The sequence below is a fragment of the Phocaeicola sp. RTP21359st1_B8_RTP21360_211022 genome, assembly GCF_040911965.1.
In the GTDB taxonomy this organism is placed as follows: domain Bacteria; phylum Bacteroidota; class Bacteroidia; order Bacteroidales; family Bacteroidaceae; genus Phocaeicola; species Phocaeicola vulgatus.
Window position 1 is genome coordinate 57,672 of the sequence record NZ_JBDFXP010000008.1, and the last position, 57,671, is coordinate 115,342.

46 protein-coding genes (2 of these 46 cut by a window edge) are annotated in these 57,671 nt (G+C 44.3%); 30 read left to right on the forward strand and 16 right to left on the reverse strand.

From position 1 onward, the window contains the following. From AB5062_RS05920 to AB5062_RS05995, 16 genes are all read left to right on the forward strand, one after another. On the forward strand, window positions 1-323 hold the end of the coding sequence (locus AB5062_RS05920; RefSeq protein WP_005846193.1) for an L-ribulose-5-phosphate 4-epimerase. 364 nt of this gene lie to the left of the window's left edge; only the last 323 of its 687 coding nucleotides appear in the window; its start codon lies off the left edge, out of view; the stop codon is at window positions 321-323. Between the two features lie 39 nt (window positions 324-362). After that, window positions 363-1,892 carry an L-arabinose isomerase gene (araA, locus tag AB5062_RS05925; protein WP_005846190.1) on the forward strand — a complete coding sequence of 510 codons (1,530 nt, stop codon included), beginning with the start codon at window positions 363-365 and terminating at the stop codon, window positions 1,890-1,892. 102 nt (window positions 1,893-1,994) lie between these two features. Continuing rightward, on the forward strand, window positions 1,995-3,593 hold the full coding sequence (locus AB5062_RS05930; RefSeq protein WP_032952513.1) for a xylulokinase: 1,599 nt from the start codon (window positions 1,995-1,997) through the stop codon (window positions 3,591-3,593). Between the two features lie 134 nt (window positions 3,594-3,727). Beyond that, window positions 3,728-5,740 carry a transketolase gene (locus tag AB5062_RS05935; protein WP_005846186.1) on the forward strand — a complete coding sequence of 671 codons (2,013 nt, stop codon included), beginning with the start codon at window positions 3,728-3,730 and terminating at the stop codon, window positions 5,738-5,740. Continuing rightward, window positions 5,737-6,171, forward strand: coding sequence for a ribose 5-phosphate isomerase B (gene rpiB, locus AB5062_RS05940; protein ID WP_005846184.1), 435 nt, complete (start codon window positions 5,737-5,739; stop codon window positions 6,169-6,171). Before AB5062_RS05935 ends, rpiB begins: the two co-directional genes overlap by 4 nt. Before the next feature lie 106 nt (window positions 6,172-6,277). Continuing rightward, complete coding sequence (locus AB5062_RS05945) at window positions 6,278-7,375, forward strand: DUF4468 domain-containing protein (RefSeq protein ID WP_005846182.1); 1,098 nt, start codon at window positions 6,278-6,280, stop codon at window positions 7,373-7,375. Window positions 7,376-7,739: 364 nt separating this feature from the next. Beyond that, the gene (locus AB5062_RS05950) at window positions 7,740-8,036 is read left to right on the forward strand and encodes a tol-pal system YbgF family protein (protein ID WP_005848594.1); all 297 of its coding nucleotides are present in this window, start codon (window positions 7,740-7,742) and stop codon (window positions 8,034-8,036) included. Window positions 8,037-8,046: 10 nt separating this feature from the next. Beyond that, window positions 8,047-8,277, forward strand: coding sequence for a 4Fe-4S binding protein (locus AB5062_RS05955; RefSeq protein ID WP_005846178.1), 231 nt, complete (start codon window positions 8,047-8,049; stop codon window positions 8,275-8,277). A gap of 11 nt (window positions 8,278-8,288) precedes the next feature. Next, entirely contained in the window at window positions 8,289-9,371 is a 1,083-nt protein-coding gene (locus AB5062_RS05960; protein ID WP_005846176.1) for a 3-methyl-2-oxobutanoate dehydrogenase subunit VorB, read from the forward strand. A 6-nt stretch (window positions 9,372-9,377) separates the two neighbouring features. After that, window positions 9,378-9,545 (forward strand): hypothetical protein, encoded by a 168-nt coding sequence (locus tag AB5062_RS05965; protein ID WP_005846173.1) that lies wholly within the window; start codon window positions 9,378-9,380, stop codon window positions 9,543-9,545. 18 nt (window positions 9,546-9,563) lie between these two features. Beyond that, entirely contained in the window at window positions 9,564-10,328 is a 765-nt protein-coding gene (locus tag AB5062_RS05970) for a thiamine pyrophosphate-dependent enzyme (protein ID WP_005846171.1), read from the forward strand. A gap of 13 nt (window positions 10,329-10,341) precedes the next feature. Next, complete coding sequence (locus AB5062_RS05975; protein WP_005846169.1) at window positions 10,342-10,884, forward strand: 2-oxoacid:acceptor oxidoreductase family protein; 543 nt, start codon at window positions 10,342-10,344, stop codon at window positions 10,882-10,884. 93 nt (window positions 10,885-10,977) lie between these two features. Then, window positions 10,978-13,089: a putative porin gene (locus tag AB5062_RS05980; RefSeq protein ID WP_005848599.1), complete on the forward strand. Its 2,112-nt coding sequence runs from the start codon at window positions 10,978-10,980 to the stop codon at window positions 13,087-13,089. Window positions 13,090-13,097: 8 nt separating this feature from the next. Continuing rightward, the gene (locus AB5062_RS05985; protein ID WP_005848601.1) at window positions 13,098-13,916 is read left to right on the forward strand and encodes a transporter substrate-binding domain-containing protein; all 819 of its coding nucleotides are present in this window, start codon (window positions 13,098-13,100) and stop codon (window positions 13,914-13,916) included. An 88-nt stretch (window positions 13,917-14,004) separates the two neighbouring features. Beyond that, on the forward strand, window positions 14,005-14,994 hold the full coding sequence (locus tag AB5062_RS05990) for a Gfo/Idh/MocA family protein (RefSeq protein ID WP_005846163.1): 990 nt from the start codon (window positions 14,005-14,007) through the stop codon (window positions 14,992-14,994). Window positions 14,995-15,003: 9 nt separating this feature from the next. Continuing rightward, window positions 15,004-16,131 (forward strand): DUF4421 domain-containing protein, encoded by a 1,128-nt coding sequence (locus tag AB5062_RS05995; protein ID WP_041174450.1) that lies wholly within the window; start codon window positions 15,004-15,006, stop codon window positions 16,129-16,131. Window positions 16,132-16,204: 73 nt separating this feature from the next. Here AB5062_RS05995 and AB5062_RS06000 read toward each other — a convergent pair whose 3' ends face one another. From AB5062_RS06000 to AB5062_RS06010, 3 genes are all read right to left on the reverse strand, one after another. Next, on the reverse strand, window positions 16,205-17,779 hold the full coding sequence (locus AB5062_RS06000) for a hypothetical protein (RefSeq protein ID WP_368326843.1): 1,575 nt from the start codon (window positions 17,777-17,779) through the stop codon (window positions 16,205-16,207). A gap of 43 nt (window positions 17,780-17,822) precedes the next feature. Further along, complete coding sequence (locus AB5062_RS06005) at window positions 17,823-19,223, reverse strand: hypothetical protein (RefSeq protein ID WP_005846156.1); 1,401 nt, start codon at window positions 19,221-19,223, stop codon at window positions 17,823-17,825. A gap of 374 nt (window positions 19,224-19,597) precedes the next feature. Further along, window positions 19,598-20,221 carry a DsbA family protein gene (locus AB5062_RS06010; RefSeq protein ID WP_115648875.1) on the reverse strand — a complete coding sequence of 208 codons (624 nt, stop codon included), beginning with the start codon at window positions 20,219-20,221 and terminating at the stop codon, window positions 19,598-19,600. A 404-nt stretch (window positions 20,222-20,625) separates the two neighbouring features. On the opposite strand from AB5062_RS06010, the gene AB5062_RS06015 reads away from it, so the two are divergent. From AB5062_RS06015 to prmA, 3 genes are all read left to right on the forward strand, one after another. Further along, a complete protein-coding gene (locus AB5062_RS06015) occupies window positions 20,626-22,716 on the forward strand; it encodes a BT4734/BF3469 family protein (RefSeq protein ID WP_115648876.1) in 2,091 nt (696 codons plus the stop codon). 230 nt (window positions 22,717-22,946) lie between these two features. After that, the gene (locus AB5062_RS06020; protein ID WP_005846148.1) at window positions 22,947-23,207 is read left to right on the forward strand and encodes a thioredoxin family protein; all 261 of its coding nucleotides are present in this window, start codon (window positions 22,947-22,949) and stop codon (window positions 23,205-23,207) included. 10 nt (window positions 23,208-23,217) lie between these two features. Continuing rightward, window positions 23,218-24,063, forward strand: a complete 846-nt coding sequence (prmA, locus tag AB5062_RS06025; protein ID WP_005848610.1) for a 50S ribosomal protein L11 methyltransferase — start codon at window positions 23,218-23,220, stop codon at window positions 24,061-24,063. A gap of 220 nt (window positions 24,064-24,283) precedes the next feature. Here the strand turns inward: prmA and AB5062_RS06030 are convergent, their stop codons facing one another. From AB5062_RS06030 to AB5062_RS06040, 3 genes are all read right to left on the reverse strand, one after another. Further along, window positions 24,284-24,652, reverse strand: a complete 369-nt coding sequence (locus AB5062_RS06030) for a YccF domain-containing protein (protein ID WP_368326842.1) — start codon at window positions 24,650-24,652, stop codon at window positions 24,284-24,286. A 45-nt stretch (window positions 24,653-24,697) separates the two neighbouring features. After that, window positions 24,698-25,564 carry a glycoside hydrolase family 25 protein gene (locus AB5062_RS06035; RefSeq protein ID WP_005848612.1) on the reverse strand — a complete coding sequence of 289 codons (867 nt, stop codon included), beginning with the start codon at window positions 25,562-25,564 and terminating at the stop codon, window positions 24,698-24,700. A 125-nt stretch (window positions 25,565-25,689) separates the two neighbouring features. Then, window positions 25,690-27,333, reverse strand: coding sequence for a diphosphate--fructose-6-phosphate 1-phosphotransferase (locus tag AB5062_RS06040; protein ID WP_005846138.1), 1,644 nt, complete (start codon window positions 27,331-27,333; stop codon window positions 25,690-25,692). 150 nt (window positions 27,334-27,483) lie between these two features. Here AB5062_RS06040 and AB5062_RS06045 point away from each other — a divergent pair, with 150 nt between their 5' ends. Further along, window positions 27,484-27,732 (forward strand): hypothetical protein, encoded by a 249-nt coding sequence (locus AB5062_RS06045; protein ID WP_005846136.1) that lies wholly within the window; start codon window positions 27,484-27,486, stop codon window positions 27,730-27,732. Window positions 27,733-27,742: 10 nt separating this feature from the next. After that, entirely contained in the window at window positions 27,743-28,300 is a 558-nt protein-coding gene (locus AB5062_RS06050; RefSeq protein WP_032945216.1) for a lysophospholipid acyltransferase family protein, read from the forward strand. Window positions 28,301-28,382: 82 nt separating this feature from the next. Here the strand turns inward: AB5062_RS06050 and glaB are convergent, their stop codons facing one another. Continuing rightward, on the reverse strand, window positions 28,383-30,200 hold the full coding sequence (glaB, locus tag AB5062_RS06055) for an alpha-1,3-galactosidase (protein WP_005846132.1): 1,818 nt from the start codon (window positions 30,198-30,200) through the stop codon (window positions 28,383-28,385). A gap of 82 nt (window positions 30,201-30,282) precedes the next feature. Here glaB and AB5062_RS06060 point away from each other — a divergent pair, with 82 nt between their 5' ends. From AB5062_RS06060 to AB5062_RS06075, 4 genes are all read left to right on the forward strand, one after another. Continuing rightward, a complete protein-coding gene (locus tag AB5062_RS06060; protein WP_172770348.1) occupies window positions 30,283-33,153 on the forward strand; it encodes a xanthan lyase in 2,871 nt (956 codons plus the stop codon). Between the two features lie 90 nt (window positions 33,154-33,243). Continuing rightward, a complete protein-coding gene (locus AB5062_RS06065) occupies window positions 33,244-33,561 on the forward strand; it encodes a hypothetical protein (protein ID WP_005846128.1) in 318 nt (105 codons plus the stop codon). 51 nt (window positions 33,562-33,612) lie between these two features. Further along, window positions 33,613-35,502, forward strand: a complete 1,890-nt coding sequence (locus AB5062_RS06070; protein WP_032952589.1) for a YgiQ family radical SAM protein — start codon at window positions 33,613-33,615, stop codon at window positions 35,500-35,502. Between the two features lie 262 nt (window positions 35,503-35,764). Then, window positions 35,765-37,969: a sodium-translocating pyrophosphatase gene (locus AB5062_RS06075; protein ID WP_005846125.1), complete on the forward strand. Its 2,205-nt coding sequence runs from the start codon at window positions 35,765-35,767 to the stop codon at window positions 37,967-37,969. A 120-nt stretch (window positions 37,970-38,089) separates the two neighbouring features. Here the strand turns inward: AB5062_RS06075 and AB5062_RS06080 are convergent, their stop codons facing one another. From AB5062_RS06080 to mfd, 8 genes are all read right to left on the reverse strand, one after another. Further along, on the reverse strand, window positions 38,090-38,506 hold the full coding sequence (locus tag AB5062_RS06080; protein ID WP_005846121.1) for an ACT domain-containing protein: 417 nt from the start codon (window positions 38,504-38,506) through the stop codon (window positions 38,090-38,092). A gap of 13 nt (window positions 38,507-38,519) precedes the next feature. Beyond that, window positions 38,520-39,821 carry a phenylacetate--CoA ligase family protein gene (locus tag AB5062_RS06085; protein ID WP_005846118.1) on the reverse strand — a complete coding sequence of 434 codons (1,302 nt, stop codon included), beginning with the start codon at window positions 39,819-39,821 and terminating at the stop codon, window positions 38,520-38,522. 106 nt (window positions 39,822-39,927) lie between these two features. After that, the gene (locus AB5062_RS06090) at window positions 39,928-41,235 is read right to left on the reverse strand and encodes a pyridoxal phosphate-dependent aminotransferase (RefSeq protein WP_005848625.1); all 1,308 of its coding nucleotides are present in this window, start codon (window positions 41,233-41,235) and stop codon (window positions 39,928-39,930) included. 4 nt (window positions 41,236-41,239) lie between these two features. Continuing rightward, window positions 41,240-41,821 carry an indolepyruvate oxidoreductase subunit beta gene (locus AB5062_RS06095; protein WP_005846114.1) on the reverse strand — a complete coding sequence of 194 codons (582 nt, stop codon included), beginning with the start codon at window positions 41,819-41,821 and terminating at the stop codon, window positions 41,240-41,242. Next, complete coding sequence (locus tag AB5062_RS06100) at window positions 41,818-43,434, reverse strand: indolepyruvate ferredoxin oxidoreductase subunit alpha (RefSeq protein ID WP_032952524.1); 1,617 nt, start codon at window positions 43,432-43,434, stop codon at window positions 41,818-41,820. Before AB5062_RS06100 ends, AB5062_RS06095 begins: the two co-directional genes overlap by 4 nt. A 23-nt stretch (window positions 43,435-43,457) precedes the next feature. Continuing rightward, a complete protein-coding gene (locus AB5062_RS06105) occupies window positions 43,458-44,219 on the reverse strand; it encodes an amidohydrolase (RefSeq protein WP_032952525.1) in 762 nt (253 codons plus the stop codon). Between the two features lie 191 nt (window positions 44,220-44,410). Continuing rightward, complete coding sequence (locus AB5062_RS06110; protein ID WP_005848631.1) at window positions 44,411-45,097, reverse strand: TonB family protein; 687 nt, start codon at window positions 45,095-45,097, stop codon at window positions 44,411-44,413. A 264-nt stretch (window positions 45,098-45,361) separates the two neighbouring features. Then, window positions 45,362-48,727, reverse strand: a complete 3,366-nt coding sequence (mfd, locus tag AB5062_RS06115; protein ID WP_022508443.1) for a transcription-repair coupling factor — start codon at window positions 48,725-48,727, stop codon at window positions 45,362-45,364. A 107-nt stretch (window positions 48,728-48,834) separates the two neighbouring features. Between mfd and AB5062_RS06120 the strand changes: the two genes are divergently transcribed. Further along, window positions 48,835-50,019, forward strand: a complete 1,185-nt coding sequence (locus AB5062_RS06120) for a DUF418 domain-containing protein (RefSeq protein WP_368324667.1) — start codon at window positions 48,835-48,837, stop codon at window positions 50,017-50,019. Between the two features lie 61 nt (window positions 50,020-50,080). Continuing rightward, complete coding sequence (locus AB5062_RS06125; protein WP_005846102.1) at window positions 50,081-52,258, forward strand: tetratricopeptide repeat protein; 2,178 nt, start codon at window positions 50,081-50,083, stop codon at window positions 52,256-52,258. Here the strand turns inward: AB5062_RS06125 and AB5062_RS06130 are convergent. Continuing rightward, on the reverse strand, window positions 52,250-53,071 hold the full coding sequence (locus AB5062_RS06130; protein WP_368326841.1) for a hypothetical protein: 822 nt from the start codon (window positions 53,069-53,071) through the stop codon (window positions 52,250-52,252). The two genes, AB5062_RS06125 and AB5062_RS06130, sit on opposite strands and share 9 nt — an antisense overlap. 125 nt (window positions 53,072-53,196) lie before the next feature. Between AB5062_RS06130 and aspT the strand changes: the two genes are divergently transcribed. The 3 genes from aspT to AB5062_RS06145 all read left to right on the forward strand — a co-directional run. Beyond that, window positions 53,197-54,897, forward strand: a complete 1,701-nt coding sequence (gene aspT / locus AB5062_RS06135) for an aspartate-alanine antiporter (protein WP_216955444.1) — start codon at window positions 53,197-53,199, stop codon at window positions 54,895-54,897. A gap of 19 nt (window positions 54,898-54,916) precedes the next feature. Next, window positions 54,917-56,557: a bifunctional aspartate transaminase/aspartate 4-decarboxylase gene (locus AB5062_RS06140; RefSeq protein ID WP_005846096.1), complete on the forward strand. Its 1,641-nt coding sequence runs from the start codon at window positions 54,917-54,919 to the stop codon at window positions 56,555-56,557. Between the two features lie 148 nt (window positions 56,558-56,705). Then, a protein-coding gene (locus AB5062_RS06145) for a S41 family peptidase (RefSeq protein ID WP_138272076.1) crosses the window boundary here: on the forward strand, window positions 56,706-57,671 show its 5' portion. Its footprint extends 432 nt past the window's final position; only the first 966 of its 1,398 coding nucleotides appear in the window; its start codon is at window positions 56,706-56,708; the stop codon falls past the right edge of the window.

Below are 57,671 nucleotides of genomic sequence, written 5' to 3' on the forward strand. Positions count from 1 at the left end.
ATGACGCCATTCCTTGTACCGCAGATATGACTGAAGAGGAAGTAAAAGGTGCCTACGAACAGGAAACAGGCAATGTGATTGTGAAACGTTTCAAGAACCTGAACCCTGTACATACTCCGGGAGTACTAGTAAAAAATCATGGTCCTTTTGCATGGGGAAAAGATGCCAATGATGCTGTACATAATGCAGTAGTCATGGAACAGGTAGCCAAAATGGCAAGTATCGCTTTTGCCGCCAACCCTCATTTAACGATGAATTCTTTATTAATAGAAAAGCATTTCAGCCGCAAACACGGCCCCAATGCCTATTATGGACAGAAATAAGAAACAAAGATATTAATAACCCTTTTAAAATATAACATTATGGAAAAAGCATTTGATCAGTATGAAGTATGGTTTGTAACAGGAGCACAGCTTCTGTACGGAGGTGACGCAGTTATAGCAGTAGACGCTCACTCCAATGAAATGGTAAACGGACTGAACGAATCAGGGAAACTTCCTGTAAAAGTAGTATATAAAGGAACAGCCAACTCTTCTAAAGAAGTGGAAGCAGTGTTCAAAGCAGCCAACAACGATGAAAAATGTATCGGTGTCATCACTTGGATGCACACTTTCTCCCCAGCTAAAATGTGGATTCACGGTCTGCAACAGTTAAAGAAACCACTGTTACATCTACACACTCAATTCAATAAGGAAATTCCTTGGGATACCATGGATATGGACTTCATGAATCTGAATCAATCCGCCCATGGTGACCGCGAATTCGGACATATCTGTACCCGTATGCGCATCCGCCGCAAAGTAGTGGTAGGTTACTGGAAAGACGAAGACACCCAGCACAAGATTGCCGTTTGGATGCGCGTTTGTGCAGGTTGGGCAGACTCTCAGGATATGCTGATCATCCGTTTCGGCGATCAGATGAATAATGTAGCTGTAACTGACGGTGATAAAGTGGAAGCAGAACAACGTATGGGGTATCACGTAGATTACTGTCCGGCAAGCGAACTGATGGAATACCATAAAAACATCAAGGATACAGATGTAGAGGCACTTGTAGCAACTTACTTCAACGAATACGACCACGATGCTTCATTAGAAGATAAATCAACCGAAGCTTATCAGAAAGTATGGAACGCTGCAAAAGCCGAATTAGCTCTTCGTGCCATCCTTAAAGCCAAAGGCGCCAAAGGATTCACTACTAATTTTGATGATTTGGGCCAAACAGACGGCAGCTACTTCGATCAGATTCCGGGACTGGCTTCCCAGCGTCTGATGGCTGAAGGCTACGGATTCGGTGCGGAAGGTGACTGGAAATCAGCAGCTCTCTACCGTACCGTATGGGTGATGAACCAAGGACTTTCCAAAGGTTGTTCTTTCCTGGAAGATTACACATTGAACTTCGATGGTGCAAACAGTGCTATCCTGCAATCACATATGCTGGAAGTTTGCCCTCTTATCGCCGCTTCCAAACCACGTCTGGAAGTACACTTCCTAGGCATAGGTATTCGCAAGAGCCAGACAGCCCGTCTTGTATTCACTTCAAAAGTAGGCTCAGGTTGTACCGCCACTGTAGTAGACTTGGGTAACCGTTTCCGTCTGATCGTGAACGACGTAGAATGCATCGAGCCGAAACCGTTGCCCAAATTACCGGTTGCTTCCGCCCTGTGGATTCCGATGCCTAATTTCGAAGTAGGTGCAGGCGCATGGATCCTGGCAGGTGGAACACATCATTCTTGCTTCTCTTATGATCTGACAGCAGAATATTGGGAAGACTATGCTGAGATTGCAGGTATCGAAATGATCCGTATCGACAAAGATACTACCATCAGCAACTTCAAGAAAGAGCTTCGCATGAACGAAGTCTACTATATGCTGAACAAAGCACTTTGCTAATCCATCCATGAAGAGGGGATGTGTCAAGGCTAATAAGATTCTTGGCACATCCCACCTTATTTTATCATCATTATTGTTGTACCTTAAATTATAGGTTTTAATATGAAATCAGATGCAAAATCAACCATCGAAGCAGGAAAAGCTATTCTAGGCATAGAATTCGGATCAACACGAATCAAAGCTGTTTTGATTGACCAGGAAAACAAGCCCATTGCCCAGGGAAGCCATAGCTGGGAAAACCAACTGGTAGACGGACTGTGGACTTACAGTGTGGAAGCTATCTGGCATGGCCTGCAAGACTGCTATGCAGATCTCCGTTCCAACGTAAAAAAGCTATATGACACAGAAATAGAAACCTTGGCGGCAATCGGTGTCAGTGCCATGATGCATGGTTATATGGCATTCAATAAAGAAGAAGAAATCCTTGTACCTTTCCGTACATGGAGAAATACCAATACCGGTCCGGCAGCCGCCGCTTTATCTGAATTATTCGTATATAACATTCCTCTGAGATGGAGCATTTCTCATTTATACCAAGCTATTTTAGACAATGAAGAACACGTAAGTAACATTGACTATCTGACCACCCTTGCAGGTTTCATTCATTGGCAAATTACAGGTCAGAAAGTCCTGGGCATAGGTGATGCATCAGGAATGCTTCCCATAGACCCGGCTACCAAGAATTATTCTGCCGAAATGATAGCCAAGTTCGACAAGTTGGTAGCTCCTAAAGGATACCCTTGGAAACTGACAGATATCCTGCCCAAAGTCTTACCCGCCGGCGAGAATGCAGGGTTCCTTACCCCGGAAGGTGCCAAGAAACTGGACGTGTCGGGCCACTTGAAAGCAGGTGTACCTGTCTGCCCTCCGGAAGGAGATGCCGGAACCGGCATGGTAGCAACCAACGCTGTCAAGCAACGCACCGGGAATGTATCAGCAGGCACTTCCTCATTTTCCATGATTGTATTGGAAAAAGAGTTGTCCAAGCCATACGAAATGATTGACATGGTTACCACTCCCGACGGAAGCCTTGTAGCTATGGTACATTGCAACAACTGCACCTCCGACCTCAATGCCTGGATCAATCTATTCAAAGAATACCAAGAACTGCTGGGTATACCCGTAGATATGAATGAATTATATGGAAAACTTTACAATCATGCGCTCGCAGGCGATGCAGATTGCGGTGGTCTTATTTCGTATAATTATATTTCAGGTGAACCCGTGACAGGACTTGCCGACGGAAGGCCATTGTTTGTACGTTCTGCAAACGACAAATTCAACCTCGCCAACTTTATGCGTACCCATTTATACGCTTCAGTCGGAGTTCTTAAGATAGGTAATGACATTCTTTTCAATGAAGAGAAAATCAAAGTAGACAGAATCACAGGACACGGCGGATTATTCAAGACGAAAGGTGTAGGCCAGAGAATACTTGCAGCAGCTATAAACTCCCCTATTTCCGTAATGGAAACTGCCGGTGAAGGTGGCGCATGGGGAATCGCCCTGCTAGGTTCTTACCTTGTCAACAATGAAAAGAACCAATCCCTGGCAGATTTTCTGGAAGACAAAGTATTCGCCGGTGATGCCGGTATTGAAATATCGCCAACAGCCGAAGATGTAGCCGGATTCAACACATATATCGAAAACTATAAGGCAGGACTGCCTGTTGAAGAAGCAGCGACCCGATTTAAGAAGTGAGTCAAACGGGCTTAAAAAAGAGCCTCTTTACATGTTGCGGTTTACACATAAAGAGTTATCTTTGCAGATATTAAATAAAATAGCAAAGATAAACCGACTCACTAATAGCATTCAAATTATAATATTATTTTAATATGAACGAAAAGAAACTTATGAACCGTGCAGCGGACAACATCCGTATTCTGGCTGCTTCGATGGTAGAGAAAGCTAATTCAGGACACCCGGGTGGAGCTATGGGTGGCGCTGATTTTGTAAACGTGCTTTTCTCTGAGTTTTTAGTTTACGATCCTGAAAATCCGCGTTGGGAAGGGCGTGACCGTTTCTTCCTTGATCCAGGCCACATGTCACCGATGTTGTATTCCACTTTGGCACTGACCGGCAAGTTCACCATGGAAGAACTGGCACAGTTCCGCCAATGGGGCAGTCCGACTCCGGGACACCCTGAAGTGGACATCATGCGCGGTATTGAAAATACTTCCGGCCCGTTAGGACAAGGACACACTTTTGCAGTAGGTGCTGCTATCGCTGCCAAATTTCTGAAAGCCCGTCTGGGTCATGTCATGGACCAGACCATCTATGCCTATATATCCGATGGGGGTATTCAAGAAGAGATTTCTCAGGGTGCAGGCCGTCTGGCAGGTCATTTGGGGCTGGACAACTTGATTATGTTTTATGATTCAAACGACATCCAGCTGTCTACCGCTACCGATGCTGTTACCAGCGAAGATGTTGCCAAGAAATACGAAGCATGGCACTGGAAAGTAATTACCATCGACGGTAATGATCCCGATGCAATCCGCACGGCTCTGACAGAAGCGAAAGCCGTAACCGGTCAGCCCACATTAATTATCGGTAAGACCATTATGGGTAAAGGCGCACGCAAAGCGGATGATTCCAGTTATGAACGTAACTGTGCCACCCACGGTGCTCCTTTGGGAGGTGATGCTTACATCAATACAATCAAGAACTTAGGCGGCGATCCAACCAATCCTTTCCAAATCTTCCCTGAAGTAAAAGAGTTGTATGCCAAACGTGCAGAGGAACTGAAAAAAATTGTTGCAGAAAAATATGCGGCTAAAGCTGAATGGACTAAAGCTAACCCCGAACTGGCTGCTAAATTGGAACTATGGTTCTCTGGCAAAGCTCCGAAAGTAAATTGGAATGTTATCGAACAAAAAGCCGGAGATGCTACACGCAGCGCTTCTGCCAAAGTTCTCGGTGTACTGGCTACAGAAGTAGAAAACATGATCGTTTCTTCTGCCGACCTGTCAAATTCAGACAAGACCGACGGTTTCTTGAAGAAAACACATGCATTCACAAAAGACGACTTCACCGGTGCATTTCTGCAGGCAGGTGTTTCCGAATTAACCATGGCTTGCTGCTGCCTGGGTATGGCACTTCACGGAGGTGTGATTGCTGCATGCGCTACCTTCTTCGTATTCTCAGACTACATGAAACCCGCCATACGTATGGCTGCCTTGATGGAACTTCCCGTCAAATTCATCTGGACACACGACGCATTCCGTGTAGGTGAAGACGGTCCTACTCACGAACCGGTAGAACAAGAAGCACAAATCCGCCTGATGGAAAAACTGAAAAACCACAAAGGACACAATTCTATGTTGGTACTCCGTCCGGCAGATGCGGAAGAAACCACTGTGGCATGGAAATTGGCCATGGAAAATACCAGCACCCCCACCGCACTGATCTTCTCCCGCCAGAATATCGCGAATCTGCCTGCAGGAAACGACTACTCACAGGCTGCCAAAGGCGCTTATATTGTTGCAGGCTCCGATGAAAATCCGGATGTAATCCTAGTCGCTTCAGGTTCCGAAGTTTCCACTTTGGAGGCAGGTGCAGAACTTCTCCGCAAGGATGGCATAAAAATACGTATCGTATCCGCTCCTTCTGAGGGATTGTTCCGCAGCCAAAGCAAGGAATACCAAAACAGTATCATTCCCACAGGGGCTAAAGTATTCGGTCTGACTGCCGGTCTTCCTGTAAACCTTGAAGGTTTGGTAGGTGCCAACGGTAAGGTATTCGGTCTGGAATCATTCGGATTCTCCGCTCCTTACAAAGTATTGGATGAAAAGCTGGGCTTTACCGCACAGAACGTGTATAACCAAGTAAAAGAAATGCTGGCATGAAAAAAGTAGGACTGGCATCCGATCATGCAGGATTTGAACTGAAAGAGTTTGTAAAGACATGGTTAACTGAAAAAGGCTATCCATGCAAAGATTTCGGTACATACAGTACAGAAAGCTGTGACTATGCAGATTATGCCCATCCGCTTGCACTGGCTATAGAAGCCGGAGAATGCGGACCCGGAGTGGCAATTTGCGGAAGCGGTGAAGGCATCAGCATGACATTGAACAAACATCAGGGTATCCGTGCGGCACTATGCTGGATGCCCGAGATAGCCCATCTGTCACGTCAGCACAATGACGCCAATGTTCTGGTAATGCCGGGACGATTCATTGACCATGAAATGGCCGAAAAAATATTGGATGAATTCTTTAACAGCGGCTTCGAAGGCGGACGTCACCAAAAGCGCATTGAAAAGATACCTGTAAAGTAAAATTCACGCAATAATAATAAAAGTAAAAAAAGAGAGGCATTATAGCTTCTCTTTTTTTTTATTCCTATCTTTGCTTAGATTAAAATATAAAATAAAAAATATTACTATGAAGAAGATTCTTTTTTTAATGCTCCTATGTCTGCCATTCATCGCTATGGCACAGACAGATCCCAAATATCTGGCGGGAGCGATAACTATGAATGACGGTAAAGTTTCTTTCAAAACAGAGATACAGGCACCGTCTTTAACGAAAGACCAGCTATATGGCACCATGCTGAAATGGGCCACAGAACGTTTCAAGCCCGAAGGCAAGTTCAATGCACGTGTTCTTTACACCAATGAAGATGAAGGAACCATTGCAGCAGGTGGCGAAGAATATCTGGTATTCTCCTCCTCTGCATTGTCATTGGACAGAACCAGAATTTATTATCAGTTGTTTATCACCTGCGAAAACGGAAAATGTGATATCGAAATGACCCGTATCCGTTATTGGTATGATGAAGCTCGTGACGGAGGAGAAAAATACAGTGCAGAGGAATGGATTGTAGACGATATGGCTTTAAACAAATCGAAGACCAAGCTGGCTCCCATCTGCGGCAAATTCAGAAGAGAGACTATTGACTTGAAAGACACACTGTTCAAATCCATCCAAGATACATTGGGCAACAAGGTCTTGAACAACTCACAAATTGCAGTTGCTCCTGCTCCGGGCGTGACAGCTACTCCGATATCAAATGCAACAACAATCGTTACCGCCACTCCGGTAACTCCCCCTGCCCAACCGGCTGTCATCGGTGGTTCTGAGGGTAATACCGAAATAAAAGCAGCCAATAATGCAACTCCCAGCAAAGAACAAAGCATAGATGACCAAATCAAGGCATCCTCACGTATGACAATTACTGCCGGAAACGATGAACAATTCGAAATCGGTAAAGAATGCTGGGGAGGTTTCGGCCAGTTATTCGGCAAAGAAGTAGCATTCTGCGTAATCGACCAAGCCAAATCAATGGGCAATATGCTGATGGATCAGAGCGATAATTATAAAATTTCGTTCTACAAGCAAGGTAATAGCGAGCCGTGGTTGATAGTAAACTGCAAGAAACTGATGAAACAGACCGTTACCGGTGAGGAAGCAAAAAAGATGAATCCCAGTAATGACGGTCAGAAGGCATATAATATGTATGTAGGTGAAGTAATAAAATAGTCTTTTCTCCCATATATTTATACCGTGACAGTTTATTCTGATAATACATAAAACTTTTTTTAGGGGGAGATAACCTGACAACTCCCCCTAAAAAACATACAAACGATCTACCATATACTTCCCCAAAAGCACCATGACAAATACCATTCAAACATGTCTCCCCTTTAAGAATAAATAACACCGTTCCTCTATCAACCGTTTCACTTGAAACCATTTCTATAATAATCAAACCATTAGAAGAAATCATTCTTCCATTTTTTCCCTATCTTTCTCTCCTTTTTTTAAATGTTTTTAGCAAGAAAGCCGTTTTTTCTGCTCCAATCTTCCCTTTCATAACAAATAAAGAGTATCTTTGTAAACAACAATGAGACAATCATGCCTTATGACGGAACAATTACAGGACATAAAGACACTTATCGAACAGGGTGATACGGAAAGAGCCATTCATGCGCTAACTAATTTCATCCGAAACGATGCGCACGTCAACGATGAACCCTATTACTTACTGGGTAACGCCTACCGCAAAATGGGAGACTGGCAACAAGCTTTGAACAATTATCTGGAAGCCATCGAGCGTAATCCGGAAAGTCCGGCCGTTTCCGCCCGTGACATGATTATGAATATTCTGAATTTCTATAACAAAGACATGTATAATCAATAATAACTAACCCATGGCAAAGATTAAAGGTGCTATTGTAGTAGACACAGAGCGTTGCAAAGGTTGCAATCTATGTGTAGTGGCATGTCCGCTGCATGTAATCGCGCTCAATGCCAAACAAGTGAATAAAAAAGGATACACATTCGCCCACCAGGTATTAGAAGATACCTGCAATGGTTGCGCATCATGTGCCACAGTCTGTCCGGACGGATGCATCACTGTGTATAAAGTAAAACAACAATAAATGTAACAAATATGGCAGAAGAAGTCGTTTTAATGAAGGGAAATGAAGCCATAGCCCACGCCGCTATCCGTATCGGAGTAGACGGTTACTTTGGCTATCCCATCACTCCCCAATCGGAAATATTGGAAACGCTGGCCGAAGAGAAACCTTGGGAAACTACCGGTATGGTGGTGTTGCAGGCAGAAAGTGAAGTCGCAGCAATCAACATGGTATATGGCGGTGCAGCGAGCGGTAAAATGGTAATGACCTCATCCTCCAGTCCCGGCGTCAGTTTAAAGCAGGAAGGCATCTCGTACATTGCCGGTGCCGAACTCCCCTGCCTGATTGTCAATGTCATGCGCGGAGGTCCCGGATTAGGAACCATCCAACCTAGTCAGGCCGACTATTTCCAAACAGTGAAAGGCGGCGGTCACGGAGACTATCGCCTCATAGCCCTGGCTCCTGCATCAGTACAGGAAATGGCAGATTTCGTAGGTATAGCTTTTGATCTGGCTTTCAAATACCGCAATCCCGCCATTATTCTGGCAGACGGCGTTATCGGACAGATGATGGAAAAAGTAGTATTGCCCGAACAGCGCACACGCCTGACAGATGAAGAAGTCATAGCCCGTTGTCCGTGGGCCACTACCGGCAGAACCCACCACCGTACTCCCAACATCATCACCTCATTGGAACTCGATCCTGCCGAAATGGAAAAACGTAATATCCATCTTCAGAAAAAATATGCAGAAATAGAAGAAAACGAAGTACGTTTCGAAGAACTTCACTGCGAAGATGCCGAATATTTGATCGTAGCTTTCGGTTCTTGTGCCCGCATTGCCCAAAAAGCAATGGAAATGGCTCGGGAAGAAGGCATCAAAGTTGGTTTGCTCCGTCCTATTACCCTATGGCCGTTCCCGTCGAAAGCTATTGCAGCACGCGCCGCACAGGTAAAAGGTATCCTCACTGTAGAATTGAACGCCGGACAAATGGTAGAAGATGTCCGTCTGGCCGTAGAATGCAAAGTGCCTGTAGAACACTTCGGACGTCTGGGTGGTATTGTTCCCGATCCGGATGAAGTAATCACTGCACTGAAAGAGAAACTAATAAAATAAGACCGTATGAATATCGATCTGATCAGAAACATATTGAACATACTTTTCATGGCACTGGCACTAGCGGCTGTCATCACTTACTTCATGGCAAGTGACTTCAAAGTATTCATCTATGTCTGTGCAGCAGCTATTTTTCTCAAGCTGATGGAATTCTTTATGCGGTTCATGTTATAAGCAATAGGAGGAGAAACTATGACAAAAGAAGAAATCATAAAACCCGAAAACCTGGTTTATAAGAAACCGACACTGATGAATGACAATCCGATGCATTACTGCCCCGGATGCAGCCACGGTGTGGTTCACAAGTTAATAGCCGAAGTTATTGAAGAAATGGGCATGGAAGATAAGACAATCGGTGTGTCACCGGTAGGATGTGCCGTTTTTGCATACAACTATCTAGACATCGATTGGCAAGAAGCCGCCCACGGACGCGCACCAGCCGTAGCTACCGCCATCAAGCGTTTATGGCCCGGACGTCTGGTATTTACCTACCAGGGAGATGGTGACCTGGCATGTATCGGCACTGCCGAAACCATCCATGCTTTAAATCGTGGCGAAAACATTACTATCATCTTTATCAACAACGCCATTTATGGAATGACCGGTGGGCAAATGGCTCCTACCACGCTGGTTGGCATGAAGACAGCCACCTGCCCCTATGGTCGTGATGTAGCCATTCATGGCTATCCGCTGAAAATGACAGAAATTGCCGCCACTTTGGAAGGCACCGCCTACGTTACCCGCCAGGCCGTACATACGGTTCCTGCCATCCGCAAAGCAAAAAAGGCTATCCGCAAGGCATTCGAAAACTCAATGAATGGCAAAGGATCCAATTTGGTGGAAATTGTATCGACTTGTAATTCCGGTTGGAAAATGACTCCGCAAGCATCCAATGACTGGATGGTGGAACACATGTTCCCCTTCTATCCGCTGGGTGATTTGAAAGATAAAGAATAAAAAGACAGAAACCATGAAACAGGAAATCATTATAGCAGGATTCGGCGGTCAGGGTGTGCTATCCATGGGTAAGATACTTGCCTATTCCGGACTGATGGAAGACAAGGAAGTAACCTGGATGCCGGCATACGGTCCCGAACAACGGGGAGGAACCGCTAACGTAACGGTGATTGTCAGTGATGAACGCATCTCTTCACCCATTCTCAGCCAATATGACACAGCCATCATACTGAACCAACCCTCATTGGAAAAGTTTGAAGGCAAAATCAAACCGGGTGGTATCCTCATTTATGACGGATACGGAATCATCGAGCCTCCGACACGTAAGGACATACAAATCTATCGTATTGACGCAATGGATGCCGCCAACGAAAAAGGAATGGCAAAGACCTTCAATATGATTGTCTTAGGAGGCTTGCTGAAACTGCGTCCCGTAGTATCCATTGAAAGTGTAATAAAAGCTTTACGCAAAACATTGCCCGAACGTCACCATCATCTGATACCGATGAATGAAGAAGCCATCCGAATCGGAATGGAGATTATTAAACCTCAGTAAGTTAAAATAACTCTAAACGAATAATAAAAGGAAGAACTTTCCATAGCGGAAAAGCTCTTCCTTTTATTTTTATATTGTATCTTTGCCGCCGTTATGAAAAGAATATTCTCTATTATTTTTTTATTATTCCTGTGCTTCCATACTTCCTTGATGGCACAGCGGACAATGAATACCCTGAACAATCAGTTCGGTTCCTCGGCAAACGGACTGGACAGAAACCAATATGACCGTAACGGAAACCCCATAGACACGACAGCCGTAGTAGATGCCAACACTATCCCCATCGGACTGTACTCATGGAAAGTGGACAGTCGTTTTGGCAATGTCACTTATATCCCCGTAGATACCTTGCAGCACGCTTTCCAGAACTCAAATGACATGGGCGGCTACACCGGACAATACAATTACTTGGGAAATTTGGGTTCCCCCCGCCTCTCACGCATCTTTTTTGACCGTCGGGATCCCAGCCAATACTTTTTCACCGACCCATACGACTTTTGCGTACAACGTCCGGAAGATGTCATATTCACCAATACATTTTCTCCATTCACGAACCTGAGCTATTACAAAGGAGGAGGCAGCCGTGACGGAGAAGAACGCTTCAAATCCTATTTTGCCATCAATGCAAACAAAAGACTGGGGTTTGGATTCTACATAGATTACCTGTATGGCCGGGGGCTTTACCAAGATCAGTCCACAGCCTTCTTCAACGGTGGCCTGTTCTCCAGCTACCGGGGAGACAAATATGACATGCATTTCATATTCAACAACGATAACTTGAAGATGGCAGAAAACGGAGGTATCACGGACGACCGGTATATCACCAACCCGCTGGATATGGCAGAAGGCAAAAAAGAATATTCCGCCAACGAAATCCCAACGCGACTGAGTCAGATATGGAATCACAACACCAGCTACCATGCCTTCCTGACACATCGTTACAACTTAGGGTTCTATAAAGAAAAACAGGACAGTGTGGATACGGACTCCGTAAAAATAACGCAGGTATTTGTTCCTGTCACAAGCTTCATACATACATTACAAGTGGACTTGAACAATCGCAAATACATCTCATACGATGACGCACAGAATCAGAAGTATTTTGAACATAACTATCTGGGGACCGACTCAATAGACAAGACGAAGCGCACATCCATCAAAAATACCATTGGCATTGCTTTACAAGAAGGATTCAACAAATGGGCGAAAGCCGGACTTACCGCCTTTTTAAGTTATGAATACCGAAACTTCGCCTTGACCGACACGACAAACATACCGGGACAGCGCATTATCAACAACTATAAGGAAAGTTCACTCTCCATTGGCGGCGAACTATCCAAAAAACAAGGAAAACTATTACATTACAATATTCTAGGAGAATTGGCCATAGCCGGTGAAGATGCAGGACAATTCAGCGTAGAAGGCAGAGGGGATCTGAATCTCCGTTTATTCGGAGATACGGTGAGACTGGATGTAAATGCATTCATCAAGAACCAGAACCCCGTATTCTATTTCAGGCATTTCCAATCCAAACATTACTGGTGGGACAACAACGATTTATCCAAAATAATGAGAACCCGACTGGAAGGAAAACTAAGTCTGAACAGATGGGGAACCCAACTGCGTGCCGGAGTGGAAAATATAAAGAACTACACTTATCTGGCCAATGCCAGCATACCGGTAAAAGACAGTGAAGGAAATGTCACCGGTTTCAAGAACAATGCAGCCGTAAGACAGCACTCCGGCAATATACAAATATTCACAGCAATGTTGCAACAAAAATTGAAAGTAGGAATATTTCATCTCGACGGTGAAGTAGCCTATCAAAAATCAAGTGAGCAAGACATTCTGCCCTTACCGGAATTGTCGGCTTACGGCAACTTGTACATGAAATTCGGTCTCGCCAAAAAAGTACTCCAGATAGAAATGGGAGCAGATGTGCGTTATTTCAGTAAATATTACGCGCCAGACTACTCCCCCGTCATCGGACAATTCTATAACCAGAATCCTGATGACAAAATCGAGATAGGAGCTTTTCCGATAGTCAACGTCTATGCCAACCTGCATTTAAAACGTACCCGCTTCTTTATTATGATGTATCACGTCAATGCCGGTTCGGGAAAATCCAATTACTTCCTGGCGCCTCACTACCCAATCAATCCGCGAATGATAAAGTTCGGCCTTTCATGGAATTTCTTTGATTGACGGTCTATATGAGAAAATATCTGAAATACATTCTGATGGGTATCCTTGCAGTAACCCTATCCTCCATCTTCTTCAAAAAGAAAACGGAGGCTGAAACCAGTCTGCCCCGCGATTATGCAGAAATAGCGGCATCGGGAATCCTGCGTGCCGTTACCGAGTACAATTCTATCAGTTTTTATGCCGACGGCGACACCGTTTCCGGTTTCCACTACGAACTGCTCCATGCTTTTGCACACAGCAAAGGACTGAAACCGGAAATCACTCCTGAAATGAGCTTTTCCAAAAGACTGGAAGGCGTACAAAAAGGAACATACGATATATTGGCCAACAGCACGGTAGTTACCACAGAATACAAAGACTCCCTGTTGTTTACCCGCCCCATTATACTGAACAAACAAGTACTGGTACAGCGTAAACCCGAAAAAGAAAACGATAGTCTGTACATTCACAGCCAGTTGGAACTAGCCCGCAAGACCCTTCATCTAGTCAAAAACTCACCTGCCATCCTGCGCATACATAATTTAAGTAACGAAATAGGCGATACCATCTATATCAAAGAAGTGGAGAAATACGGACAAGAACAATTACTGGCCATGGTAGCACATGGTGACATAGACTATGCCGTATGCGACGAGAGCATTGCCAAAGCCTCCATCAATGATTTTCCACAATTGGATATAGAAACAGCCATCAGCTTCTCACAATTCTATTCATGGGGAGTAAGCAAACATTCTCCAATATTGCTTGACAGCCTGAATTCCTGGTTAAATGACTACGTCAAGACTCCTGCATTCAAACTGTTGCGCAAGAAATATTACAATAACTGATTTTTATCCGGCTGAAATTGCAAAATAGTCCTATCTTTGCAATATAAATTGTTATTATTTTAAGCGGAATGACAAAAAAGTTATTACCATGGTTAAATTAGACAAAGTAAAATGGGGCTTCATCGGTTGCGGAGAAGTGACCGAGAAGAAAAGCGGACCAGCCTTTGCCCTGATCGAAGGTTCAGAGGTAGTGGCCGTAATGAGCCGTGACAAAGAAAAAGCTCAATCATACGCCAAAAGACACAACATTCCCCGCTGGTACTCCGATCCGCAGCAGTTAATAGGAGATGAAGATGTCAATGCTATTTATATAGCCACTCCCCCCTCTTCTCATGCCACTTTTGCCATTATGTCCATGAAGGCAGGAAAGCCCGTATACATCGAGAAACCTATGGCGGCCAGCTATGAAGACTGTGCACGCATCAACCGCATATCACAGGAAACAGGAATTCCTTGTTTCGTAGCTTATTACAGACGCTATCTTCCTTATTTCCAAAAAGTACGCCAGATGGTAGAGGACGGAGAAATAGGCAATGTCATCAACATACAGATACGTTTCGCCCAGCCTCCACGCGCTTTGGATTACAACAGTACCAACCTTCCCTGGCGTGTACAACCTGATATTGCCGGCGGCGGTTATTTCTATGATCTGGCTCCTCACCAGCTGGATTTGCTACAAGATATGTTCGGCTGCATTCTCGAAGCCCAAGGATACAAGAGCAACCGTGGCGGGTTATATCCGGCAGAAGATACGATAAGTGCCTGCTTCAAATTTGATTCCGGTCTGCCGGGATCAGGATCATGGTGTTTCGTTGCCCATGAATCGGCCAAGGAAGACCGTATAGAAATCATCGGAGACAAGGGAATGATCTGTTTCTCTGTTTTCACTTACGATCCCATCGCCCTGCATACTGAAAGAGGCCGCGAGGAGTTTCTTCCCGAAAATCCCCCTCATGTACAACTTCCGCTCATAAAAGCCGTAGTAGAACACTTGCAGGGAAAAGCTGTCTGTACCTGCGACGGCATCAGTGCGACACCCACCAACTGGGTAATGGACCGTATACTTGACAAACTCTGATTTCTGCCTATGGACATCCGTCAATTATGCCTGTTTTGTCTGTCTTTCCTTTCCGCCCTCGGTGTATATGCACAAGCGGAACAGAAGGACTCGACAGTACAGGACAACAAGGGTGTTCTCATTACATTGACCGATGGAATAGCGACAACTGTCCGTCATACCGGAAGAAAAATCAGGAAAGTGGGAAAAGAATTCAACGCGGTCGATACCACCTATATCTCGCCTAACCTCTACAATCTGGCTTTCATGCTGGAATCCAGCAGTTGGTACGAATACTATCGGTTAGGCAGTAAAGGAAACAACGGCGAACAAAGTTTGGGATTCTCCCCCAATGCCAGTTTCAAGCTGGGGGTCTATTTCGGATGGCGCTGGATATTTCTAGGATATTCTTTCGATGTAAAAGATATTTTCGGCGGACACAAGAACAAGGCAAAGAAAACCGAAATGGCACTGAATCTTTATAGTTCCAAATTTGGTGTGGATTTATATTACAGAAAGACAGGAAGCGATTTCAAGATACGTTCTTCCAGCGGATTTGACCTGAAAACTCCCATTAAAAATCTGAATTTCAACGGATTGCAAAGTAAAATCAAAGGACTGAACGCCTATTGGATTTTCAATTATAAAAAATTCTCTTATCCGGCAGCCTATAGCCAGTCCACCAACCAGCGTAAAAGCGCGGGTTCCCTGATGGCGGGCTTTTCTTATTCCCAGCACAACATATCTTTTGATTACGAAAAGCTTCCCGGTGAAGTGAGAGCCCAACTGCATGATGCCCTGCTTTTCAAGAAAGTGAAATATTCTGATTACAGCATCAACGTGGGTTATGGCTATAACTGGGTATTTGCAAAAAACTGGGTTTCCAATCTTTCACTCTTACCGGCCATTGCCTATAAAAAATCAAAAATAGACGATACGCCTAACACCGACAATCATTGGATAAAGGATATCAATTTTGACCTGATAACACGTGCCGCCGTGGTCTATAATACCAACAAGTACTTTGTAGGTGCTTCACTGGTGATGCATACATACGATTATCGGAAAAGGAATTTCTCTCTCACTAATACATTCGGAACCGTTCGTGTATATGCAGGATTCAACTTCTGGAAAAGGAAAGAATTCCGCGATAAATAAAAAAATATACCGGAAGCCTATAAAGTTCTTCCGGTATATCACAGGTTAATTATATTAGACTCACAATAAATTCTTAGAAGCGGGCGCCGACTGTCAGCAAGAGCTGATGCCGTTCATTGTCCACTTTAGTTGCCGGAAGATCTATATCGTCAAAAGCATAAAAGTTTGATTTATACATATCATATTTATATGCCAAATCCGCATAAATTACACTGCCACGGTATCCAAGACCAAACGTAAAGGTATTCTTAGACTCCGTATTATTAAAATCAGTACGCGTGCTATATAAAGACAAGGCACTATAAGCATCTTTTGAAAATGCAGCCGAAGAATAATTATACCCTGCACGGATGCTAAACTCAGGTATGATCCGCGTTTCCATTCCTATACGGAAAGTATGGACACCTTTCAGATAATTCTCAACGCTAGGCTGATCTCCCAATTCATAACCATCCACATCCTTCAGCTTACTGGAAGAATAATCCTGATATTCATATTCCGCACCTACTGCCACCGCACCCGCAAAAGTAGTACCCGCGCTGACATTAAATTTCCACGGAGTAGTAAGATTATAATCATAGGTCAAATAATCATATTCCGGAGTTACCAGAAAATCACTCAATGTCTGGATATAATAGGGTTTTTCATAAGCTAAAATATCAGAAGATAAAGTGGCATTATAGCTTTCTCTTAAATCATACCATGTAGGCGTGTGAACGGCAAATCCCAAACGGAAAGGAGAACTTTCTATAGGACGTACAATAACCCCCAACTTCAAATCCATACCAGTTCCTTCCAGTCTATAATAATTATCCAATGTATACCCCCCATTATCCGCACCCTTATCATCATTCAAATTTTCCGTATAAGAAGTATAACGGTCATAATTCACATCATAGACCCCCAAGGTAGCTCCTAAATAGACCCTGTCTTCAATATTGAATGAAACATTAAAATCATATTGACTGATACCTCCAGTTTCCTTACTAAAGAAGTTATTGTTAAAACCATTCCACCCCCATGGAGCATGAATGTTTTTTTCAGGATCATTAAACCAGTCAACCACACCGGTTCTCACCCCCATTACTCCTAAAACAGGTAACTGGTTCCAATATTTGGTATAAGGATTCTTCGCATCCAGTATGTCATTAAACTCGCTTTCCGTCAATCCATATCGTTCCATTTCCTGAGCCAGCTGGAAGCTTTGTGACATATTATCCAACGCCCCTCCCATAGAGAAAAGGCGGTTGAAGTTTTTACTTTTATGGTAATTGAATCCGAAATTCACAAAACGCAAAGAAGTATTGTTGCCTATCTTATTGCTATAAACAAATCCAATCTGGTCAAATGAAGCGCGCGTTTTGTCTTCATTCATTGACACGCCACTAAAGTTACTCTTTGTCGAAGTATTATTAAAACCAAAAGAAACGGACACATCATTACTACGAAAAATGCCGATACCCGCAGGGTTGGAACTCATGACAGATATATCACCTCCCAAAGCTCCCATGGCACCACCCATACCAACAAATCGTGCTGTTCCATTCAAGTCATTCCCCAGCAACTTTTCCGCATCATAAGCATTTTGTGCGCTTGCCGTTGCCATTGCCAGCAACGTACAAGCGGTTACTATTACTTTATTTTTCATACATCAATTCTATTAAATACAACAGTCTGGTTTAATCTGCTACTTATCTGGTACGCGATCTGCCACCGCCACTTGAACGGGAAACACCGCCTCCGGAACTACGGGAAGCCCCACCGCCACTAGAAAAACTACTACGGGAAGAAGAAGTTCCACTACTACGGTAAGAGTTAGACGAACTATTACGGGAAGGACTGCTGCTACGGGAATATGAACTGCTGCGAGAGTTCGAAACGCCACTATTGTTACGATAGGCGCCACGGCTTGCAGCCCCTGTTCTCTGATAAGCAGATCCTGCTGCATTTCCCACACTTCTCCGGGTACTGCTTGGTCTGGTATAGGAAGAACCCCTTCCTTCTGTCGGACGTGAATACGAATTACCCGGGCGGACTCCTGCAGCCTGACTTGGTGAAAGAGTTGCTCCTGTACGGGTTCTGATAGCGCTTCTATTAGGACGAACCGAATTTACACCGTCAGATCCCGAAACCACTCTTCCTGATGAAGATCCGTTACGTGTTGCGGTACGATAGCTATTAGCACTATTACGGACATTTTGTCTGGAATTTCCTACATACGAATTACGACTATTCCTATCATAACTATTCACATAATTATTCCGGCTTGGGCGTGAAGAGCCATAGCTGTTGGTGTATCTTCCGGCATGTATTCCCGGATTACGTCTGCTTGAGCCATACCATCCATGACCGCCTCCCCAGTAGCCGCCGCCCCAACCGTGACCGGAATAATGCGGATAATAATGATGGTGGTGGTGATGATGGTAGCCCCAATAGCCACCCCAGTAGCCGCCACCCCAATAACCGGGATAGTACCAGCTATTGTAGTACCACGGCGAACTCCACCCCCAACTGAATCCCCAGCTGGCGCCATATGGATAATTCCAACGCCAATCCCACCACAAGCGGTTCGTGTAAGTGGGAAAAACGTATGCATACAATCCGTCATCATATACATTCCAATCCCATGAAGGCAAACCGTAAACCACATCCCAATAGAGCGGACTGCTTACCGGAATGGCGTAACGGGGATTGCGGAAACGGACGATACGCATCGCGTATTCATAATCGTCTTGAGAGCCCTCAAAACCATTAACCCATTCCCCTCTCTCATTCAAAGGTTTCTCCTCAATATACAAGGTATCATTCTCCATCGAGAAGTTATTATCTCGTGAAGTATAACGACGATTATACTCATCCACATCGCGCACTTTTCCTTTCACATCCTTCACCACCACTGTAGAACCGGGGGCTGCGTAAACGGTAGTCGTGTTCTGCTTCTGCGGAACCACCACTTTCACCTCTTGCTTAACCTCCTCTTTCTTTTCAGCTTTTTTCTTAGGGATGAAATAAAGGTCGTCATCAACGCTTTGTGACATTGCCCAATAAGGCAAGCACACCATCATAAGCGAAGCTAATACAATCTTTTTCATACTCGTACCTGTTTTATTTGTTATTCTATCTACTTTTTCTAGTGCAAAGATAGCCAGAGGTTTCAGTTCATAACAAAGAAAATCCCTATTAGTTGGTAGGGATTTCCCTATTTTAGTAACGGACTTCAACTATTTTATCTATTTCTGCACACACACGGAAAACAGAAGAACGTCCGTTCACATACGTTGATGGTAAACAAATCTGGTGGTAAAACAACTTTTTATAATAAGTTGCACCCACTTATACCCTCATGCCCTCACTAAAAGCCATAACCTACTCATTATTAAACCACCACCCACAGTGAGGGCATGCTAAAAAGTGAGAGCATTACCCTCATGCCCTCACTCCTAATTTCTTGTACATTTCACTTAAATCATTCATTCACAACATAATGCCCATTTATCGGCTTATAAACCGGTTGTTTGGGAAGTCCCACATTTTTCAGCTTTCCTTCCTCGCACAAGCGGTGTAAATGGCGGCTGGCCGTACTTTGTGTCATACTGCAAAGAAGCTGGAAACTTTTCCGCTGCACAAAATCATGAGTTGTGAAGAACTCCGTCAGCAATGCGTCAATTTCCTCATCGGTCAGTTTACTTGAATGAAACGAGAACCGGGTACGCTGCACCTTTACCTTTCCCACCTCATCCATCAATAATCGGTCGGGGCGGTAAACAATCCCCTTAAGCCTTACCTTTGTATTTTTACGTTTCGTCTTTTCGGTTACCGGCTCGGTGCTCACCAGATTGGGACGGAAAAAGCCGATGCCGTCCAGATGCACCTGCCTGCCCTCCGCCAATTCCTCGCCCATGGCGTGTGACAGCGCATCGAGCACGGCTATTACATCCGTTTCCGTCAATGTACAATATTTCTGTATACGGGCACGGAGCTGGGCCGTGCTTACTTTCCCATTCAGCCGGAGACGCGGATGCAACATATTCTCTTCCCCTTGTTGCTCAGAGGTTTTGGGATTCTCGTACCAATCAAATAGTATTGCCATACTGTTCTTTTTTTATTGATGAAAGTTCAATATCTGTTAATCACGGACGTGATTAAACTTAACTACCCTTGTGATTAATTTTAATCACCTTTGTGATCAGACTTAATCACAATGGTGAATAACTAATTACAAACATACAAAAATAAGAAAAGAAAAGGTAGAAAACAAATAAGAGACAGGGGAATATGCACTGAGACTAAGAATAAAAACACAGAAAAGAAAGGAAAAAGAAAAAGACGGCATTTAATCCGGAAAGCATTTGCAGAATCCGGAAAGAAACCTTATCTTTACTAAAAATATGCACACATAGACACTCGCAATACGCAGTCTTCTCCACACGACAGAACATCATCTTTTCCATGGGAGGTACATAAAACCAAAAAACATTCAAACGAAAGACAAATATGAAAATTACACTCATCAGGAAAGATGAAGAACAGGGGACAGAAGCCTTGTCACTATGCGATACGGACGCATTCTTCGAGAAAGTAAAGACAGAGAACAAAGCAGGGCATATATCGGAACTGCGTGAAATACTACCCCGGCTGGCAGGATCGTCCGCCCGCTACGTCCACATCGACAAACTGCCGCGTGTCTATCCTGCCGTAGAATATACCCGCAAACAAAAGGGTGAGAAACGTATGAAACATTACAACGGACTGGTGCAGCTGGAAGTGAACCGGCTCGCCGACCTGTATGAGGTGGAATATGTGAAACGCCAAGTAGAGCAACTGCCACAAACCTTTGCCGCTTTCTGCGGTTCAAGCGGACGGAGCGTAAAGATATGGGTACGCTTCGCACGCACTGACGGCAGCTTGCCCACTGCCACACAAGAAGTCCTTCTGTTTCATGCCCACGCCTATCGGCTGGCGGTGACATGCTACCAGCCCATGCTTCCTTTCGGCATCACACTGAAAGAACCGGACCTGATGCAAAGCTGTCGCATGACCGTGGATGAACAACCTTACTATAACCCTTCGTCCGCCCCTTTCTGCATAGAGCAACCGCTTACCCTGCCCGATGAGGAAACTTTCCGGCAACGGAAACAAAACAGCGAAAGCGCACCGGAACGAATGACACCCGGCTGCGAAAGTATGCAGATTTTTGCCCTGATGTACCAGTCGGCACGGAAAAGAGCATTGGCCGAGATGGAAAACTGGAAACGTGATGACGGGCTGGAACCTTTACTGCCCCATCTGGTAGAACAATGCTTCAAAACAGGCATCCCCGAAGAGGAAGCCGTACAGCGCACGCTGATGCACTGTTTTCACGCAACGGACACAGAAACCATCCGTACAGCTTTTGGCAACGGATACCGGGAAATGAAAGGTTTCGGTAAGAAAAGCGGTTTCAGTAAAGAGCAGGAAGCCACCTTCCGGCTGGAGGAATTCTTGAAAAGACGGTATGAATTCCGCTTCAACACCGTGCTGGACGAGGTGGAATACCGTCAACGGGACTCCGTTCATTTCTATTTCAAGCCTTTAGATAAACGTACCCGCAACAGCATCTCCCTCTGCGCCTTAAAAGAAGGGCTGCAAGTGTGGGACCGGGATATAGACCGCTTTCTCACCTCCGATTTCGTTCCGCTTTACAATCCTGTAGAAGAATACTTGTGTGACCTTCCCCGATGGGACGGTACTGACCGCATCCGCGCACTTGCCCGGCTCGTTCCTTGCGGCAATCCGCATTGGGAAGAACTCTTTTACCGTTGGTTTCTAGGCATGGTGGCGCATTGGAGGGGGATGGACCGCCAGCATGGAAACAGCACTTCACCTTTACTTGTAGGTTCGCAAGGATTCCGGAAATCCACTTATTGCCGTATCTTGCTGCCACCCGAACTCCGTTTCGGCTATGCCGACAGCCTGGACTTCAGCAGCAAACAGGAAGCGGAGCGTGCCTTGGGACGATTTTTCCTTATCAACCTGGACGAATTCGACCAGATTACCGTAAATCAACAAGGCTTTCTGAAACATCTGTTACAAAAACCGACAGCCAATCTGCGCAAGCCTTACGGAACCAGCGTGCGCGAATTACGCCGCTATGCCTCATTCATCGGCACCAGCAATCAGAAGGATTTGCTCACCGACCCCACGGGAAGCCGTCGCTTTATCTGTATCGAAGTGACCGATCCCATTGATACCAATGTCACCATAGACTACCGCCAACTCTATGCGCAAGCCATGCATTTACTTTATAAGAACGAACGTTATTGGCTGAATGACGAAGATGAGGCCGTTTTACGACAAAGCAACAGCGAATTTGAGCAAATATCACCTTTGGAGCATTTATTCCATTGTAACTTTTCTTCTGCAACCAACGAAAAGGAGGGAGAATGGATGACTGCCATGGATATTTTTAATTATCTTCAAGAGAACACACGCGACAAACTGTCTATCAATAAAATAAATTGGTTTGGACGTATTCTCCGCAAACTGAACATTCCTAAAAAGACTAGTACCAGAGGTACCCTATATCATGTAACAAAGTTGAAATAATTTATTTTATCATAGGAAAGTATGAGGGCAATGCCCTCATACTCTTCTATGCTACCATCACAAATAACCTGTTCATTATAAACAAATTACCTCACGAATGAGGGCATGAGGGCATAATTGCATCTAACATTGCAATGAGAGCACAAGTCTGAAACAAAAAGACGGAAGGTTTGTTTGTGAAAGTAATGAAAAGAAATTATCTTTGTCATCATCCTTAAACCAACAATCGTATGAAACCAGTGAAATTATTTTATCAGGAAAGATGCCCGTTCTGCAAAAAAGCACTGCGCTATATTGAAGAACTGAAAGCAGAATATCCTGAATTCCAACCTATAGAAATAGAAATGATAGAAGAAACCCAACATCCTGATATAGCCGACCAATACGACTATTATTACGTTCCCACGTTCTATGTGGACGGGGTGAAAGTGCATGAAGCGGGCATCTTCAAAAATGAGATGGAGGCATTGCTCCGTAAAGTGATAGAATAAACGAAAAGATATGAAATATTTAGAAGTAACCTTTACAACACATCCCTGTAATGAGACAGTGAATGATGTAGTGTCCGCATTGGCCGGAGAAATAGGATTTGAAAGTTTTGTAGAATGTGAAGGGGGAATACAGGCCTATATCCAGCAAACTCTCTTTGACGAGGAAGCACTGAAAGAAATGGTTGTGAACTTCCCTTTACCTGACACCCGGATAGAATACACCATAAAGGAAGCCGAAGACAAAAACTGGAATGAAGAATGGGAGAAAAACTTCTTTCAACCCATCGTCATAGGTGACCGTTGCTGCATTCACAGCACGTTCCACAAAGACACTCCGAAAACTGAGTATGAAATTCTGATTAACCCGCAAATGGCTTTCGGCACAGGGCATCATGAAACGACCAGCTCTATAATCAGCGAGCTGTTAGAAGCCGACCTGAAAGGAAAATCAGTCCTGGATATGGGATGCGGCACTTCTATTCTTGCCATCCTTGCCTCCATGCGAGGAGCCAATCCTGTGACAGCCATCGACATTGACGACTGGTGCGTCAACAATTCAAAAGACAACATTGCACTGAACCATATCCATAACATTACAGTGGAACTGGGTGACGCCAATCTGCTGAAAGGGCGCAAAGCGTTTGATGTGATTATTGCCAACATTAACCGGAATATTCTTCTGGCAGACCTTCCCCATTATGCCGCCTGTATGCATCCGGGTTCGGAAATATTTATGAGTGGGTTCTATATACAGGATATTCCTTTTATCCGCGAAAAAGCGGAGAGTCTGGGAATGGAGTTCGTACATCATCGGGAAAAGAACAACTGGGCAGCTGTGAAATTCATCATGAAATAATACCATTTTCAAGTATGGCAAAGACGCGATAAAGACGGAGTTGCCACCAACCACGCAGGATGTGCATTGATTTATTCGAGGACAAAAGAACGGATTTTCTCTCTTTTGTCCTTTTGTTCTTCTTCCCTGAAAATTAGAACCGGAATCAAGCGGTGACAAACGCACGTAGGACGCTGCATTTTATCCAAAGTGACCAAACGACCATACGGTATTATATTTATTATACAATCTCCTTTCCGAAAGGAGTAAGTGCCAAGCCCGCCAGCTTGAAATGTTGCAGTCCGAATGGAATGCCGATGACAGTGATGCAAAGCAACACCCCGAATGCCAGATGAGAGAGGCTGATCCAGATTCCACCTACAAGTATCCAGATGATATTCATCAACACACTGAGACATCCACCATCACCGGGACAACTGCGTATTTCCCGCCCAAAAGGACAAAGAGTCAGCATAGACAACTTCAAAGTCTGGAAACCGAAAGGAATGCCGACGATAGTAATCATCAGCAACAGGCTGGAAACAATATATTCCACGCAGATCAGAAATCCGCCGCAAATCAGCCAAATAATATTGAGCAGTAAGTTCATAAAGCAAATATAAGCAAAGTTTTCGGAACCTCAGGCACAGTTCCCTTATTTCTTTATGGTCATTAATTGCAATTCTTCCAACGAACCGTTGAAAATATTCAAATCCACCTTCTCACGAATACCCGGCAACGTACCCACATCCGTATGCTGCCAGAATTTCCACTCCCCCCTGTATTCCACCGAGTCTACATAATAATGAGCTATCCAGTAAGGATAAGAATTGAAGACCGAATCATTCAGATAACGCGTTTTAAACTTATAAGAAGTATAAAGAATAGGCTTCACTTTGTAGTGCTGTTCTATTTTGTCAAGCCACAGTTTAAGGTCACGACGGAGTTGATTCTCATCCTTTCCCCTCTTCTCAATATCGAGCACAGGAGGAAGGTCACCTGAATCCAGCTTGACGGAATTGATAAAAAAATCGGCCTGACGGACAGGATCTGTCTTCGGATTGTAAAAATGATAAGCCCCACGGATAAACCCATGCGTTTTCGCCGAATCAAAATTGGAGCTAAAAGCCTTGTCCCCATAATCGCCTCCTTCCGAAGCTTTCATAAAGACAAAATGAATAGGAAATTTTCCCTGTCGGGTCTGGGTCAGCATTTTCCAGTCTATGTTTCCTTGATAATGGGAAACATCAATGCCATGCACATGAAAACCTGAGGGCATACATACACCGTATGCTTTAAAGCCATAGCAAGGCTTCCAACGGTAAGAGTAAGGACGGATAAAGAAATAAAAGAAAGCGGCAAGGAATAAAAAAGCAATAATCCCCGCAATGACATACCGAAGCCATGACGGCATCTCTCTTTGCGGTTTCTTTTTCGCCTTCCGCTGTGTGGTCCGGCGGACAGGTTTCGCGACTGCCTTTTTTTTAACAGGGGCAGGACGTGTGCTTTTCGCTCTTACCATTTTATCCTATTTAGCTGTTTTTACCTTACCTATTCCCACATACTATGCAATAAAACCCATCGGGAGAATGGTTTTACAATCAGCCCCGATGGGTTTCCTTTATGCTTTATAGAAATAAGAAAAAATTATTTTCCTTGTTCCAACTGCAATGTCTTGGTTGCCTGGTCACAAACTTCTGTAGGACCGAAGTACTGGATAGGACCCGGATATACATAGTCTGTTTCAATAGCCCAACGTTCACGCTGTGCGGCGAACGCCTTGAAAGGAGCACCGTCCAATTTTACCAACGCTTTCTGGATAACCGGTTTCATTTCACCGTGACGACGTTCCATGTTCATCATCATTGTGATAGGCACACCACCTGCAATCCATTCTTCGGCAGGAGCAGTAGTGTTACGTACAGAAGACATATAACCGGTCTTGCCGTTGGCAATCAACATAGAAGCGGTGTAACCCAACGAGTAGCAATAGTCAGCATCGAAGTTTGACGGAGCAGCGCAACGTCCTTCGTAACCGAAGAAGTGATGCTGAGCGGCAAATTTACCTACATACTTGCCTTCTTCTTTCCACTGAGCCAATTTAACGGCTACCATATCAGACAACAGCTTTTCTGTTTCAATCAGTGATACCTGTACGTTTCCGTGCGGGTCACGATCCAAAGTAAGCTGACGTGCAACGCCTTCGGGCAGAGAAGCATAGATTTCCGAGTTTTCCTTAGAAAGCTTGGAGATGATATATTCACGTTGGTGAGATTTCTTGATCAATGCGAACTCTGATGCGTTAGCAGCCAGGAAGTCGTTCAATTCAGCGATCAATCTCTTCATTGCGGGGATGAATTCGATCAAACCTTCAGGTATCAACACTGTACCGAAGTTATTGCCTTGTGCGGCACGGTTAGCCACCACCTGAGCAATGTAAGTAACCACATCATCCAATGACATGTTCTTCTCTTCCACTTCTTCTGAAACGATACATACGTTAGGTTGAACCTGCAAAGCACATTCCAAAGCGATATGAGAAGCCGAACGTCCCATCAGCTTGATAAAGTGCCAGTATTTGCGGGCAGAGTTACAGTCACGCTGAATGTTACCGATTACTTCAGAGTAAGTCTTACAAGCCGTATCAAAACCGAAAGAAGTTTCAATCATCTCGTTCTTCAAGTCACCGTCGATAGTCTTCGGACAACCGATAACCTGAACACCGCAGTTCTTCGCAGCATAGTATTCTGCCAATACACAAGCGTTTGTGTTTGAGTCATCACCACCGATAATTACCAATGCCTTGATGCCCAATTCCTTGATGATTTCCAGACCTTTATCAAACTGTTCTACCTTTTCCAGTTTGGTACGTCCCGAACCGATGATATCGAAACCACCGGTATTGCGGTATTCGTCGATAATATCGGAAGTCAGTTCCATATAATTATGGTCTACCAAACCACCGGGGCCCAGAATGAAACCATACAGTTTGCTGTCCTTGTTCAATGCTTTGATACCGTCGAACAAACCGGAAATAACATTGTGTCCGCCGGGAGCCTGTCCACCAGACAAGATGACACCTACGTTGATGGCAGGCATATTGACAGCTTCGCCTTCAACGAACTGAATCAACGGCATGCCGTAAGTGTTAGGGAACAAGGCTTTGATAGCTTCCTGGTCAGCAACTGACTGTGTAGGTTCACCTTCCTTTACTTTTACAGCGCCTTTCAACGCTTTAGGAAGTTTGGGCTGATAAGCAGCTCTGGCAATTTGTAATGCACTTTTAGTCATATTCTATTATTCTATTTAAAGGTGTATAATTTCATTTATAATTCACGTGCAAATTTCGTTCTTTTTTCGCAAATATGAAAACGTATACAAATAAAAATATTACCTTTACCGCGAATTTAGAATTATGTATTAACTTAAAACATTACATTTATGGCAAGTAGAAGAAATTTAAAGAAAAAAATAACCAATATAGCAAGTGATTTGTTTTTAGTCAGTTTGATGGAAGGTGTTAACCGTGAAGTAGTTTGCAACTCTGTACACAATGTGATCAAACTGATTATACGCATCAGTCACACTGAACCGGGTAACGTAAAAGGTTTCTACAAGAAACTGAATGAGGATTTGAACAAAGAAATAAAAGTGGTTGCAGACGAACTGGCTAAAGCTACAAAAGCATAAGATTTAAGGAATGAAAAAAGCTATTTGTGGTTTTATCTACTACAAACTATTGGGATGGAAGACTAAAGTATCCGTTCCCGATTATGACAAATATATTATCTGTGCCGCACCGCATACCACCAATTGGGATTTGTTCATAGGCAAACTGTTTATGGGAGCTATAGGTCGCGAAACCGGTTTTATGATGAAAAAAGACTGGTTCTTCTGGCCTCTAGGCCCTATTTTCCGCTGGATGGGAGGGATTCCCGTAGACCGTAGCCGCAAGACTTCATTGGTGGACCAGATGATTAAAATTGCCAAATCGAGTCAAAAATTCCATCTGGCTATCACTCCGGAAGGAACACGCAAAGCCAATCCCAATTGGAAGAAAGGGTTTTACTATATTGCGCAAGGGGCCGGTCTGCCTATTATTCTGGTAGCTATCGACTACGAGAAGAAATGCATCACAGCCGAAAAGGTAATACATCCCAGCGGTGATTTGGACAAGGATATGCGTGAAGTCAAATTGTATTATAAGAATTTCAAAGGCAAATATCCTGAAAACTTCAGCATCGGAAAAGTAGAATAACCCTTCCGTTGTAGTTCTTCAGATATGAAAACACTGATTATGCGGATTGTATTTTCACCCGCATAATCAGTGTTATTTGTATCTATTCTCTTGCTATACTCTCATCCCCATCCTCAAAATTATTCTTCTCTATCTTCACATTCCGGGTGTGAAGCAAGCGGAAACGGGACTTGTTATGATGAAAAGCCGGATAATCCGTATTCTGGCGGATCACATTGTTTTTAAAGATCAATCCGTCAATGGATTTTGCAAAAAGGACAGGGCGGTCAAAGGTTTCAAAATAGTTATCTTCAATCACTACTCCTTTTTCTCCTTTTCCACCATGGAAATATTTTTTCTGATGCTCCAAATCGGGAATCTCCGGATAAATAGAGATAACAGCTTCCGTAAACTGGAACATATTAGTCAATGCGTTGATAAAACGATTGTTACGAATCAGCACATTCCGGCAAGCTCCCGTTTCAAACCAGCCGTTACAATCACCGCACAGCAATATGGCTGTTCCTGATGTATGATCAAACAGGTTACGCTCTACCACCGTTTTCAGGGGAGTGCTGAACAGCGTACCGCGTGCTCGATTATTACGAATGACATTATCCGCAAAATAAACTTCCGGACACCAGGACAGGTTTTCAATGCCGAAACCTTCTTTATCCGTAATCTCCGCATCCAAAGGCTCGGCAAAAGTGATACGATATTCTTTTGCACCTTTCACCGTATCTTTGTCATTGGGCAGGATTTCCTTCACCCGGTTCTTTCCACCGGTCAGTTCCATGGTGGCGGAACGTACAAATTGTACTTCATCGCCATTCACGCCCCATTCGAATCCGTATGCTTGCGGATGCATGTATCGGGCAATCACCGTATGGTCATCAAGGCGTTGCTTGATTTTCAAATAAGTACCATGTACATTAATCGCATCATCCATCATTCCTTCATACAACCCGTTGCGAGAATCAATCTTCCCCCGGCAACTGGAGAAATGGGTAGCATCCGCCTGCGTGGTAAAGTAACGCGGATCCTTATCGCCACGAAGACAAACGCTGAATTCATCCAACGTGATATTTTCACATAACTGGGCCAGCAGTCCCATACCTTCGGCATAATGCACTTTCACATTCTGCAAACGGGTGTCTTTATCATTGGACAAGAATATACCCGGAGCAGGACGATAATAAGTACGAAGAGCCACCACTGTCCCCGGTTTCAACCGGGCGTCTTTCCATTGAGGAGCATGGTAGACACGTGGAGAGATTTCCTTCAATCCTTCCATAGGACACCATAAGTCACTGGTGCGGTATACCAGACGCTTTGTCTTTTCTTCAAAAGCAATCCCTCCCTGGGGAGCACTGGACCAGCCTTCACCGTATGCTTCGAAAAAACCTTTCTCATTGATACGGCATTTCACCCATGCGGCAGGTTCAAAAGTAATTCCCTCCTCTCCGCTTTCCAATATCTTGACATGAGCAATATGAGGAGTCTCAAAATCTATGCTGAAATTACGCAAAGTACAATTCTCTGAACGAAGCAGAGAAAGTGGAAGCATACGTCCATGAAAGATAAAATCGGCGCCCTGTCCGTCCACCGTCAGCCCCTTCCAATCCTCCAAAGGGAAACCTACCGTTTTCGGATTGTCCTGATCATGATTGGAAATATAATACTCACGGACAGCCGCCCCTTCAGGATGGAAATCGTAACGTCCGGATTCAAAAAGCAGAGTGACCTTATCACCCAAAGCAACTTGAGACTTGATGTCTTGTAACGCCTTCTGCAATTTGGGTGAAAGATTCTCGTGTGTGTCCGGTACCAGACCATAATTTCGCATTTCGACTACCTTACTTCCGGCAAAAGCGGAAACAGCCAGCCATACGAAGCAGAAATTAAAGATAATTCGTTTCATTTAGGTTCATTATAGATTAGTTAGAATGACAAAACTAACAAAAATTCCTAACTTCGCAACCATAAATAAAGAAGAAAACAACATGAAAAAGATATTTTTGTCCTTCCTGCTGGTAATGGCAGGAATATCACACACTTTGGCACAAGGGTTAGATGGTAATGTGGAACAACGTCTAAAAGATTTTTTCACCCGGTACGAAACATCTTATGCCAACATAGGTAAGTGTAAATTAGACCGTTATGAAGTAAATCATGACAAAAAAAGACTGAATGTATATGCCAGCCCCAGCTTCGGCTACCAACCGTTTACCCCCGAAAAGACAGAAGCTATCTACCGGTTACTTAGACAAAGCCTACCCGGTCCTGTAAATTATTACGATATAACCATCTATGCCGATGGCAAATCAATCGAAGACCTGATTCCCAACTATCTGAGAAAGAAACAGGACAAAAGCCGCTTATGGCAACGGACAGATTATAAAGGTGATCCATGGGTAAAAAATATTTCCCGCCCCTTTACTGCCGGCAAAGGACTGGAAGGCAGACACATCGCCCTTTGGCAAAGCCACGGAAAATATTATAAAAAGGACAAGGGATGTTGGGAATGGCAACGTCCCCGCCTGTTCTGTACCACAGAAGACTTGTTCACCCAATCATTCGTCATACCTTATATTATACCCATGCTGGAAAATGCGGGAGCCATAGTTTATACCCCTCGTGAACGTGACTGGCAACGCAATGAGGTGATTGTGGATAATGATACCCATCCCCAAGGTTGCATCTATCAGGAGATAAAAAGCCGGAAAGGTAAATGGAAAACCGCCCCCACCCCGGCATTCGCTCAAAAACGATTGGTTTACCGGGACGGACAAAATCCTTTTGAAGAAGGTACAGCCCGCTTTGCCTCCACCGAGAAAAAACCGGAAAAAGCCTTTGCACAATGGATTCCCCATATTCCCGAAACAGGAAAATATGCCGTCTATGTGACTTATCAGACTTTACCCGGAAGTGTGAGTGACGCTAAATATCTGGTTTTCCATAAAGGGGGTGTCACCGAATTTCTGGTCAACCAACAAATAGGGGGAGGAACCTGGGTTTATCTGGGCACTTTTGAATTCGACAAAGGAACCAACGATTACGGTATGGTGGTACTAAGTAATGAGAGCAGACAAAAAGGAGTGGTATGCGCCGATGCCGTCCGTTTTGGCGGAGGAATGGGAAACATATCGCGCGGTGGAAAAACCAGCGGCCTGCCCCGTTATCTGGAAGGGGCACGCTATGCCGCACAATGGTCGGGTTTTCCTTATTCGGTTTACAGTCCCAGCGAAGGTAAGAATGACTATACCGATGATATAAACGCCCGCAGCCGGATAATAAACTATCTCAGCGGAAATTCTGTGTACAATCCAAAGGAGAAGGGATTGGGCGTTCCTTTTGAAATGACCTTGGGAGTGCACAGCGATGCAGGTTTTTCCAAAGAAGATGATTTAATAGGCACGCTGGGTATCTATACCACCGATTATAATAATGGTGAACTGAACGCCGGTATCTCCCGTTATGCTTCCCGCGACTTGGCGGACATGGTACTGACCGGTCTGCAACAGGATATCTCCGCCCAATTCGGTATCCGGTGGCAACGCCGCAGCCTGTGGAACCGCAATTACAGCGAGACCCGTCTGCCTGCCGTTCCCTCGATGATTCTGGAACTCCTCTCCCACCAGAACTTCGCCGATTTGAAATTGGGGCACGATCCGCGTTTCAAGTTTACCGTAGGACGTTCTGTTTACAAATCCATACTAAAATACCTGAGTACCATGCATGGGACGGATTACGTAGTCCAACCTTTACCGGTAAATAACTTTGCCATTCACTCCGGAAGTAGGAAAAACACCTTCCAACTAACTTGGCAAGCGGTAGACGACCCGTTGGAACCGACTGCCAAAGCTCAACAATACATAGTCTATACCCGTCTGGGACATGGTGGATTTGACAATGGAACGTTAGTACGCGGTACTGAATATACCTTCGAAGCCGAACCGGGACTGGTATATAGTTTCAAAGTAACCGCAGTCAACAAGGGCGGAGAAAGTTTTCCTTCCGAAATCCTGTCAGCCTATCAGGCAAAGAAAAGTAAAGGAACAATCTTGATAGTCAACGGATTCGACCGTTTAAGCGGACCTGCTACCGTAGAATCTCCTTTCTTGCAAGGCTTTGACTTGAATACGGATCCGGGAATACCTTATATAAATACACCCGCCTTCTGCGGAACGCAACAAAGCTTCGACCGCAGCCGCATAGGACGGGAGACTAAAGACGGGCTGGGATATAGCGGCAGCGAACTGGAAGGAATGTTGATAGCCGGAAATACTTTCGATTATCCGTTCATTCATGGAAAAGCCATCCAGGCAGCCGGAGGATACTCTTTTGTATCGTGTAGTGATGAAGCCGTTGAAAATGGTTTTGTCCGGCTGGCAGATTACCCCATTACAGACCTGATATTCGGAGCCGACAGGCGTCCTTTCTCCCACACATTGCAACAGTTGCTCACAACCTATTGTCAAGGAGGCGGCAACCTGATGCTCAGCGGCTCGTATATAGGAAGCAACATGAACAGTCCCACAGCACTGAACTTCACCGAAAACATATTAAAATATAGTTTCGGAGGCAGCATGATAAATTCCACTTCGGGAGAAATATATGGAGCCAACACCCGTTTCAGTATTCCCCGCACTATCAACGAGCAAACATACGCCGTACCCGCTCCCGACTGTCTGACCCCGATAGCCCCTGCTTACTCCGCTTTTGTATATAATCCGGGCAGTTACAGTGCCGGTATCGCCTATAAAGGCAAATATCGGACTTTTGTCCTGGGTTTCCCCTTTGAAAGCATTCAGGGAGTGAAGGAAAGAGCACGGGTAATGAGTGCCATCCTGGGCTTCTTTGGCAGCAAGTGATATTTTTAAACGAAAATAAAAGGGCAAATAAGAGGTTATTTCATAAAAACGCCTAACTTTGTCCGTATAAACCATTAAAATAAAACGACTATGTACACTATACAGACTAATGCCTCCGGCACACGCAGCATGGAAATCTCAGAAGAGAACCTGCAAACTATTGAGAAATATGCTTTATTCCAGCATCTGATAGACAGCAACGGTATCGTGGACGAGTCGGTGCTGGAGAAACTGAAGTTGAATATCCGTTCACTGATAACCAGCGAGGAAGGAAACAATAAAGAGCTGCTCGACCTTTGTATCGATGTAATTTATCATAATAACATGAAAGCTTTCGGACTTCATCAACTCATTCTGCTTTATATCCAATGGGAGAAAGAGAAAAATAAAGATGAAGAAGAGATATAATAAACAATCTCTGTGTTCTCTGTAGCAAAACAAAAAAAACAGTATTTATCATTGAAAGAATACAAACTTACAGACTGGTTGCCGACAACCAAGAAAGAAGTAGAGATGCGCGGATGGAATGAACTGGACGTAATCTTGTTCAGCGGTGACGCCTACGTAGATCATCCTTCATTTGGTCCGGCAGTAATTGGAAGATTATTAGAGGCGCAAGGTTTGAAAGTGGCCATTGTGCCTCAACCCAACTGGCGTGATGACCTGCGCGATTTTAAGAAGCTGGGACGTCCACGCCTCTTTTTCGGTGTGTCCGCCGGATGTATGGACAGCATGGTAAACAAATACACTGCCAACAAGCGTTTGCGCAGCGAGGATGCTTATACTCCCGACGGCCGCCACGACATGCGTCCCGAATATCCCAGCATCGTTTATACACAGATTTTAAAGAAAATCTATCCCGACGTACCTGTCATTCTGGGAGGTATAGAGGCATCTTTGCGCCGTGTCACCCATTATGACTACTGGCAGGACTGCCTGCGTAAATCAATTCTGATAGATTCCGGAGCCGATTTATTGATCTATGGAATGGGAGAGAAGCCGATTACGGAACTTTGCAAGAGAATGAAAGAAAGCAAAGACAGTCAGGACGGAGCCCATCTACCCTTACAAAAGGATATTCCCCACGATATACCACAAACGGCTTACCTTATCCGTAAGAAAGGATCAGTTCCGTCCGAGCACTCTGTAATTGAGTGTGTGAACGAAAAGCCAGATATCATCCTACACTCTCATGAAGCATGCCTGAAAGATAAAAAGAAACAAGCCGAGAACTTCCGCTTCATTGAAGAGGAAAGCAACAAGTACGAAGCCTCCCGCATCTTGCAAGATACAGGCAATGAAACAGTAGTAGTCAATCCGCCTTATCCTCCAATGAGCCAAGGCGAACTGGATCATTCTTTTGATTTGCCCTATACGCGTATGCCTCATCCTAAATATAAAGGAAAACGCATTCCCGCATTCGACATGATTAAATTCTCGGTCAATCTGCACCGTGGTTGTTTTGGCGGATGCGCCTTTTGTACCATTTCCGCCCATCAAGGGAAATTTATTGTAAGCCGAAGTAAAGAGAGTATCTTAAGAGAAGTGAGAGCCATAACTGAAATGCCTGATTTCAAAGGCTATCTGAGTGACTTGGGAGGACCTAGCGCCAACATGTATGCCATGCGTGGTAAAGATGAGAAAATTTGCCGGCGATGCAAACGGCCGTCATGTATCCATCCCAAAGTATGTCCCAATTTGAACACGGACCATCGCCCCTTATTGGATATTTATCATTCGGTAGACGCACTTCCCGGTATCAAGAAAAGCTTTATCGGAAGCGGTGTACGCTATGACCTGTTACAATATCAAAGCAAAGATCCGGCAGTAAACCGAAGTACGGCTGAATATACCCGCGAACTGATAGCCCATCATGTCAGCGGGCGCTTGAAAGTGGCTCCGGAACATACCAGCGACCAAGTGCTGCAAATCATGAGGAAACCTTCGTTTTCACAATTTTATGACTTCAAAAAGACTTTCGACAAAATAAATAAGGAGTTGAATATGCGGCAGCAGATTATACCTTATTTTATAAGCAGCCATCCCGGATGTACGGAAGAAGATATGGCAGAACTGGCAGTGATCACCAAGAAATTGGATTTCCATCTGGAACAAGTACAGGACTTTACTCCTACTCCGATGACTGTAGCCACTGAAACCTGGTACACAGGTTATCATCCATATACGTTGCAACCGGTATTTTCCGCTAAAACACCAAAAGAAAAACTGGCTCAACGGATGTTCTTTTTCTGGTATAAACCCGAAGAACGACGTGCCATCATCAATGAATTGCGCAAAATAGGACGCGCTGATCTGATAGATAAGCTGTATGGTAAATACAAAGCCTGAGTTTTAAATTCACCACAGATTATACAGATTTGATCTGTGGTGAAACTGTTTTTTAACGTCTTGTTTACCTTTCATCGTGTTTTGACGAAACACAGGAACAGGTACATGTGTTCCAAGTTACAGATATTGATATTTATTCCCCCCTAAACTTAATTAGAAAAGCACCGCAAATATTAATTGATAAAAATACGACCTATCCTATTGAATATCATTTATTTTTTGCTATCTTTGGGCAAAACCAACTTTTAAATCAATACTGCGTATGGAAACGTATCTATTCTGGATTGTGCCCATTGCCTCCCTCTTGGCATTGGTACTTGCATGGTATTTCTACAAACAAATGATGCTTGAAAGCGAAGGAACTCCGACGATGGAGAAAATCGCTTCTTATGTGCGCCAGGGCGCCATGTCCTATCTGAAACAACAATACAAGGTGGTAGGGCTGGTATTTCTGGGATTAGTTATTCTGTTTTCTATCATGGCATACGGCTTCAACTTACAAAATCCGTGGGTGCCCATTGCTTTTCTTACCGGCGGTTTCTTCTCCGGACTGTCCGGCTTTTTAGGAATGAAAACGGCTACATACGCTTCTGCACGTACCGCCAATGCCGCCCAGCACTCCCTGAACAAAGGACTGCGTGTAGCTTTCCGTAGCGGAGCTGTTATGGGGTTGGTCGTTGTCGGCTTGGGACTACTCGATATTTCTTTCTGGTACATATTATTGGACTATTGCATTCCCACAGACGCCTTGAACCCTTCTGCTAAATTATGTGTCATCACAACCACCATGCTTACCTTTGGTATGGGAGCCAGCACACAAGCACTTTTCGCCCGTGTAGGAGGTGGAATCTATACCAAGGCAGCCGATGTAGGTGCCGACCTGGTAGGTAAAGTGGAAGCCGGTATTCCGGAAGATGACCCCCGCAATCCCGCAACCATTGCCGATAATGTGGGAGACAATGTAGGTGACGTAGCCGGAATGGGCGCCGACCTGTACGAATCCTATTGCGGCTCTATTCTGGCTACCGCCGCTTTAGGTGCTGCCGCTTTTATTGGCTCGGATGATACCGTGATGCAGTTTAAAGCGGTTATCGCACCTATGCTGATTGCGGCAGTGGGTATCGTTCTCTCTATCATCGGTATTTTTGCCGTCCGTACTAAAGAAAATGCAGGAATGAAGGAATTACTCGGATCATTAGCCACAGGAACCAATTTAAGTTCGGTACTGATTGTCGTTGCCACTTTCCTTATCCTTTGGGCATTAGGTTTGGAAAATTGGGTAAACATTTCCTTTGCTGTGGTAGTGGGATTAATAGTAGGTATCGTTATCGGCCGTTCCACCGAATATTATACTTCTCAATCGTATAAACCCACACAACGGTTGGCCGAAAGTGGAAAAACCGGTCCGGCCACCGTTATCATTTCCGGTATCGGACTAGGTATGGTTTCCACCACCATCCCTGTACTGGCAGTAGTAACCGGTATCATCTTGTCCTACTGGCTCGCTTCAGGATTTGATTTTGCCAATATTTCCATGGGATTGTATGGCATCGGTATCGCTGCCGTAGGTATGCTTTCGACATTAGGAATCACCTTGGCTACCGATGCTTACGGACCGATTGCAGACAATGCCGGCGGTAACGCTGAAATGAGCGGACTGGGCAAAGAAGTACGCAAACGTACTGACGCCCTCGACTCGTTAGGTAACACGACTGCCGCTACCGGCAAAGGTTTTGCCATCGGCTCCGCAGCTCTGACCGGACTGGCCCTGCTGGCATCCTATGTAGAAGAAATCCGTATCGGATTAACCCGGTTGGGGCAAACCATTCTGGAATTACCAAACGGCATTACCGTAGATGTTCATAACGCCAGTTTCACTGACTATATGCTTTATTACGATGTAACCCTGATGAACCCCAAAGTGCTAAGCGGCATGTTTTTGGGCAGTATGATGGCATTCCTGTTCTGCGGTCTGACCATGAACGCCGTAGGCCGAGCAGCCGCTCACATGGTAGAGGAGGTGCGTCGCCAGTTCCGTGAAATAAAAGGGATTCTGACAGGAGAGGCAGAACCCGACTATGCCCGTTGCGTACAAATATCCACCAAAGGAGCACAACGTGAAATGGTATTCCCCTCTCTACTGGCTATCATTGCCCCTATCGCTACCGGACTGATTTTTGGTGTTCCCGGTGTTATCGGTCTGCTGATAGGTGGTTTGTCCTCGGGCTTCGTTCTTGCCATTTTTATGGCCAATGCGGGAGGCGCATGGGATAATGCGAAAAAATTTATAGAAGAAGGTAATTTCGGAGGTAAAGGAAGCGAAGTACACAAAGCAACGGTTACTGGTGACACAGTAGGTGACCCGTTTAAAGATACATCCGGACCCAGTTTGAACATTCTGATTAAACTGATGAGTATGGTCGCCATTGTAATGGCCGGACTGACAGTTGCTTGGAGTTTGTTCTGATAGAAAAACGGAAAGCCGCTTCGGAGGAGACGGCTTTCTAATTTTAAAAAAGATTCTGATAAACTATTTTTTAATACTTATCCGGATTTCCATTACTACCGAATGAATATGTAAAAGAAATCACAAACTATTTTTAGTCAAAACATTACAATTGAATTTGTTCAATATCTCCACACATCTCTCCACATTAGACGGACGGATAACCACATGTGCCGTATCTCCCTGAGCAAAAGCATACATATATTCAATAAAGATATTCTCTGCTGCCAGATAGTCCAAAACTTTAGCCAAAGAACCTGCCACATTCGGGCAACTGATACATACCACATCGGTCAGCATCACGGCAAAATTCTCGGCACGAAGTACTTCCACCGCTTTTTCCACATCCGAAACAATCAGGCGAAGTATACCGAAATCAGTAGATTCCGCCATGCTGAACGCATGCATATTGATATCATACTTTGCCAATGTCTTGGTTACGTCATTTATTCTTCCGGTTTTGTTTTCCAGAAAAACAGATAATTGCTTGATTGTCATATCGCATACTTTTTTATTTTAAAATCCGATTGTCTATCACACGTTTACTCTTACCTTCACTACGGGCAATGCTATTAGGTTCCATCAGCTTCACTTCGGCACTGATGGAAAGGACACTTTTCAGTTTGTCGCTCAATGCTTTCTTCATGGCAAGCATACTTCCCATATCATCCGAGAAGAAGTCTTTGCGGACTTCCACTTGTACCTGCAAAGAGTCGAGGTTATTCTTCCTATCCACCACCAGCATATACTGAGGTTCAAACTGAGGCATATCCAAAATAACACTTTCCACCTGAGACGGGAAAACATTGATGCCACGGATAATAAGCATATCGTCACTACGGCCTACAATACCCGACATACGGATATTGGTTCTTCCACACGGACATTCACCCTCCATCAGGGAAGTCAAGTCCTTCGTACGATAACGCAATAACGGCATCCCCTCCTTTGTCAAGGTAGTAAACACCAATTCTCCCACTTCTCCATCCGGAAGACGTTCCAGCGTTTCAGGATTAATGATTTCAGGATAAAAATGATCCTCATTGATATGTGATCCATGTTGCTCCTGACATTCGTAGGAAACACCGGGTCCCATAATCTCACTCAATCCATAAATATTATACCCTTTCAATCCCAGCCGCTCTTCTATCTCCTTACGCATACTTTCCGTCCATGGCTCGGCTCCGAAAGCTCCGATACGGAGATTGATATCATTCTTGGTCAATCCCATACGTTCCACCACTTCTGCCAGATAAAGAGCGTATGAAGGAGTACAGGCAATCCCCGTTATACCCAAGTCGCGAATCAGACGGACATGCTTTTCCGTATTTCCAGTAGAAGCCGGGATAACAGTCGCCCCCAGATTCTCCACCCCATAATGTGCGCCCAACCCGCCTGTAAACAAGCCATAACCATAACTGACAGAAAAGGTATCATTACGGGTAACCCCGTATGCTGAAAGACAACGTGACATCACTTCGGACCATACAGACAAGTCACGACGCGTATATCCCACAATGGTAGGATTCCCGGTTGTCCCCGAAGAAGCGTGTACACGTACAATTTCCGAAGCAGGAGCAGCCTGAAGACCGTATGGATAATTATCACGTAAATCCTGCTTGGTAGTAAAAGGAAGTTTTACGATATCTTCGATAGTCTGGATATCATCCGGAGACAAATCCATCTCCTGCATCTTGTTACGATAAAAAGGAACATTATGATAAACCAGGTTCACCAACTTGTTCAGACGTTTTCCCTGCAGAGCACTCATCTCGTCCCGACTCATGCACTCTTTATTTTTATTCCAAATCATAGCATTAGTGATTAATGATTAATGGTTAGTGGTTAATAGTGAGTGATTAATGGTTAGTGGCGAACCCTCCGCCAGGCATTAACCACTAATCACTAACCATTTACCACTACTTATGGTCTTCGTGAAAGGCTCTCATACGTTCCTCCATCACCGGATAAAGTTCATCGCGCATCCGTGACGTACAGGCGCGGACACCTTCCTGCTCGCTACCGGTAGTAGAAAGCGAGATGCTACTTACCCCATAATACAATAACTCCCGGAGCAATTCACCCCCTGTCATATTTCCGTAACCTATGGTAAAGAAGAAACCATCTCCCACCACCTGGGTAGCATCATAATCATATACGATATGGAAACCATTGTCGGTAAATATTTTCTTCATGCGTTCCGCACGACGGGCATATTCGCGGGTATCTTCCACAAAATTGATTTTACCTTCGGTGGACAGACGAAGCATTTCAGCGTATGCATACTGAGTGGAAGCCGTACATCCCGAAGTAATCATATAAAGAATGGAAGCAATCAGCGTAGGACCGAACACCCCTGCATCTTTATACCGTTCTGCCAAGGCAGGGAACTGGCGGTCGAACAGTTTGTCGCTGATACATGCCAATGCCATACGCTGTCCGGCATAACTGAATATCTTGGAAGAAGAAAGCATCAGGATATAATTATCCGTATATCTTGCCACAGTGGGCGGATAAGGCGGTTCGAAAGGATGCCCCATATCCCGACGGAAGTCCATGCAGAAATAAGCCAGATCTTCCATGACAATCACATCATACCGGGTTGCCAGTTCACCGATTATCTGCAATTCCTCCTCTTCCAGACAAATCCATGCCGGATTATTCGGATTAGAATAGATAATCGCTGCTATATCGCCTTTACTCAGGAAACTTTCCAATTTCTCACGCAAGAACTGTCCCCGATAATGATAGATATCAAACTCTTCCCACTCCACGCCGATAATGCGAAGCTGGGATTTCTGAATAGGAAATCCGGGATCAATGAACAATACCTTGTCTTTCCCCGGAATACGCTGCGTACAGGCTATGAACGAGCCGAATGAACCCGCCACCGACCCGGTGGTAGGCACACAAGCGCGCGGAGAGATATCCAGATTCAAGAAAGCTTTTACAAAACGGGAAGCCTCCTTTTTCAACTCGGGCACTCCTGCGGCAGCCGGATATTGCGATCCGACTCCCCTGTCCAAAGCAGCTTTCTCCGCTTCAATCCCTATCTGATTGGCGGCAAGACCGGGAGATCCCTGATCCATGCGGATAAAAGGAATCCCCGTTTCCTTTTCCAGATACTGGGCTACCAACAGCACATCACCGATAGTAGCCTGTGCAAGATTGGCGATGTGCAGTTCCTTCACCGCCTTCTCCACTAATTCTTCACTAAATATCTTCATGGCATTACCAGTTCTTTACCGCATTCAATCCTATATCAAAAGCCTTCTGATTCATTTCAACAATCTTCTCACCTTTTGCAGCAAACACACGCCCTATGCTTTCGCGCAACTGTTCCGGTGATACGATTTCAATATACTTCGCAGCCATGCCCAGCAGAATCACATTCGCGCATTTAGGCATACTGTTTTCTTTTGCCATATCCTCTATTTCCAACTTCACCACATGCGGAAGGCTCTCCAAAGCCCTCATCAGATCCACTTCTTCAGGATAATCAGGAATGTTCTTGAAAGGATTAGCGGAAGTAATCACCCAACCTTCTTCCTGCAAGTAAGGCAGATAACGCAACGCCTCCATCGGTTCCATGGAAATAATCAGATCCGCCTCACCCTGAGCGATCAGATCCGAATAAATCGTTTCGTCGGATAGACGCAGATTGGACTGCACATCTCCTCCGCGCTGGCTCATACCGTGTACCTCGGCCTGCTTCAAATTGATGCCTTCTGCCGTAGCAGCTTCTCCTATAATAGTAGCGATAGTCAGGATACCCTGTCCTCCTACGCCCGAAAGTATGATATCTTTTCTCATGCCTTATCTGCTTTTTTCTGTCTTAGTTTACGATTCAATGTCTGGATACACTCTCTGCGCGGAATAATGACAGACACCCCTTTATATTCTATTTCCTCACGAATGGTACGGGTGATTTCTTCCATATTCTTCGGTAATGGAACCACCACACGCACATGTTCGGGTTCTACCCCTAATCCCAGGCAGATCGCCTCGAATTTGTTCGTACCGGCAGAATCCTGTCCACCGGTCATGGCAGTAGTCAGGTTATCCGAAATCACCACCGTGATATTGGCATGGTCATTCACCGCATCCAGCAGACCGGTCATACCGGAATGAGTGAAGGTAGAGTCACCGATAACAGCAATGGCCGGAAATACCCCCGCATCGGAAGCACCTTTGGCCATGGTTATGGAAGCACCCATATCCACACAACTGTCGATAGCACGGAACGGGGGCAACGCACCTAATGTATAGCAACCGATATCACCGAAAATGCGTGCATCCGGATATTCCGCAGCCACCTTGTTCAATGCATCATACACATCCCGATGACCACATCCCTGACACAATGCAGGCGGACGCGGCATCACCACCTGAGACTTACCAAACGGACGTTTGATTCCCCATCCGATCGCCTCGCCCACATTATCCGGAGTCAATTCACCAGTACGCGGCAAAGTTTCCGTCAAGCGTCCCTTTACCTCATAGTCCGAGGAAAGTATCGCTTTTACCTGCTCTTCCACAAACGGCTGACCATCTTCCACTACCAGAACATATCCGCAGCGGTCTGCCATCGTCCTGATTTCTTCAGCCGGCAACGGATACTGCGAAACTTTCAATACCGGAATATGGCAACTGTCCGTATCCGCCTCCTTCACATAATTATAACCGATACCACAGGCTATCACTCCGAATTCATAATCATATTCGGGATTCAACCCTTCCAGATAATTATAAGGAGATTTGGAGGAAACTTCTTCCAGCTTCTCCTGCTTTTTCACTAAATCCAGATATTGTTTACGCGCATTACCCGGCAGCAATACCCAGTGGGCACGTTCATGATCAGGATTCAACTGATTTTCCTCACGGATATCGGCTACTTCCACACCGGCACGCGAATGTGCCAGACGGGTAACCACACGCATCAGCACCGGCAACTTCAGTTTTTCCGAGAGTGTATATGCGTAATCCATCATATCGTATGCTTCTTGTTGGGAAGACGGTTCCAGCATGGGAATCATAGCAAATTTCCCATAAAAACGTGAATCCTGCTCATTCTGTGACGAGTGCATGGAAGGGTCATCGGCAGCCAGCACCACCAGACCACCGTTCACGCCGGTTATGGCAGAATTGACAAACGCATCGGCAGCCACGTTCATGCCTACATGTTTCATACATACCAAAGCACGTTTTCCTGCGTATGACATACCCAATGCAGCCTCCATGGCCGTTTTTTCATTGGTACACCAAGTGCTGTGCAATTTTCTTTCCTTTGCCAAAGGATTATTCTGGATAAACTCTGTGATTTCAGTGGACGGTGTACCCGGATAGGCATATACACCCGATATGCCGGCATGTATCGCTCCGAGGGCAATTGCCTCATCGCCCAACAATAATTTCTTTTCAGCCATTATCTATTATTTTGTTAATTGTTTCATATCAATGTAAAGGGGTCTGCATCATCCAATACCGGGAATTTCTTCCTGAAAGCCTGCAATGCCTCCATATCTATATCAGCCGATACCGCACTTTCCCTGCTCCACGGACATTCGGCTATCGTTTTTCCGTAGGGATCGATAATGGCGCTGCCACCCGAATATTCACAGGCAGGATCAACTCCCATGCGGTTCACTCCGGCTACATAACACTGATTTTCAATAGCCCGCGCACGAAGCAGAGCGCTCCAGGCATCCACACGGGGAGTGGGCCAGCTTGCCACATAAAGTATCATGTCGTAATCCCCCAGGTTGCGTGACCAAACAGGGAAACGGAGGTCATAACATACCTCCAAAAGAATACGTACCCCACGGAAGTTCACCACCACACGCTCTGTGCCGGCAGTGAAACGCTTGTGTTCGCCCCCAAAGGTGAACAAATGTTTCTTATCATAATGCTGCACGGCTCCGTCCGGATGGACAAAGTAAAAACGATTATAATAGTTTCCATTCTCACATACAGCTACACTGCCTGCAATAGCACAATTCCGCTCGGCTGCCTTACGCTTCATCCAGTGCAGGGTTTCACTGTCGGCGCTCTCCGCAATTCCTTCGGGTTGCGTACAAAAACCGGTGGAAAACATTTCGGGTAAAACAAACAGATCAGCATCCGGCAGACAGCTTATCGCTTCGTCCGCCCTTGCTATATTGGCCTGTGGATTGGCCCATTCTATATTTCTCTGTAGAATTGTTATTTTCATTGTTTTTCATATTATAAGACCCACAAAGGTAACAAATATAATAAGATAGCAAGCATTTTATTACTAACTATTTCCTTTCACTCCCTTTTTTCTTACATGTTTTCATAAATATCCCCTATTTATTCCTCGATAAAAAAAGAGGAAGCGTCCTCTTCTGAGATTACGCTTCCTCCATCCATACTAATTAAATCTTAACTTTGCAGCCTGAAGACTACAGGAACAGTGTATTTCACCCTCACTGCTTTTCCTCTTTGCTTGCCGGGCTTCCATTTTGGCATGGAACTGATCACGCGGATTGCTTCCTTGTCCAGATACGGATCCACACTCTTCACCACTACCGGATTCAGGATCTCTCCATGAACACCCACAACGAACTGCACCACTACCCTTCCTTGAACTCCCTGCTCGGCACTGACGGTAGGATATTTGATGTTTTCACTCAGATACCTCATCAAATCAGCATTACCGTTACGAAATACCGGCATCTCTTCCACCACCACAAATTCCACATTTTCATCCACTACTTCTTCGGGTACTTCAATAGGGGTCGGTATAATTACCGGAGCATCCGTAGGGTCTGAAGCTGCAATATCGGTTTCTGTTTCCGTCGAGTTATTATCCACTATATTGAGTTCTTCCGGGTTGACGGCAGCCGGCGGAGGCGGTGGCGGCAGAGGTTTATCCTGATTATAGGTTACAGGAACTAATTCTTCAAAGAAATCCGGGTCACTGACTAAATCACTGATCGCGTAAGTTACATTACGTTCAGTCCATTCGAACGAAACAAACATAAACGACAGCGTCACAATGAGACCCATGAACAGCCAACGGGACTTACCCTTTTCAAGGTCGGCTCTTCGTGCTTTTTTCACTTCCATAACAAGTGTTTTTTAAATTAGACAATATGTGAGTAAAAATCTCAGTGTCCGCTTTTAAACTGGAAGTAAGATAGTAAAAATATAGATAAGTTAAAAGAAAAAGGAGTGTCTTATATTATTTTTTAATATAAAACACCCCAAATTCAATTCCGTTAAACAATTAATTAAAAATCAGCTGCTTATTTAGTTAATATTCAATTTTACGTTAACATATCCTGCTTACTCTACGGCAATGCCGGTTTCCGCCAATACAGACATCTTTTATCACAAACTCACCATCTCCTGCAGAATACCTACCGCAGTCTCTACCGTTTCCACATTCTTGACTACCATACTACGCTTGCCGTTCTGCTCACGCAAATTGCAGTAACGCGGATTCTTGCTCATGTAATCAATCACCTTGCCAAAAGCCGCACTTTGATAATAAGGACTTTCCTGATTACTGATAAAGAACAAAGTCATTCGTCCGGCTTTCAAGAATACTTTTTCCACCCCCAACCGTTTAGCCAATCTGCGCAAAGGTACGATACGCAGAAGTTCCAGCCCTTCGGGAGGAACCTTTCCGAAACGGTCCTCCAACCGTGCCTTGAAAGCGAGCAGGTCCTTATCCAATTCCAATCCGTCCAGTTCACGATAAAGCAACATACGTTCGCTGCTGCTGGGGATATACTCATTTGGGAAAAGCAATTCCAAATCACTTTCCACCTGACATTCATCCACAAAGTTCTCGCCACTGATTTTCTCTTCTCCCGCTGCCTGCAACTCCTCTGCATAAAGATCGGCAAACTCATCCTCTTTCAACTCTTTCACCGCTTCGGCCAGTATCTTCTGATAAGTTTCATAACCCAAATCGGCAATGAAGCCACTCTGCTCCGCCCCCAGCATATTTCCTGCTCCACGGATATCCAAATCCTGCATGGCTATATGGATACCGCTGCCCAAATCACTGAAATTCTCAATGGCTTGAAGACGGCGCTTTGCCTCGGGAGTCAGTGAAGTCAATGGAGGCGCCAACAAATAACAGAATGCTTTTTTATTGCTTCTTCCCACACGTCCACGCATCTGGTGCAAATCACTCAACCCAAAATTCTGCGCCTGGTTGATGATAATCGTATTGGCATTCGGTATATCAATGCCACTCTCGATAATGGTGGTTGCCAGCAGCACATCATAATCATAGTTCACAAAGTCGAAAATAATCTTCTCCAGCTTTTCGGGCTCCATCTGTCCATGACCTATGCAGACACGGCAATCGGGTATATTCCGCTTGATCATGGCTTCCAATTCTACCAGATTCTGTATGCGGTTATTGACAAAGAACACCTGTCCGTTACGGCTCATTTCAAAATTGATCGCTTCCGTTATGATATCTTCATTAAAGGTATGCACCTCTGTCTGAATGGGATAACGGTTGGGAGGCGGAGTCTGAATGACAGAAAGATCACGGGCGCCCATTAACGAGAACTGCAAAGTACGGGGGATGGGGGTAGCGGTCATAGTAAGTGTATCCACATTCACTTTCATCTGACGCAACTTCTCTTTCACACTAACTCCGAACTTCTGTTCCTCATCAATGATCAGCAATCCTAAATCTTTGAACTTAACGCTTTTACCGATGATTTTATGTGTACCGACCAAAATATTTATTTTTCCATCCGCCAGTTCCTTCACTATTCTGGAAACATCTTTCGCACTGCGGGCACGGCTCAAATAATCCACCTTACATGGAAAATCTTTCAACCGTTCGCTGAAAGTCTGAAAGTGCTGATAGGCCAGCACCGTAGTGGGAACCAGCACAGCCACCTGTTTGTTATCAGCCACAGCCTTGAAAGCAGCACGAATAGCCACTTCAGTCTTTCCGAAACCCACATCACCACACACCAGACGGTCCATAGGACGGTCGCTCTCCATATCGGCTTTGGCATCCTGAGTCGCCTTCAACTGGTCGGGGGTATCCTCATAAATAAAGCTCGCCTCTAATTCATGTTGCATAAAACTGTCGGGACTATACGAGAATCCTTTTTCCTGTTTACGTTGCGAATACAGTCTGATCAGGTCACGGGCTATATCTTTGATTTTGCTCTTGGTACGCTCTTTCATTTTTTCCCACGCACCGGTCCCCAATTTGTTCAGGCGGGGAGTTTCTCCCTCCTTCCCTTTATACTTGGATATTTTATGCAGGGAATGAATGGAAACAAATACCACATCCTCATTCTGATAAATAAGTTTAATCACTTCCTGGGTAGTATTTCCATTCGGAATGCGTACCAATCCGCCAAAACGGCCTACACCATGATCTATATGTACCACAAAGTCACCCGGCTCAAACTGGCTCAACTCTTTTAAGGTCAATGCCACCTTACCGCTACGCGCCTTGTCGCTACGAAGATTGTATTTATGGAAACGGTCAAAAATCTGATGGTCTGTAAAAAAGCAGCTTTTCAATACATTATCTGTAAAGCCCTCATGTAAAGTCTTGTTGACCGGAATGAACGTGATATGATCACCACGCTCCTCAAAGATATCTTTCAGACGCTTTGCCTGCTTCTCACTATCGGTACATATATATAAGGTGTAACCTCGTTTCTGATAATCAGTGAATGAAGTGCTTACCAAATCAAAATTCTTATGAAAAATAGGCTGGACCGTCGTATCGAAAGCCAACGTTGCCTGTGGAGTTCCTGTAGGTTTGTTACCAAATTCAATCCGTTTGAAATCCAAAGCCCGTACTGTAAATTCCGCCCCGTCTATCAGCTTCAGTTCCAAATTCATCAGTTCCGTCTTCTCTCCTTCGTATGCGGCAAGCGCCTGAGGAGAGAGTGCCTCCTCCCGTACTACCTGTATTCTTTCACGTACCCAAAGAAAGTCTTTCATTGCCAGAACTGTTTCCCGAGGAATGAATTCAAAGAAAGACACCCCGCTCTTGTCGGCGGCATTCGTCAGCTCGGGCACGATGGCAATGCTCTGTTTCTTCTCTTTCGAAAGCTGGTTTTCCACTTCAAAAGTACGGATGCTGTCTACCTCGTCACCAAAAAAGTCAATACGGTAAGGATACTCGGAAGCAAAAGAGAAGACGTCAATAATACTACCGCGTACAGCATATTGCCCCGGTTCATAAACATAATCCACATGCTCGAATCCGTAACCGGCCAGCACTTCCGTGATAAACTCTGTGTCCACATGCTCACCCACACCAAGTTTTAACGTCTTGTCCATCAGTACCTCTTGTGATACCACTTTCTCCGCCAACGCTTCGGGATAAGTCACCACACATAGCGGATCGCCTTTCTGTAAACGGCTCAACACTTCCGTACGCAGGATCTCATTGGCTGCATCTTTCTGCCCATATTTAACAGCCCGACGATACGAGGATGGAAAGAACAAAATATGCTCATCACCGTTCACCTGTGTCAGGTCATGATAAAAGTAACCCGCTTCCTCCAAGTCACCCAGTACAAATACAAATGTCTGTTTATTCTCTCTAAGAAAGGAGGAAACAAATAAAGCTGCCGCAGAAGCATGTAATCCTCCCAGGAAAATAGTCCTCACTGAGGAATCTTCCAATAACGCAGCCAGTCCCTTAGTGTTAGGATGACCGGCATAAACACGTTGCAATTCCGAAATATCCATATCTTTTTTTAAGATGGGGACAAAATTAAAGAAATATCTGATTACTTCCTCCTTTTTTTGCCAACTATTCAAGATTTTCCTATTTTTGTACGCTAATATATAACCCCATGGAAACAAAAGCAATAAACACAAAATTGAAAGGACACGCACGTGTAGATGTAGCTGATGTGCTACGCGGACTGGCAGTGATGGGAATCATCATCCTGCACTCTATCGAACATTTTAATTTCTACTCATTTCCCGATACAGCCGGACAAAGTGCGTGGCTGAACTTCTCGGACAAAGCCGTTTGGAACGGGTTATTCTTCATGTTCGGCGGAAAAGCATACGCCATATTCGCTTTACTTTTCGGTTTTAGCTTTTTTATTCAAGATGACAACCAACGCCTACGGGGCAATGATTTCCGTCTACGTTTTTGTTGGCGGTTAATTCTTCTTTTCCTGATAGGTAATATCAATGCCAGTTTTTTCACAGCGGAAGTACTGGTCCTTTATTCTTTAGTAGGTTTCATCCTGCCACTGACTTGCCGGCTGAAAGACAAATGGATATTTGCATTGGCATGTCTGCTATTGATCCAGCCATTGCCGCTTTATTATGTAATACGTGCCTGTCTCGATCCGGAATTTGTTACTCCGGCCATCCCCACCCGCAGCTTCTGGAATGCAACTTTTGCAGTGCAAAGCAATGGTAATTTTCTGGAAACCATCCGTGTCAATTTATGGGAAGGACAGTTGGCAAGCCTTGCCTGGGCCTGGGATCACGGACGGGTATTCCAAACAGCCGCCCTTTTCCTGCTCGGTATGCTGATAGGGCGCAAGGAACTTTTTTTGAAAGAGCACTTGAAGGTATGGAACAAGGTACTTGCAGGCTCACTCGTCGCATTTTTCCCTTTATATGGATTGGGCAATATGCTACCGGACTTTATCACAAATAAATCCATTCTGACCCCTCTTTCACTAATCATCACCTCGCTTTCCAATTTTGCATTTATGCTGATTCTGGTATCCGGTGTCGTCTTCGCTTTTTACAAGACAAACTTACACGACGGATTAATGAAAATAACGCCATACGGAAAGATGAGCCTTACCAATTATATTACTCAAAGTATAGTAGGTTCCATGTTATACTACAACTGGGGATTTGCATTGCACAATCAGTTTGGTATCACAGCCAGCTGCCTGGCAGGAATAGTTTTCTTCATCTTGCAATTCTCTTTCTGCCGCTGGTGGATGAATCACCACTCTCACGGCCCGATGGAATATATATGGAAACGGGCAACCTGGCTGAAATAAGCCAAGAACCGAAGTCTGCCCGCATTTGTTTATAAAAGACATACAAATAGAACTTTAAAATATGCGCGAAGAAATCATAAAACTATTAGACCAATATCGGTTAAAAGAAGCATTATCCCAAATGACAGGATATGCCACCCATACTTCCGACTGGCAATTAAAGAATGAGCTAGAAGCCCTGCAAACGTCATACGACCTGATGCTGCAATATACTTCAAAAGGGATGAAAGATCCCAATAAGGTGGAAATATACCATAAAATGTTACGCACGGCATACGAACTGGCCGACCGTATCCATATAGCCGTACAGGCAACACAAAATTACGGAGCCTATTATGACACAATGCGCACTTTTGTCCAAAGCCCTCCTCACAGCTATGCCGAATTACAAATGCAACTGGAGGCGTATACAGAAGATATGGCTACAGCACCATTGATATATACCACCGAGGCCAAAAGAAATGAAGAAATGGATGCCATGAGAAAACGTCACGAAACAGCTGTAGACGAATTATTTGAAAAAATATGGGTATCCACCCGGTGGAGTGAATCGGAATATGCTGAAGCGCAAACTTTGTTCAACTCACTATTGATCCAAGTCAACGACCTTTCCATAATGGTCAGCGCCGTTACCATGAGCCTGCTGCAAATATTCGACATCCGCAAGTTCATGTTTCTATTGAACGCCTATACCCATCAGGATACCATGCTGAATCAGCGGGCTATTGCAGGGATCGCACTAACATGCTACTATTATGAAAAGCGTATCCTTCAATACCCTGAAGCCGTGTCGCGCATAAATGAACTGAATGAAAATTCCGAGTTCATCAAAAACCTGCATCATATCCAGATTCAATTATTGCAATCTTCCCGTGAAACCCGAAAGATAGACAAGAAGATGCGTGAAGAAATCATTCCCGAAATGATGAAAAATCCCAAACTTAATTTGGAAGGACTGGATGAAGATGCCGAAGATCATAATCCGGAATGGGAAGAATGGATTGACCGTTCAGGCATTACCGATAAATTGCGCGAATTAGGTGAACTGCAAATGTCCGGGGCAGATGTGTATATGAGTACCTTTTCACAGCTGAAACAATTCCCGTTTTTCCGCAAAATTTCTCACTGGTTCTATCCTTTTGATCCCCAATATCAGGATATCGCCAAATTATCTCTCGGAAATGACGAACAAAAAATCTCTCTGCTCAACATTTTGATGAATTCGGATGTATTCTGCAATTCCGACAAATACTCTTTTTGTTTTACCATGTTACAAATGCCGGAAAGCCAAAGGAATCTCATGCAGCAACAATTGAACGGACAACATGAAGCTTCTGAAGAACTGAAAGAACGTTTAAAAGAGATGTCACAATCAAAAGCCCGCGCTGAATTCGTGAGCCGGCAATACATTCATGACCTCTACCGTTTCTTCAAATTATGGTCAAGAAGACATGAAATACATGACATTTTTGAGGACACTCTGGACTTATGGAATAAAGAAGCATTGTCTCAAGCCTTGTTACACAAAGAGTATATCAACAAACTGGCAGATTACCTATTCACACACGACGACTTGGCAGAAGCCGGAATTCTCTATGATAAATCAATTGAATTATACAATCGTAAAAATGCCGAATTATGGCAGAAAGCAGGTTTCATTTATCAGAAAATCGGTTCCTATAAAAAAGCGATAGATTATTACCTGCAATCAGATCTGCTGATCCCTGATAATACATGGAATAACCGCCATTTGGCACAATGTTATAGAAAAGAGGGAAACTACCCAAAAGCTTTGGAATATTATAACAAGGTGGAACAGGCACAGCCCGACAGTCTGAATCTGGCACTACAAATAGGACAATGCCTGATGGCACTGGAACGATACGATGAAGCACTGGCTTATTTCTTCAAAGTGGAGTATCTGGATAAAAAGCCACAGAATGCCCGACGCGCCATCGGATGGTGTTCCTTCATTACCGGCAACCATCAACAAGCCAAGAAATATTACGACTTGCTGATATCCGAGCCCAAGCCCATTATGGAAGACTGGATGAATGCAGGACATGTGTATTATATCCTGAATGAAACAGAAAAATCAATAGAATATTATCGCAAAGCCCAGGAACTATGCGACAGTCATGATGAGTTTGTCCGCCTTTACCAAATAGATAAGAAAGACTTGATAAAGCAAGGCGCCAATGAAGTAGACTTGTTTATACTTCCCGATGAATTAATTTAAAGGATTATAAAATAAATCTATTCGGGATAGAAGTTTGGTATAATTATATAAAACTTCTATCCTGACCGGATTCTCATCATCCAGACGATAATTGGCATGCACATTATAAGTGCTTAAACCATGATTCATACAATATCCGATATCATTAGGTAAGGCTGTTCTATTCCTCAACTGCCCAAGATTCAATAAAAAATAGAAGAAACTATCCACCCCATCATAATCAATCACATAAGCCTGTAAATTCAGATTCGCCTGATAGTTGATGTTATTATCATAATTATAATAAGTATGACAACTGGACACACTATCATTTGCCTCAGTAAAAACAGTCATCACCTCCTTCAACCGTCCCAACTGATCAAAAACATATTTTCCTTGCACTTTCTTCAAGAAACGATAATCGGAAGTAGCACGATAATCAGAATTGATAAAAATAGTATCTCCTTTATAATCATAGACAGTCTGTTTATCAGCTTCATAAACCTCTTCTCCTACCTTCAACATACAACGGGCCCTACTCTCCCTCGCCTTGCCTTTTCCTATTTGAAACGTAACATTGCAAAGCTTATTGCCGGTATTCAAACAATCCATCTGTCCGATGGTTATCTGGTCGCCCTCATACCTTACCGGGGTATCCCCATACTTTATAATTTTACCATCACGATCATATTCCAATTTCAAAACTTGTTCTTCCTCTCCCGTTAAATCGGTGACCTTAGTCACATATGTGTCAGCTTTTTTTTCTTTACAACCATCAGCAACAAACAAGAGAACTAACAAAGAAATATATTTTACAAACAACTTTATTTTCATAAGTCAAGTATCATCTCTATGCAAATAAAATAAAAAATATTAGAACTAAGTACAATTTGGAGCTTTTTAACTCAACTTCTTTACCCCCACTCTGTTTTAAACAGCAATTATAATAAGAAAGAAATATGGAATGGGTTATACATCTTTTGAGACAGCATTCAGAACTGGCGATTTTTCTGACAATCGCCGCAGGCTTCTGGATTGGAAAAATGAAAATAAAACAATTCAGTTTGGGAATCGTCACCAGTGTATTGCTAGTAGGGGTATTAGTGGGACAGCTTAACATTACAATAGAAGAACCGGTGAAATCCGTGTTTTTTCTTTTATTCCTTTTTGCTATCGGATACAAAGTGGGACCACAATTCTTTCGCGGACTGAAAAAAGATGGTTTACCTCAAGTAGGATTCGCCGCGCTCATGTGTATAGGTTGTTTGATTATCACTTGGTTATTAGCTATCTTAATGGGATATAATGCCGGTGAAGCAGCCGGGTTACTGGCCGGAGCACAAACTATCTCTGCCGTCATAGGAGTAGCAGAAGATACCATAAACGGACTCAACATATCCTCTTCCCAAAAAAGTGATATGATTAATATCATTCCCGTGGCATATGCTGTAACTTACATTTTCGGTACGGCAGGCTCTGCCTGGGTCCTCTCTTCTTTAGGTCCTAAAATGTTGGGAGGATTAGAAAAAGTGAAAGCCGCTTGCAAAGAGTTGGAAACCCGGATGGGTACCAGTGAAGCAGACGAACCCGGATTTGAACAGGCACGCCGTCCGGTAGTTTTTCGCGCTTACCGCATAGAGAACGATTGGTTTGGCAACGGCAAGACCGTTGACCAGCTAGAATCCTATTTTATTTCACAAGGGAAAAGATTGTTTGTTGAAAGAATGCGACATGGATCTTCCATTGTCAATGATATTATTCCCGGACAATTATTACAAAAAGGAGACGAAGTGGTACTGAGCGGAAGAAGAGAATTCGCCATTGGTGAGGAAGACTGGATTGGAGAAGAAATCGTCGATCCCCAACTGCTTGATTTCCCTGTGGAAGTACTCCCTGTCATGATACACAAAAAGCCATATTCCAACCAAAAATTGGACTTCATACGCCGTCAAAGCTTTATGCACGGCGTCAGTATACGCCGTATCAAACGGGCAGGCATTGATATCCCTGTTTTCGCACAAACCACTATCGACTGCGGAGATACTTTGGAATTGGTCGGCCTGAAAAAAGAGGTGGAATCTGCTGCAAAAGAACTAGGATACATAGACCGCCCCACCAATGCCACCGATATGATATTTGTAGGACTCGGCATTTTACTGGGAGGTATCATCGGAGCACTTGCAATCCATATCGGCGGAGTACCTATTAGCCTGAGCACTAGTGGAGGAGCCTTGATAGCCGGATTAGTATTTGGCTGGTGGCGCAGCAAACGCCCTACCTTCGGACAAATACCGGAATCCTCTTTATGGGTGCTGAATAATGTAGGCTTGAATATGTTCATCGCCGTAGTCGGCATTTCTGCAGGACCCAGCTTTGTACAGGGACTAAAAGAAGTAGGTCCTATGTTGTTTATCATAGGTGCGTTGGCCACCTCCTTGCCTCTATTATTAGGGCTGATTCTAGCCAGATATGTATTCAAGTTCCATCCCGCCCTCTCTTTGGGATGCACGGCAGGAGCCCGTACTACCACTGCTGCATTGGGCGCCATACAAGAAGCAGTAGGCAGCGAAACACCTTCCTTAGGATACACCGTGACCTACGCCGTAGGAAATACACTACTCATCATATGGGGAGTGGTCATTGTATTATTAATCAACTAAAAAACTAAACTCATACATTATGGAATATTTAAGTGATAAAAGCAGCGTTGCCCGAATGGACAAGAATTTGGAAAAGATCAGTCCCTTCGAATTAAAAAACCGTTTGATTGAAATGGCAGATGAAAGTGTGAAGAAAATGGCGCACGTCATGCTGAATGCAGGCAGAGGTAATCCCAACTGGATTGCAACGGAGGCTCGTGAAGCATTCTTTGCCTTGGGCGGTTTTGGCATTGAAGAGTGTCGCCGGGTCATGGACATGCCCGAAGGCATTGCCGGTATTCCTCAAAAAACAGGCATAGCCCAACGTTTTGAGGAGTACCTGAAAAAGCATGAAGGAAATGCGGGGACAGATCTATTGAAACGTACCTATAATTATATGCTGATGGAACATGCAGCTGATCCGGACGAACTGGTACACGAATGGACCGAAAGTATTGTAGGCGACCAATATCCTATGCCTGACCGCATCTTGAAATATACAGAAATTCTAGTACAGGATTACCTGAATCAGGAAATGTGCAACGGGCAACCCCCGCAAGGTAAATTCGATTTATTCGCCACCGAAGGCGGAACAGCAGGGATGTGCTATGTATTCGACTCGCTGGAAGAAAATTTCCTGCTACACAAAGGAGATAGTATAGCATTGATGGTTCCTATCTTTACACCCTATATCGAGATACCCGAATTGACACGTTACGATTATGATGTGCTCAATATTCCTGCAAGTACTCTAAATGAAGAAGGACTTCATACCTGGCAATACAAAGTGGAAGATATCAATAAACTGCGAGACACGAAATACAAAGCCTTGTTTATTGTCAATCCGAGCAATCCACCCAGTTATCAGTTGAACAAAGAATGCGTAGATGCCCTGAAAGACGTAGTAACACGCTGGAATCCCAATCTGATGATTATAACAGATGATGTATATGGTACTTTTGTTCCCGGATTCCGCAGCCTGATGGCTGATTTGCCACAGAACACAATTTGTGTCTACTCTTTCTCCAAATATTTCGGAGCGACCGGTTGGCGCCTTGCTGTAATTGCCTTACATGAGAAAAATGTATTCGACAGAATGATTGCCAATCTGCCCCGCAAACGAAAAAGCGAACTAACCAAACGGTATGGCAGCTTGAGTATGCAAGTAGAAAACATGAAATTCATTGACCGTATGGTAGCAGACAGCCGTCAAGTAGCCTTGAACCATACAGCAGGACTGTCCTTGCCACAACAAATGCAGATGTCACTCTTTGCTTCTTTTTCATTGCTGGACAAAGAAAATACATATCGTCATGCCATGCTTAATTTAATCCATACCCGTCTGAAAGCATTATGGGACAACACAGGGTTCATTCTCCCCGACGATCCACTAAGGGCCGGTTATTATTCAGAAATAGACATGCTGGTATGGGCCAAGAAATTTTACGGAGATGAATTCGTACAACATCTGCAGACAACTTATAATCCATTGGACGTAGTATTCCGTCTTGCCAATGAAACAGGCCTGGTCGTATTGAATGGTGGTGGATTCGACGGACCCGAATGGAGTGTACGTGTATCACTTGCCAACCTGAACGAGAAAGATTATATCAAAATCGGACTCAGTATCCGCAGAATTCTGAATGAATATGCTGACAAATGGAAATCTGAAAAGAAATAAAAAATTAAGAACGTCCGCCGTGAAGTCTGCTTGACCTAACCGGCGGATTTCTTTTTTATATAAAGGTTTTTTGGATTATTTATTCCAAACCTTATCCCTACTTTAAAATAAAATCCCTAGCTTTGCAGTTCGAAAAAGGAATTAGATTATGAAGCATATACGGAGCACTTTTTTTCTTCTAACCACTTTATTTATAATGGCTTCATGTGGCGAAGACCGCAGTGGGGAATACTATGCATTAATTGGAGAGAATGTATGGATAGAACAAATAATGAAAGAGCATTATTTGTGGTATGACAGTATTCCGGCAATAAAGGAAACGGACTATTTTGCCGAACCGGAAGACTTCCTGCAAAAATTGGTTTATACCAAGGCACAAAACGGAAAAGGAGACCCGTATTCGTATATAGAAATAAAGGACGCTTCCGATGCGGCACGTTCCTACCTGCAACGTACTTCTACTTACGGATTTGATTTTGAATTAATGACCGATCCCACCGGAATCTCATCACACGTATTTGCCCGTATTTTATTCGTACTGCCCAATTCACCGGCCTCAGAAGCCGGATTGGAACGAGGGAACTGGATATCAGCCATTGGCAAAGAAGAACTGACCAACAATAATTACGGATATCTGATGGAAGGCGGCAATACAACTTTCGCCAGAGAAAGCTTGGTTTTTGATGAGGAAGGCAATTCCAGCTGGATTGCAACAGATACAGTCAAAGTAGCGGCATCACGCCCCGTAGAATTGAATCCGTTCTATATAGATACAGTATATGAAGTATCCGGAAAAAAAATAGCCTATATGGTCTACAATGAATTCAGTACAGGCCCCAATAACCAGGCAACAGATACAGAATACAGGGAACAGATGAAACAGATATTCGCCCGGTTCAAGGGACAGTCACCCGATGCTTTTATTCTGGACTTACGCTACAATCCCGGTGGTTATTTGAGTTGTGCCACAGATTTAGGAAGTTATCTGGCACCTGCGGCAGATCTAGGGAAAGTATTTTGCACAACTTTGTATAATGACATCAGTGACCCGCAAAAAATTGATTTCCCTCTCAATACAGGACTTGCTTCCGAAAACTTGAACTTAAGCAAGCTC

Coding starts and splice junctions, on each gene's coding strand:
- araA (WP_005846190.1), top strand. CDS start 363: ATGGAAAAAGCATTTGATCAGTATGAAGTATGGTTTGTAACAGGAGCA.
- AB5062_RS05930 (WP_032952513.1), top strand. CDS start 1,995: ATGAAATCAGATGCAAAATCAACCATCGAAGCAGGAAAAGCTATTCTA.
- AB5062_RS05935 (WP_005846186.1), top strand. CDS start 3,728: ATGAACGAAAAGAAACTTATGAACCGTGCAGCGGACAACATCCGTATT.
- rpiB (WP_005846184.1), top strand. CDS start 5,737: ATGAAAAAAGTAGGACTGGCATCCGATCATGCAGGATTTGAACTGAAA.
- AB5062_RS05945 (WP_005846182.1), top strand. CDS start 6,278: ATGAAGAAGATTCTTTTTTTAATGCTCCTATGTCTGCCATTCATCGCT.
- AB5062_RS05950 (WP_005848594.1), top strand. CDS start 7,740: ATGAGACAATCATGCCTTATGACGGAACAATTACAGGACATAAAGACA.
- AB5062_RS05955 (WP_005846178.1), top strand. CDS start 8,047: ATGGCAAAGATTAAAGGTGCTATTGTAGTAGACACAGAGCGTTGCAAA.
- AB5062_RS05960 (WP_005846176.1), top strand. CDS start 8,289: ATGGCAGAAGAAGTCGTTTTAATGAAGGGAAATGAAGCCATAGCCCAC.
- AB5062_RS05965 (WP_005846173.1), top strand. CDS start 9,378: ATGAATATCGATCTGATCAGAAACATATTGAACATACTTTTCATGGCA.
- AB5062_RS05970 (WP_005846171.1), top strand. CDS start 9,564: ATGACAAAAGAAGAAATCATAAAACCCGAAAACCTGGTTTATAAGAAA.
- AB5062_RS05975 (WP_005846169.1), top strand. CDS start 10,342: ATGAAACAGGAAATCATTATAGCAGGATTCGGCGGTCAGGGTGTGCTA.
- AB5062_RS05980 (WP_005848599.1), top strand. CDS start 10,978: ATGAAAAGAATATTCTCTATTATTTTTTTATTATTCCTGTGCTTCCAT.
- AB5062_RS05985 (WP_005848601.1), top strand. CDS start 13,098: ATGAGAAAATATCTGAAATACATTCTGATGGGTATCCTTGCAGTAACC.
- AB5062_RS05990 (WP_005846163.1), top strand. CDS start 14,005: ATGGTTAAATTAGACAAAGTAAAATGGGGCTTCATCGGTTGCGGAGAA.
- AB5062_RS05995 (WP_041174450.1), top strand. CDS start 15,004: ATGGACATCCGTCAATTATGCCTGTTTTGTCTGTCTTTCCTTTCCGCC.
- AB5062_RS06000 (WP_368326843.1), bottom strand. CDS start 17,779: ATGAAAAATAAAGTAATAGTAACCGCTTGTACGTTGCTGGCAATGGCA.
- AB5062_RS06005 (WP_005846156.1), bottom strand. CDS start 19,223: ATGAAAAAGATTGTATTAGCTTCGCTTATGATGGTGTGCTTGCCTTAT.
- AB5062_RS06010 (WP_115648875.1), bottom strand. CDS start 20,221: ATGGCAATACTATTTGATTGGTACGAGAATCCCAAAACCTCTGAGCAA.
- AB5062_RS06015 (WP_115648876.1), top strand. CDS start 20,626: ATGAAAATTACACTCATCAGGAAAGATGAAGAACAGGGGACAGAAGCC.
- AB5062_RS06020 (WP_005846148.1), top strand. CDS start 22,947: ATGAAACCAGTGAAATTATTTTATCAGGAAAGATGCCCGTTCTGCAAA.
- prmA (WP_005848610.1), top strand. CDS start 23,218: ATGAAATATTTAGAAGTAACCTTTACAACACATCCCTGTAATGAGACA.
- AB5062_RS06030 (WP_368326842.1), bottom strand. CDS start 24,652: ATGAACTTACTGCTCAATATTATTTGGCTGATTTGCGGCGGATTTCTG.
- AB5062_RS06035 (WP_005848612.1), bottom strand. CDS start 25,564: ATGGTAAGAGCGAAAAGCACACGTCCTGCCCCTGTTAAAAAAAAGGCA.
- AB5062_RS06040 (WP_005846138.1), bottom strand. CDS start 27,333: ATGACTAAAAGTGCATTACAAATTGCCAGAGCTGCTTATCAGCCCAAA.
- AB5062_RS06045 (WP_005846136.1), top strand. CDS start 27,484: ATGGCAAGTAGAAGAAATTTAAAGAAAAAAATAACCAATATAGCAAGT.
- AB5062_RS06050 (WP_032945216.1), top strand. CDS start 27,743: ATGAAAAAAGCTATTTGTGGTTTTATCTACTACAAACTATTGGGATGG.
- glaB (WP_005846132.1), bottom strand. CDS start 30,200: ATGAAACGAATTATCTTTAATTTCTGCTTCGTATGGCTGGCTGTTTCC.
- AB5062_RS06060 (WP_172770348.1), top strand. CDS start 30,283: ATGAAAAAGATATTTTTGTCCTTCCTGCTGGTAATGGCAGGAATATCA.
- AB5062_RS06065 (WP_005846128.1), top strand. CDS start 33,244: ATGTACACTATACAGACTAATGCCTCCGGCACACGCAGCATGGAAATC.
- AB5062_RS06075 (WP_005846125.1), top strand. CDS start 35,765: ATGGAAACGTATCTATTCTGGATTGTGCCCATTGCCTCCCTCTTGGCA.
- AB5062_RS06080 (WP_005846121.1), bottom strand. CDS start 38,506: ATGACAATCAAGCAATTATCTGTTTTTCTGGAAAACAAAACCGGAAGA.
- AB5062_RS06085 (WP_005846118.1), bottom strand. CDS start 39,821: ATGATTTGGAATAAAAATAAAGAGTGCATGAGTCGGGACGAGATGAGT.
- AB5062_RS06090 (WP_005848625.1), bottom strand. CDS start 41,235: ATGAAGATATTTAGTGAAGAATTAGTGGAGAAGGCGGTGAAGGAACTG.
- AB5062_RS06095 (WP_005846114.1), bottom strand. CDS start 41,821: ATGAGAAAAGATATCATACTTTCGGGCGTAGGAGGACAGGGTATCCTG.
- AB5062_RS06100 (WP_032952524.1), bottom strand. CDS start 43,434: ATGGCTGAAAAGAAATTATTGTTGGGCGATGAGGCAATTGCCCTCGGA.
- AB5062_RS06105 (WP_032952525.1), bottom strand. CDS start 44,219: ATGAAAATAACAATTCTACAGAGAAATATAGAATGGGCCAATCCACAG.
- AB5062_RS06110 (WP_005848631.1), bottom strand. CDS start 45,097: ATGGAAGTGAAAAAAGCACGAAGAGCCGACCTTGAAAAGGGTAAGTCC.
- mfd (WP_022508443.1), bottom strand. CDS start 48,727: ATGGATATTTCGGAATTGCAACGTGTTTATGCCGGTCATCCTAACACT.
- AB5062_RS06120 (WP_368324667.1), top strand. CDS start 48,835: ATGGAAACAAAAGCAATAAACACAAAATTGAAAGGACACGCACGTGTA.
- AB5062_RS06125 (WP_005846102.1), top strand. CDS start 50,081: ATGCGCGAAGAAATCATAAAACTATTAGACCAATATCGGTTAAAAGAA.
- AB5062_RS06130 (WP_368326841.1), bottom strand. CDS start 53,071: ATGAAAATAAAGTTGTTTGTAAAATATATTTCTTTGTTAGTTCTCTTG.
- aspT (WP_216955444.1), top strand. CDS start 53,197: ATGGAATGGGTTATACATCTTTTGAGACAGCATTCAGAACTGGCGATT.
- AB5062_RS06140 (WP_005846096.1), top strand. CDS start 54,917: ATGGAATATTTAAGTGATAAAAGCAGCGTTGCCCGAATGGACAAGAAT.